The following is a 57,671-nucleotide window of genomic DNA, read 5'->3' as shown; positions in this document are numbered from 1 at the left end:
TTACAGTTTCCCAACCGAACTGAATCAGCTTAGATGCGTAACCAGCGTCGATACCTTCTTCAACCATCTTGTCGAAGCAAAGTAGAGAACCAGTCTGCAGCATGCCGCAAAGGATAGTCTGCTCGCCCATCAGGTCGGACTTAACTTCAGCGATGAAAGAGGACATCAGAACGCCCGCTTTGTGACCGCCGGTACCAACAGCGTATGCCTTAGCCAGAGCCAGACCTTCGCCTTTAGGATCGTTGTCTTCGTGAACAGCGATCAGGGTAGGAACACCAAAACCACGAACGTATTCGTTACGAACTTCTGAACCTGGGCACTTAGGTGCAACCATGATTACAGTCAGATCTTCACGGATCTTCATGCCTTCTTCAACGATGTTGAAACCGTGAGAGTAAGACAGGCAAGCGCCTTCTTTCATCAGCGGCATAACAGCGTTAACAACAGGTGTGTGCTGCTTATCAGGTGTCAGGTTCAGTACTACGTCAGCAGTAGGGATCAGCTCTTCATAAGTACCAACAACGAAACCGTTCTCAGTAGCGCTCTTCCAGGACTGGCGCTTCTCTTCAATGGCAGCAGCACGCAGTGTGTAAGAAACATCACAACCGCTGTCACGCAGGTTCATACCTTGTGCCAGCCCCTGTGCGCCACAACCGATAACAACGATTTTCTTGCCTTTCAGCGCTTCTACGCCGTCTGGAAACTCAGAAATATCCATGAAGCGGCACTTAGCCAGTTGTTCCAGTTGCTCACGCAGTGGCAGCGTATTGAAGTAGTTATTAGACATATCTGATAGTTCCGTTTAATTAAGTCATCACCTAGCTGGGACGACTGAAAAATTCTTTTATTACCTTGTAGATGTTGTGCATTCTACAGGGCTCAAACTCAGGCAGGCGCATATTATACAGGTAGTTATACGCAGAGTTATACCGATAACTAAATATGCAGCTGCCAAAATAATAAGCGTACTCTAACGAAAAACCTGTCTTGCGTATATTGATATATTTACATGATAGTGTTGCAGAAAATGAAATGTAGTTTTTGTATTATCCTCACATCGCTTTTATATAACCTGTGTCAGTGAAAATTGCCGTATTCAGGCAATCTTGCTGCGCTCTCTGTAATCCACTATTCATTTATCAGGCTATCATCGTTATCCTTAACACCCTTTAGCTAAGTACTGCTTATCAGGTACTAATAGCCAGGCATGTATTAGCAGGTATGTATTAGCTGATCTGCATTAGCAGGTATGTATTAGCTGATCTGCATTAGTAAGCACTCAGGCTAAAATTTAAAACCCCAAGCCCATTGCAACAGAGGTAAGAGATGACGGCACAGATTCTGGATGGTAAAGCGCTGGCGAAGCAGCGTGAACAGATGTTAAAGCAGCGTGTTGATCTGTTAGAGCAGAAACCTGTGTTGGCGACTATTCTGGTGGGCGATGATCCTTCATCAGCGACTTATGTACAGATGAAGATCAATGCCTGCGGACGGGTAGGGATGGGATCACGCAGTGTTGAATTACCTTCTACGACGACGACCGAACAATTGCTGGCAACGATTGATGAGTTGAATAATGACTCACAGGTGTGCGGCATTCTACTGCAACATCCGGTACCGCCGCAGATCGATGAGCGGGCTTGTTTTGATGCGATCGATATTACAAAAGATGTCGATGGTGTTACCACACAGGGGTTCGGCCGAATGGCGATGGGTGAGCAGGCGTTTGGTTCTGCTACACCAGCAGGCATTATGACACTGCTAAAGCATTACGATATTCAACTGTCAGGTAAACATGCAGTGGTTGTAGGTCGCAGCCCTATATTGGGTAAGCCGATGGCTGCCATGTTACTTAATGCAAATTGTACTGTGACAATTTGTCATTCACGCACAGAAGATCTGGCCGATCAGATTGGCCGTGCTGACATTGTCGTGGGTGCGGTAGGTAAGCCCGAACTGATTCGGGCCGATTGGATCAAAGATGGCGCAGTCGTCGTTGATGCCGGTTACCATCAGGGTGGCCTGGGCGATATTGAAAAAGATGGCTTGGAAAACCGTGTTGCCGCGGTGACACCTGTGCCGGGTGGTGTGGGTCCTATGACCATTAATGCGTTGATCAGCCAGACGTTAGAATCCGCAGAGCTGCTCGCATAGCGAATTGCTTCGCTATGCCCGAATAGCGGGGATCTGACTGCCCCTTTGGCCAGAAAAACAAGCAACTCTTCTTTAGGTATTACTCAGCTTCGCTGATATCGTCTTTCGGGCCGTCCCACGGTGCCGTAGCTGACTTCGGCGTTTAACTCATTCTGGCTGACCATGAATTCAAGATAACGGCGGGCTGTTGTGCGGCTGGCCCCTATGATTTCACCGGCTTCCTCAGCATTCAGGCTTTGGCTCTGTTTATTGAAGACCTTGCGGATTTTCTCGAGGGTCAGGCCATCAATCCCTTTGGGCAGGCGAGCCTGAGATGCTGATGTCTCGGGTGATTCCTGAGTATTTGTAGTGCGGGGCAATACATCATCCACATCACTTTGCGCCAGGGATTGCAGTGCTTCGAACTTGATCAGGTGTTGTTGATAGTTGGCCAGAGTTTCCTGTAAACGTTCAAACACTAGCGGCTTGAGGATGTAGTCAAAGACTCCGCCATGCAGGGCTTCACGCAGGGTTTCCACTTCTGTGGCTGCGGTGATCATGATGACATCAACACTGCTGTTGCCTGCACGAATTTTACGCAGTAGCTCCAGCCCGGTACCGGTAGGGAACATAATATCCAGTAGTATCAGGTTGGGCTGTAAAATCTCGATCAGATCTTCGGCTTCTTCCAGTCCGTGGGCGATACCTACCAGTTCAAAACCTTCAATTCGATCCAGAAAGCGGCGCTGTATTTCAGCGATCTGTGGGTCATCCTCGGCAATTACAACTTTAATCATGCTTTTATAACTCTTTAGTTCTTATTTTTAGGAATATAAACAGTGAAACGGCTGCCGCCAGCAAGGGTGCTTTCAATGCTGATACTGCCATTGAGTTTGTGAAGCAGGCTTTGTACCAGATGCAGGCCATAACCGTGTCCTTCGCTGTTTTTACTGCTGTAGCCTTTTTCGAAAATTTGTAGCTGTTGTTGTTCTGACAGCCCCTCTCCCTGATCCTCTATTTCAAAAATCAGATCGTTGCCCAGGTCAGTCATCGATAGCTGAATTTCACCTTCACTGCCCTGTTGTCGCAGTGTCGCTTCCAGCGCATTATCGATCAGGTTACCCAGGATAGTGACCAGCTGTTCACGGGGCAGGTAATCCGGTAGCTGCTTCATTTCGCTTTCCGGGTCGATAATCAGTTTCAGGCCCAGCTCTCTGGCCCGGTTGTACTTTCCTAAAAGACAGCCTGCCAGAATAGGGTCGGGTACAGCGCGCATTAGCAGATGAATCAGTTCCTGATGGCTGGCAGATTCCTGGCCGATCAGGTTGAGGGCTTCGTCGGTGGCACCTATCTCGATCAGTCCGGCGATAGTATGCAGCTTATTGGAATATTCATGGGACTGGCTGCGCAGGGTATCAGCATATTGCTGGATACGGGTGAGCTTCTGGCTCACCATATCCAGTTCGTCTTTACGACGAAAACTGGAGACTGCACCGGTAATTTTATCGCCTTGTTTGAGTGGCAAACGGTTGGCAATAATGCAAAAGTCACCACGCCATACTTCACGATCATATTGCGGCTCTCCGTTTTGGAGTACCTCCAGCATAGAGCTGTCGGGGAGTACCTCATCGACTTTCCGACCGATCAGGTTACTCTCTTTAGGCAGGCCCAGGGTTTCGATCGCTGTCTGATTAACGGTTGTGATCTCGCTATTGCTATTAATTGCGATAATGCCTTCCCGTACTGACTCAAGCGTAGCGCGTTGTTCATCAAATAACCGGGCGATCTGTTCTGGCTCCAGCCCGAATATCGCTTTCTTAAAGTGGTTGGCAAACCAGACGGCAATAACCGCACTGAGAATAAAGGAGCAAAGAATAACCAGTAGCAGGGTGACTCTGTAACGATTAATGATCTCGCTGACCCGGTCCAGTCCGTAACCGACAGAGACCAGTCCGACAATAGTGCCATCTGACATAACAACCGGGGCTTTGCCCCGCATTGACCAGCCCAGCGAACCTACCGCTTTTGCAATATACCCCTGGCCCTGTATCAGTGCCTGATAGCCGGTATCACCATCATCATCAGCCATTGAGTGGCCTAGTTTCTCAGGTTTAGGGTGGGCCAGCCGGATACCACTTTTATCACCAATGACGACAAAACGGGCGCGGGTCGTAATCGCCAGTGACAAGCTGACCGGCTGTAGGTATTCGATGTCACGCCGCTTAACGGCGTCGACGATCTGCGGCATGGCGGCGATGGTTTTAGCTACATCCAGTGCCCGTTGTCCGATCTGTTCATCCAGGGAACGCTCCAGATAATGCAGGGCGAAAAGACCGATAAAACCGGTTTGCACCAGCGCCATAACTCCCAGGATAAGGATCATCCTGCTTTTCAGCTTTAACCGGCCTGGTTTTATCTGGGGTTGCTTCATATTTTGTTGCTGCTCCAAAATGCTTTTAAACCTACTGTATAGATAGTAAGCAATAGAACCGGATAAGGCCCGTGAACTTTATGAACAAAATGAATTTTATGCTTTAAAAAGCCTTTAATTTCATAAGCTTCATTTAGAAACGTTCAACATCTACCTTGCAGACATCACAAAAATAAAACGAGGCATTACCCGATGTTCTGTAAATCTGTAAATAAAAAATCTTTGATTGCTGCAGCACTGACAACCTGTCTGACTGCGAGTGCATCTTTCCATGTGGCAGCGCTTGAATCGGTTCACTTCCTGATCCCTGGTGGTGCCGGCGGTGGTTGGGATTCTACCGCACGTGGTACCGGCGAGGCGCTGTCCAAGGCGGGTCTGGTTGACAGTATCTCTTATGAAAATATGTCCGGTGGTGGTGGCGGTAAAGCGATCGCTCACCTGATCGAAACCGCCGGACAGAAAACCGACACGCTGATGGTTAACTCCACGCCGATCGTGATCCGTTCTCTGTCTAAAGTCTTCCCACAGTCATTCAGAGACCTGACGCCCGTTGCTGCAACTATTGGTGATTTTGGCGCTTTCGTAGTAAAGAAAGATTCGAAGTACAGCAGCTTTGAACAGGTTGTTGCTGATTACAAAGCTGATCCACGTTCAATCAAGATCGCAGGTGGTTCTGCTCGTGGGAGTATGGATCACTTAGTCGCAGCGATGGCATTTAAAGCCACCGGTGGCGATGCACGTCAGGTGCGTTATGTTGCTTATGATGCTGGCGGTAAAGCGATGGCAGGTTTGCTATCCGGTGAGACTCAGTTGCTCTCAACTGGCTTCAGTGAAGCGTTGGCACTGGCAGAAGCGGGTGAAGTTCGGATTCTGGTGATGACCGGTGATGAGCGTAATGCAGCAGCACCTGATGTGCCTACATTGAAAGAGCTGGGCTACGACGCTACCTTCGTTAACTGGCGTGGTTTCTTTGCCGCTCCGGGTACCTCTGACAGTCAGAAAGCTGAGTTCGTTAAGACTCTGGAAAAGATGTACCAGACTGACGAATGGGAAACAGTACGGGCGCGTAATGGCTGGGTAGAGATCTTCAAGCCGGATGCGCAGTTCATCAGCTTCCTGGAACAGCAAGAGAAAGAGGTCGGTGATTTGATGCGTGAGCTTGGCTTTTTGAAGTAAGTCTCTTTTAAGGACCTAGCTTTCTTTTAACTAGCAAGAGTTCTGCGAGTAGGCCCAAAGCGTTTTCTGTAAGCCAGCACCCGAAAAGGCATGCTGAAGCGTAGAGGGTCTGTTCATAGTTTTTCCTATTCTAAGTTTTATCGCTGCTTTTCTCCGGGGCTGATTATTTAATCACTGTGTCAGGTCTGATGCCTCTGCCTGTATTTGCTGCAGGGCAGGCCCCGGAGATTTTTTATCGTAACGACGGAATATTCCACCGTCCGGGAGCGTCCCATGATTATTACTAAAGACCATATTGGTGGACTGGTGTTTCTGTGCCTGTCGGTTGTTTACGGTTACTACGCGGGTGATATCGCGTTGTTGCCGGGTGACGAGTTTGAACCATTCCATGCGCAGACTCTGCCATATGCGCTGGCGACTCTCGGTGGCATTTTATCTATTGGTCTATTGTTTACCGCTGATAAAGGTGTAGAGCACAAACTCAGCCTTAAGGGGTATGACTTCCCGCTGGTAGCTAAATTATTGTTGTTGGTGGTGCTGTTTGCCCTGGCGCTGGACTGGGTTGGGTTTATGCTGGCGACTGTGTTTTTCCTGATATCAGGATACTGGTTGTTGGGTGAGCGTCGGCCAAAAATGTTGTTGCTTGCCTCAGTACCATTCGCTGCAGGCATCTGGTTTGTCCTGACTCAGTTGCTGGATATCTATCTGGCACCAGGCAAACTGTTAACTCAATTGTTCGGAGGATAAGCAGATGTTAGACGGAATATTTACCGGGCTATCCACTGCGGTGATGCCCTTTAACCTGTTGATGGTGGTGGTCGGTTGTTTCGCCGGTACATTTATTGGTATGTTGCCCGGTTTGGGGCCTATCTCAGCAGTCGCGCTGATGATCCCAATTACCTATGGCCTCGATCCTTCATCAGGGATTATCCTGATGGCTGGTGTCTATTATGGTGCAGTATTTGGAGGCTCCACCTCATCTATCCTGATCAATGCACCAGGCTGTGCCAGCACTGTAGTAACTGCATTTGACGGTTATCCGTTGGCTCAGAAGAACCAGGCGGGTAAGGCGCTGGCACTGGCTGCATATTCATCGTTCACCGGCGGAACGATAGCCGCGATAGCGCTGTTGTTTGCGGCACCGGCACTGGCGACAGTTTCGCTGAGCTTCCAGTCCACCGATTACTTTGCCCTGATGGTCCTTGGCCTGACTGCCGTTGCCGCTTTCTCGGGTAAGGGGCAGGTGATCAAAGCTCTGATGATGACCGTATTCGGTCTGATGATAGCGACTGTCGGCACCGATACCACTTCCGGAGCGACCCGCTTTACCTTTGGCAATATCGACCTGATCGATGGCGTTAGCTTTTTGTTGCTTGCGATGGCTACTTTTGCTCTGACTGAGGTAGTGATGACCGTTCTGAATGGTCAGCACAAAGAGGAAGAAGAACAGGTTGATATGAGCAAGCTCGGCAGCATGAAACTGAGCAAAGAGGAGATTAAGGAAATTGCACCTACGATAGGCCGTTCATCTGTGTTTGGCTTTATTATTGGTGTTCTGCCGGGTGCCGGCGCAACGATCGCATCGTTCCTGGCTTATGGATTAGAGCGAAATATCGCTTCAGCTAAAGAGAAACTCAAGTTTGGTAAGGGTTCCCTGCGCGGTCTTGCAGCGCCTGAATCCGCCAACAATGCAGCGTCTACCGGCTCTTTCGTGCCACTATTAACGTTGGGTATTCCGGGTTCAGGAACCACCGCTATTATGCTGGGTGCTTTGATTGCCTATGGTATTCAGCCGGGTCCGCGTCTGTTCATCGATAACCCGGATGTTTTCTGGTCAGTCATTATCTCCATGTACTTCGGTAATCTGGTGCTGTTGATCCTGAACCTGCCGCTGATCCCATACATTTCGAAGTTGCTGGTTATTCCGCGTCCGATTCTGATTCCGCTGATTCTGTTCTTCTCAATTACCGGGGTTTATCTGGTCAGCTTTAATAGTTTCGATATCCATATGATGGCGATTATTACGGTGATTGCGATATTCCTGAAACTGCTTAGTTTTCCAATGGCGCCGATGCTGCTTGGCTTCATCCTTGGTGGCCTGATGGAAACTAACCTGAGCCGGGCGTTGGTTATTTCTGATGGTAGCTTAGCTTTCCTGTGGGAGCGTCCACTGACGTTGGGCATCGTCCTGACTGCAATTATCGTACTTTGCCTGCCTCCCGTTCTTGAGTACCTGCGTGGCCGTCGGGCTGTCAAAGGCCCGGAAGTTGCTGTAACTGAAGGCGAAGGTTAGCAAAGCTTTATAAGACCGTCGCTTTGCGACTTGCTAGAAAACCCCTTTAACAAATAAAGCCGGCGAAAGCCGGTTTTTTTATGCATGTGAACTTAATGATATTTAAGTCTTTTAAAGACTTTACCCCCCTCCTTTATTTTCAATAACTTCTTACCTATTTAATTGATCGTTAACCTGTTTGTAACAAGAGCACCAATTGTTAATAAAGAGCACCAACGGATATCAGACAAGGTCTGATCCAAAGCCAAAAACATAATAAGTAATCCATATACTAGGTGGAGATTGATAATGAAGAAGGTAGTTTTAGCTACAGCTATTGCTGCGGCGACACTGGCGGGTTCTGTACAGGCAACCACCTCTATGAAAGCAACGGTCTGAAATATGAACTGAAAGGTGATCTGCAGGTTCAGCTGCGTCAGAAGATTGGTGAAGATAAAGATATCGATCTGGAATTTGATGATCAGGAGCTTAAGAATCGCCTGACCTACGATCTGGGTAATAACATGGCGGCATTCGGTCAGCTGGATTACAGCTTCGATAAAAAGGCTAACGATCCTTCGGCTGACGATGGCGGTAAGTTAGAAGAGGCGTACCTGGGACTGCTTTTGACAATATTGATCTGCGGTTTGGTAAGCAGAACTATTCCAGCGATAAGTTCAGTGTTGAGAAAGCCTACGAAACCGTTGTCGAAGATGATGTATTTGATCTGAATGATGATGCCGGTGACGATGTTGTTCGTGTGGATGCTCAGTTCGATAACCTCTTTGTATCAGTCTCTACAGATCTGGAAGCTGAAGGTAGCCCGAGCAGCGGCGGTAATAAGTCGGCTGACCTGTTTGTCTCTACTTCGGTCGGTGATCTGGATCTGATGGCCGCGTATCAGAACTACCAGGCTGCCGGCTCTGATTCTGTTTCGGCATGGGGTGTAGGTGTTGAATATGATGCTGGCTTTGCTACCTTCGGGGCAGACTACGGTTTCATGGATGATACTGCAGAGGTTTATAAGCTGGTGACGGCTTTCCCGATTGCTGAGACGACTAAGGTTGCACTGGGTATTAAGAACCGTGATGAAGAAGCCGGTGATGACGTGACGGGCTGGTACGCTAACGTGACTTACAAGTTCCCTCAGCAGAAAGGCGTCAGCATGTTTGCTGAAATCGGTGATAACGATGCCGATGATACCGATCCGGGCTTCCTGGTCGGGATGCAGATGAAGTTCTGATTTTGAACTGATCTGTAAGGCGCCTGTTACCACCCCCTTCAGGTAACAGGTGCCTTATGCCTCGCTTTACGAGAGTTGCTAGAACGCCGCTACGCGGCTAGTTCCCTTGCTAGATAAAAGCATAAAAACCAAAGCGGACATGGCCGTTATCTATTTTTCAGTGCTCTTTGCTTAATCCCTTAGTACGAATCCTGTTCACGTTGACATTCATCAAATGCCGTAATAAATAGCGAAACAGCCACTTCTTTATTCCTGAGAGATTGCTTCCATAGTTTAGGTAAAAGTCATCTGGTTGAGCATAGACGCCAAAATCATCTGCAATACCCTCACTTTGAATATAGGTATCTTCACCACGCCAATCGATGGCAGGGTTTGAAAGGCACTTGGTAGCTATGCCATAACCCGAGAACTGAGTGTCTTGATCACCAAAACGAGCCTGCACTTTATCTAGGTAAGGACGATCAATAATATATCCTTCGAGATTAATCCATTGATCATTCAAGCTCACCTCGACCCAGCTATGAATAATCCTTTCTGGTGCAATCGCAAACAAATAGTTTGGAATAGCGCCTCGCTGCAAGTTGTTGTAGATAGTAAAACCATGAAATCGAGCAGGGATGCCAACAGCACGTAACAAAGCCATCAACAGCGTTCCTTTGGTATTACATTGCCCGTATCCATCCTTTAGTACCTGGCTGGCTGTGAGGCGGTCGTCCGCATTGTACCCAAACAGAATGTCATCACGTACATAGTGGTATATCTCGCCAATGGCATCATACCTGGATAGCTGCTGCCAGCCTTTCTGTTCAACCAATGCCTGTATATCTGGGTGAGTAAAATCCAGCATAGAGGTCGTTGTTAAAAGGTCTTCACCTGACTGATTCATCGTGCTCTCCTGACAAATTAATATTGCTCCAGCGTAATGCTTTGTTTTGCAGGAAACTTGAATAAACTGGCTAAGCTGGCTTGATCAGATGTTTTGCCTCGCGAATAGACATACCAAAGAGGCTACGAAAAGTGCGGCTTAGGTGGGCGCTGTCGGAAAATCCAGCTAAATGGGCGGCTTCTGTAGCAGGGAGCCCCTTTGTTATGGCGCTAATCGCACAGATCGTACGTCTCCAAAGCAGGTAGGGTCTCCAGGCAATACCCATTTGTTCACGGAATAGATGCAGGAAGCGACTTTCAGATAATGCCAGTTGGCTGGCCACTTCTGAGGCTCGCCAACAGAGGGGTTTCAGGCAGTCTCCCAGTAGACAGCGGTCCAGGTCTGACAGTAATTGTTGAATGCGCTTATCCGTTAAAGATGTCGTTGCATTTGTGTCAGCATATGTCACATCGAGTCCAAGCATTGAAAAAAAGGGGGCTAATAAAGAGGCCGGGTCATCTCCTTGCTTTGGTGCGATCGTGCTCAGACTGCTCGACTCAGAAATAGCTACAGCAGGCCGTTGGGCCAGACGCTCACTAAGCTGTTGTCCCAAATTACTTTGTGGTTCAATTAATAATACCCAGCCTGCTTCCATGCTCAACTGATGCTCAATCTGGGAATTAATAATCAAAGGCCCGACTAACTCTCTTCCTTCAAGCTGACAAAGAGATTTTCCTGCTGGCCAAACTAACTGAATTGCATTGTGTTTATGGTTGGCGGCATCAAGTGATGCGCCATAGATAATTAGAATGCCAGGTTTTAGCCAAACAGTCGGTAACATAAACAATTGCTTCTAAGTGTTAGGAAAAGTGTATGGATTCCTAACTTAGCATAGACATAGCCATACCCAAGAATAACTTCCGTTTTACGCCGAAATAAAGCTTTGCATAATGTACGTTCCTGGCACAATGCGGTCAAAAAGATCTGTAGCCCTGGTTTAGGAGAATAGCCCGTCTTTTTAGGAGTATCTAAACTCACAAATATGAGCTTCGTAAGGTACTATCAGGACAAATAAATTCCCTTCCTTTTAGCAACTATCGGGTTGCACCCTCTGCTTTATAAATCCATTCTTAAGTTTCTATTTGACGGGGAACCTAATGGATCAGCAATGTATAGATGATGCTCTGACAGAGTTGGCTAAGGTTGATACTGATATCGCCAGGGCTTTGCCGCAGGTGGGCTCTCCGGCGCCCAGGCTGCGGCCTTCGGGTTTTGCTGCGTTGTTGGCTATCATTATTGGTCAGCAGGTTTCTACTGAAGCTGCCGCCGCGATCAGGGGCAGGGTAGAAACCCTTTTAGGTGATGTTTCTGCTAACCAGCTATTATTCACTGAAGATCAGGCGCTTCGCGATGCCGGACTTTCCTGGCGAAAGGTTGAGTACGCTAATGGTCTGGCAGAAGCGATCAATAACGGCACTTTGGATCTGGCTGTTCTGCCGGACATGAATGATGATGAAGCGATTAGCGCTATCTCATCATTGCGTGGCTTTGGTCGTTGGAGCGCTGAGATCTATCTGATGTTTTCGTTGCGGCGGCAGGATATTTTCCCCGCCGATGATCTGGCATTGCTGGTGGCATTGGGCCGCCTGAAACGCTTAGAAGAAAAGCCAACACCTAAGCAAGCGCGACAGATGATAGAGCACTGGGCTCCGTATCGTAGTGCCGGTTCGCTGTTTCTCTGGCATTACTACCGGGGAGCACCCGCCTGATTTTTATACCATTCCCGCTTTTGAATGAAGCTGTGTTTTAAAGCAGATGTTTTAATCCCCAGTTTGAGTAATTGCTTAAAGCCTTTTTGTAGCACGTTATCCATACTAAAGTTGGCAGTTTTGTACGCCTGATCAGGCGCCACTGCAGCTGATCCGTTTCAGGAAGAAGTACTCGGATCGTTAAACAGAAAAGGATTCCGTCATGCAATTTCTCCGCGATCAGAAAATCAGTACCAAAATTATTGGCAGTACAGTGCTGTTACTCTGCCTTGCACTGTCGACCATTGGCTATGGTCTGATCAAAATTAATAATGTGGGTAAACAGCTTCAGGGTATTGCCCATGAAGATATGCCGTTAATCGCGTTGACGACAGAGATGACCATCAATCAGTTAGAGTCTGCGTTGCTGATTAATACAGCCATTAGTGCTTCGGATATTGAACCCCTGTCTGGATCATATGATTACAGCGCCATGCAGCGTGAGTTAGACAAAAAAGATGCGCTGGTCATTAAAGAACTTGAGATGGCTAAAGTCATCCTGATTCAGGCGGTGGAGCACGCACCTTCTGCAGAGTTAAAACAGCTGGAGCAAGAGTTACAAATCAAGCTGGATCAGCTTGCAAGCATGCATAAAGGTTACCAGCAGAGTCGGGATAATTTAATACAGGCTATTGAGGCTAAGCAGGATGGCCTGAGCCAGAAAGTTGCCGCCTTTGAGCAGCAGCAACATAAGATGAATACTGCATCGGAAGCGCTGTTGTTTGATATTGAAAAGCTGACTGAGCATGCTCTGGAGACTGCATATTCTGAAGAACTGGCTGCTTTTAACGGTATGTTGACCAGTGCCGGCTTGTTTCTGGTTGTAGGAATTGCCTTAGGGGTAATGGTCAGTCTGAGTGTGATCCGGCCTATTAAAGCCGCAGTATCAGTAGCGACGCGAATGGGGGATGGTGACTTTAGCAATGATATTCAGATTCATAGTAAGGATGAAACGGGTCAGCTATTGATGGCGCTGTCGCAGACATCTGAACGATTAAAGGAGATGTTAAATGAAGTGATAGGGACATCCGAGCAGGTCCATGATTCGGCTCATCAACTCTTTCAGGTTTCCAGTGACAGCCATAAAGAGCTCACCAACCAGAATAGAAATACCGATCAGGTTGCATCAGCTATTACACAGATGGTTGCCACCCATCAGGAGATGGCCAGCAGTACGGTTAATGCCAGTCATGCGGCGAAACAGGCCAGTGAAGAAGCAGCAAAAGGTGCTCAGGTGGTCGAAGGTAATCAGCAAGCGATGCAGCAGCTGGTGAGCAAAGTGGTTGGCGCATCAGATAAGCTGCATGACTTGCAGAAGGACAGCGACAATATTGGCGGCATCCTTGATGTGATTCGGGATATTGCTGATCAGACTAATTTGTTAGCGCTTAATGCTGCGATTGAAGCGGCTCGGGCAGGTGAGCAGGGGCGGGGCTTTGCGGTCGTAGCAGATGAAGTACGTTCCCTGGCGCAGCGAACCCAAAATTCTATTGAGGAGATTCATCGCCTGATAGAGCGACTACAGAAAGGTACATCGGTAGCGGTGGTAGCAATGGATGAAAGTCGTTCAGCCGTTGAAGCCAATGTGGCACGGGCAGAACAGGTGAGTATTTCTCTACAGAATATCAGCACGGCAATTATTACCATCAATGATATGAATAACCATTTAGCGACGGCCAGTGATCAGCAGCTGAGTGTCGCCGAGGAAGTTAATCAGAATGTTGAAGGGATCAGCTGCTCGGCGGATAAAATTCTCTCCAGTTCAGATCAGAATGCGGTAACCAGTCAACAACTGACTGCGTTGGCCCGCTCTATGAAACAGCAGACCGAACGCTTTAAATTTCAGGCCTAGCAAGTTGCTGGTTGGGTTTGTGGCACTGGAAACAGTCGATCGTAAACCCAGTTAAACAGCAAGGTATAAAGCATGACTGCGGCGATCATAACGACATCCATCAACAATGCCTGCCAGATAGTCAGACCCAACCACCAAATGATGAGTGGCAGGGAGGTGGCAGTAAGTACCAGCTCCAGTCCAGCCGCATGAATGATGCGTCCAACAAGTTTGCGTTGAGTCGGAATCCGTCCCTGTTTTACATCCCAGTGATCAAAACCGTAGTTATATAACAGGTTAATCAGCATCGCTTTCAGGCTCAGAACTATAGCAAGTGCACCCAGTTCGACAACACCGCGATCAAGCATCACGGACATTAATGGCGCCAGGATCATAACCAGAAATACCTCAAACATAACGGTATGGCGAATACGGTCCATTGAACTACGGGTAACGATGGGTTGGGACATGATCTGGCTCCTTTGTTTTCTTAACTGCCTGCTTAATGATTGGTGGAGCCATTCTAGTCTTTTAATAGATAGATAAAAGTTAGATACTATCTGTTTATCAGATAGGTTGGGTGGGGGCGTTTATGCCAACGATTGATCAACTTGAAGCGTTTGTCACTGCAGCCCAAAGCGGTTCTTTCTCAGCTGCCGCACGACGTTTAGGTAAAGCGCAATCGGCAGTCAGTACAGCGGTGAGTAATCTTGAACTGGATAGCTGTGTCGAGCTGTTTGATCGTAGCAGCCGTAATCCGGTCCTGACTCAGGCAGGTGAATCATTGCTTGAATATGCCCAAACGGTATTGCATAGCCAGCATGAGTTCAGAGTGCATGCCAGTGCTCTGAGTGAGAGTGAAGAAACAACGCTCTGTCTGGCTATTGAGCAAAGTATATCCGGGCGGCATATATTCAGTACCCTGCATGAGTTTGAACGAAGCTTTCCCCACGTACAGCTGGAACTTCTTGATCCGGGCGGCAGTGATGTAGCCGAGCTGATACGCAGCAACCGGGCTGATATTGGCATGATGCTAGAGCGGGAACATTATCCTCAGGGGTTTTCTTTCAGGGGGGTGGGGTACTCAGGCGTAATAGCTGTTGCGCGTAATGATCATCCTTTGGTGGGTAAGCAGCCATTAAGCCACGCGCGTCTTAGAGCTCACCGTCAGCTGGTTACCCGCAGTCTGGATCTGGCGGATCGAAGCCATGAGCGGCATATGTTAAGTCCTAAAGTATGGTTATCAGAAAGTCCCTATATCATTCTCGAACTACTTTGCAGCGGCCTGGGCTGGGGTTTTTTGCACCGTGCAGTGGTTCAGGAAAAGCTCGAAAGCGGCGAGCTGGTGGCACTGAAACTGGCCTACCAACAAACCGATAGTCTGCAGGGGGTTGATGTTGTCTGGACTGAGAACCGTCAATTAGGCCCCGCGGGGAGCTGGTTGCTGGAGCAACTGTGTAAACTGACGCTTTAATAGTTATATGCGACTTTGCGAGTTTTTTTTCTTGACAGTAATTAGCCTGAAAGGCACTTTGATTCAAAGCCTTAGTTACTAATAATTCACCATTAATAAATGGATTATGTTTAATGCCTAAAGTAGGTATGCCTGCCATCAGGAAACCCCAACTGATTAACGCGACTATGGAAGCGATTAACTCGGTTGGCCTGCACAAAGCCAGTGTTGCAATGATCAGTAGTTATGCGGGCGTCTCGCCGGCGATTATTAATCATTATTTCGGCGGTAAAAACGGGTTGTTGGAAGCTACAATGCGGTCTGTACTGGCCCAGCTTTCTGAGGCTGTACAAGTGCGTTTGAAGGAGATTGCTCCGGATGACACTGTGGGGCGGATCAGAGCGATTGTTGGGGGTAATTTTGATCCCCAGCAGATGGATAGCAAGGTGGTTAAAACCTGGCTGGCGTTCTGGTCTTTGGCGATGCACGATGAATCCTTATACCGCTTGCAGCGAGTCAATGAGAAACGTCTGCTATCCCATCTTTTGTTAGAGCTAAAACGTGAATTACCAGCAGATCGGGCACTGTTTGTAGCACAAGGCATCGCGGCTCTGATTGATGGTATCTGGCTAAGGGGAGCACTGACGCCGACAGGTATAAACAGCGACCTGGCTCAGGGGCTGATTATGGATTATCTGGAAAAGCAGTTGCCTGAAGAGGTGATTGCCAGATACCAGAATCATCAGTGTTGATTTATAAGAGCCGAAGTCCGAACGCTTAGCTTGACCGAATGGCGCTAACGCGCCGTGTCCGATCACTGCGCTTGTCCGATCGCTGCGAAGCAGCTGTCCGAAAAATCTGAAAGAAAAGAGCGATTTACCACGGTACCTAGGGGGCATAGAAAAAACTTTGGAATGATTTCTTGCGCTCTTCTCTGTGTTCTCTGTGCTCTCTGTGCTCTCTGTGGTTATATTTTCTTTTCCATTTTTTCGGACACGCGGCAAAGCCGCATCGGACCAGTGAAACGATCGGACAAGCGAAGCGTTCGGACGCGGTTAGCCGCATCGGCTCTTAAGCGATGAATCAAAAAAACCGGCCTCCTACAGCCGGTTTTTTTGTGCCGATCAGCTCCGAATCAGAAGGGGGTGAGCGGAACTGATTTCAGGCACTTTTCATCAGAGCTTAGTATTAAACAGATCAGAAGCTACGGCTGACACTGAATACTGCCCGAGCATCGGCGATATCGCCCCAGTCTTCAATGTTGGTATCTGTAACGCTCAGGGCGAGATCAAAGCCTGCAACAGATTTAGCCAGTGATGCACCCCAGTGATTGTATGAGTCATCGCCTGCATCGGGGCCGAAATACATATCTCCGCCATCTTCCAACAGCTTAGTATGGGAGGCTTCCAGGGTCAGGCTAAACTCATTAGGCAGGCTTAAAGTGTGGCTAACGTAGAGAATCAGCGAGCTGCCTACATCACCGAAATAGTTATCTGAATAAAGCAACTTGGCGGTGGTGTTCTCATTAAATGTCAGCGCGCCATAGAGTTCACCGTAATTATATTCGCCATCAGCGTCGTCAGCGCCCGGGTAGGTATAGAATGCGTAACCAACGTCATAGCCGAGACTATCACTGATGCTACCTGCGTAACCGGCGTAGTAGTCTATTTCGATTTCAGCACCTGCATAACTATCTTCATCCAGACCGGATGCCCAGGCACCGGCATAGAAACCGGCATCGTTGTACCAGTCGACGCTACCCTGCAAAGTCGGTTCGCCATCAGTGGAGCTGACACCGTTATACACGTAGTCAGAAACTAAAGTGACGGTTGCAGAAACATCAGCCTGAGCCTGCATAGTGAAGGTTGCCGAAGAGGCCATTACTGCGGTTGATATTATTTTTTTAAGCATGGTCAATCCTTTCATTATTAGGGTTTTTAATCGTTTTCCAACTCAGTGAAATACTGAATTTTGGGCGTAGCAGGGCCGCTGCCTGAGGAATCAGGCAGAGACCAGAAAAGGTTTAGAGGTAGAGCTAGAGCGTCAGATCAGACGGTTTGTGCAACCAGTTGATTGCGCTTCTGGAGAAGCAGTATATAAATTGCGGCGTAGAGACCAATGACGATCAGGCCGATCCAGGCAATATCAAACGGGGTAAACTGGTATGCCAGAATAAGACCGTACATGGCGATGAAATTGCCCAGAATGTATTTACCTTTACCGAATCGCTCAGGGGTAAGGGCCAGGTTTTGGGTGTACAGACGGATTAGGGAGTCCAGTGAGTTGATGACGAATACAATACCAACAAAGACCATCGCCAGTTTCAGATATTCAGTCATCTCAATTGCATTGACATAGTTGTAGTACAGGACTGAGAACCAGATCGCCAGTGGAATTGATGGGATTACCAGCAGAGCGATACACAGCTGCCAGGTTTTAATTCCGCCGACAAAGCGTGCGACGAACTGACCGATCATGATGCTCCAGCTAAACCACCAGAACAGATAGAACTCGTGATAATCAGAGATTGGACGGGTGAACTGATCAAGATTGGTGAAATAACCACCGATACTCGCCATTGTGCCGAGCAGCTCGCTAAACCCTAAGCCATTGGTGCTGAACATCATCAATGCGATCAGGCCAAAGAACAACCAGGTGGAACCTATACTAAGAATCTTTACGTAACTGATATCGGTACTGGAGAGTACTGCCATCAGCACGACGACAGCTACCAGACCGAAGCGCACAGGATCAGAGATGCCATCGACGTAACTTGGCAGGTAGCTCAGGAACAGGAAGCCGGTGAAAGCACAGGTACCAATGATAACAATGTTATTCACCAGCTTGATTACCGGGATCTCAAACAGCTTAACCTTAGGTTCGATAACACAGAAGTAGAAGGTGGTCAGGAAGTAGAAACCCCATACCAGAAAGCCCCAGAAGCCAAATTCTATCGCCAGCGGGTTAGTGAACTGGTACACCTCTTCGGCGGCATAGGTCGGGAACTCTGTCAGTGGGAACATGATTAGCCCGACATCCAGCCCGGAAGTGAATAGAATCGCAATAAAGGCAAACAGTGAGCTTGGCATCGATCCCTTGCAATTGATATTGCCTGCCCGAACTACAATATAGCCCGAGGTCAGCAGTGTCACCAGGATGGCGACGGTAAGTATGGTAGTCATGAACAATGGTTCCTAGTTTTTATTATGTAACTGGCCTGTCTGGCAGACCTGTTTTTTCTTAAAATTATGTTGCATAGAACTTGTTTTACAGAGCTTATTTTTCAGAACTTAGTAGAGACTGCCGGTGGAGTGCGACAGTCTCTTCAATCCATTGTCATTGGTTGCTGTCATCACGCTACGGTAGGTTAACCCTGCCGAGAGTTAAAGCAACTCGCTCCATTCTATCAGTGAACAGTTTTTCTTTCTGTCATAGTGTCTTCTGACATGGCGGGTCTGGCATGTCAGATATAAACCGTCTCAGATCTTTCATACACCGCTGGCGCTAAAGTACTTACCCATCAGGGCACGGAACATTCTTGTCTGATTGAACAATGACGGCCAGGATAGTGCAGGCCCAACCGTCAGATCGTTTAACGCATTGCATCAATCGCGAAGTTAGCCCAATCAGTGGTGTGCATTAGTCCGTCAAATTGATCGGTGACTGATTCAGGACCCCAGGCAATAACCGGAACAGGCGTGTTAGTATGTGTACCGGTAGCCCAGACTGTGTTTTGCTGCTTACCGACGATGCTGGCCAGCAGGCTGTGGCGCACTCCGGCTCCGTAGACAAAGAACTCCTTAAACTCATTTACTTTAGGGAAGGTTTTGGTGCCCAGGTAACCATGACCTTCAACGTAATATTCGTTAGGTTCAGTCTCCAGTACTTTTTCCGCTTCCTTCTCAGTAATAGCAAATTCAGTATGGCTGTTAACAAGTTCAGCTAGTGCTGCCGGTGTTTGTTTATCCGCCGCTAAGCTGTCAAATTTACCGAAGATGTCCTCATAGGAGGCTGTTTGCTGATAGATCTTATCCAGGGTGTCATGCTGACCAAAGTTGTAATTGGGTTTGAATGTCTGGTTCTTGAACACATCACCTGGCAGATCCCTTCCTTCAGGCAGGTTATTGCGTGAATAGCTGAAGCCAAAACCGCCTGTTTCATGGTCAGCGGTGACAATGATCAGGGTGTCATCACGATCTTTTGCCCAATCATGCAGGTACTTTACCACCCGATCCATTTTAAGCATCTCGTGTAGCATGTAACCCGTGTCATTGTCATGGGCGGCCCAGTCGATTAGTCCTGACTCCACCATCAAGAAGAAGCCTTCATCGTTACGCTCTAGCACTGACACAGCCTTTTCTGTCATCTCTTGAAGCGTAGGGCTGGTTCGTTTGGGGTCTTCCATGCTGTGGGATTCTTCAATACCGTTTAAAGCCCTGGAATAGGCGAAAAGACCTAACAGCTTATCGCCGCTGGCAGCCTGCATCTGCTCTTTGGTGAAGGCTAGCTGGTAACCCTGGTTGTTCGCTTCATCCAGCAGATTGCGTTCATCCTTGCGCTTAGATTTGATCCGTACTGCACCTGAGGTCATCTCTTTTAACTGAGCGTGAAGTTCGCCGTCCTTATCGTTGGCACTTTTTGGAATCCAGTGGCGCAGGCCACCGCCAAGTAGTACATCGACCTGATTGTTAAGCATATCCCCAGCGATCTCATTCTCTTTAGAGCGGTGAGTCTGGTGGGCGGCAAAGCCTGCAGGCGTAGCGTGAGTGACACGAGTATCACTGATCAGGCCTGTAGACTTTCCCATTTTTTCTGCCAGTTCGAGCATTGTTTCAGTTGCATTGCCATGCTCGTCTGCGCCGATCATTTCCGAACCAGACATTTTACCGCTGGCAAATTGTGTTGCAGAGGCTGCTGAATCGGTCACCAATACATTAGCTGCATCAGTATAAGCCAGGCCGAGGACACCATCGTTCGCCAGAGACTCCCAGGCACTGATACGACCACTACCTTTGTATGTGCTGTTGGGGGCATGTTTGACATAGGAGTTAAGCAAACCGATCTGCTGTGGTCCCATCCCATCTCCGATAACGACAATTACGTTCTTTATCTCACCGGCATAAGCACAACTAGCTGATAGGTAAGCTGCACCTAAAGAAATTGCCCATTTACTTAAACTCATCGCGTTCTCCATTTTTATTTGTTTTTTAAGAGTGCTAGAAGTGGTGAGGTTATTGAGTGAACCTCACCTGTTACAACTACGACTGTATAGCCGGCGTTAATCGTTAATCATATTGGCTCTAGTATGCTTTCTGTTTCTAAGCTGCACTGGTGGTAAAGTGTTTTCCCAGCAAAGCATGGTAGAAATCTTTGTCGGACAAAATACCTACCAGGCTGTTTTGTTCGTTAAGCAGCACCGGATGACCGGTACGGTAGCGAATCTCAATGGCATGACGCATCGATATATCCGGAGTTGTCATTACCAAAGCGCCTTCAGGCAGGCGGCTGATATCTTCGCCTTCCTGCCACTGGTGTAATGGCAGGGTCTGACCCTGACGGCTGGCCGATACCACCTGGCCTTCCTGATCGGTACTGATACAGGTATTGTCATTACGGTTAAGCACCAACATATCGTCGAGTCGTTCAAGCGTAGCGGCATCGGTCATCAGTGAACGACCGCGTAATACGTTCAAAGGGTTGGTGTGGGCAACGAAATCTTCGACATAGGCGTTACTCGGGTTAAGGACTATGTCCTCGGGTTTGCCGTGCTGAATGATCTGCGCCGACTCCATAATGGCGATATTGGTACCGATCTTAAGGGCTTCATCCAGATCATGGCTGACAAACAGAATGGTCTTATTGAGTCGTTGTTGTAACTCAATCAGTTCATCCTGCAGCTGACTTCGAATGAGCGGATCCAGAGCAGAAAAAGGCTCATCCATGAGCAATATGTCGCTGTCCATAGCAAAGGCTCTGGCTAAGCCAACCCGTTGCTGCATACCGCCGGAAAGTTCGTGAGGGTATTTACCGCTCCATTCCGCCAGTCCAACCATCTCTAACTTTTTCATTGCTTTAGCACGACGTTCCTGCTTACCCATGCCCTGCATTTCGAGGCCAAATGCAACGTTATCCAGAACCGTCAGCCAGGGCATCAGGGCAAAATTCTGAAACACCATCGATATTCTGTTGGTACGCATATGGCGCAGGGTAGCGGCATCACAGTTGGCAATATCGACCATCTGTTCACCGTCTTGTACCAGTAGCTGACCACGACTGGTCTTGTTTAAACCATTTACCGCACGCAGCAGGCTGGATTTACCTGACCCAGATAGTCCCATCAAGACACAGATTTCGCCTTGTTGAACCTCAATGCTGGCATTTTGTACGCCGACGACGTCGCCGGTTGTTTCGATTATTTCCTGACGGGTCTTTCCCTTATCCAGAAGATTCAGGCTCATCATCATCTGATTGCCAAAAATTACGTCCAGATTACGAATACTGATTGCTGACATGATTAACCCTCCTCCTTAGCGCCCGGAGCTTTACAGATACGGTCCAGGATGATCGCGACCAGTACAATAGCCAGACCCGCTTCAAAACCCTGTGAGATATTGACGGTATTAAGTGCCCGGATAACCGGTTTGCCTAAACCATCAGCGCCGACCAGAGCAGCGATAACCACCATTGATAATGAGAGCATGATGCACTGGGTGACACCGGCCATAATGCTAGGCATTGCCGCAGGCAGCTCTACTTTGTAGAGTAATTTAAAGGGAGTAGCGCCAAATGCTTTACCGGCTTCGACCAGGTTTTCAGGTACTCTGCTGATACCCAGATAAGTCAGTCTGATCGGTGCAGCAATTGCAAATATGATGGTCGAGATAAGCCCCGGTACTACGCCCAGGCCAAACAGAACCAGTGTTGGGATCAGATAGACAAAGGTTGGAATTGTCTGCATCAGATCCAGAATAGGTCGCAGGATGGTATACATCCAGGGTCTGTGAGCGGCCATGATCCCGATAGGGATACCCACGGCGACGGACAGCGATGTCGCTGCCAGTACCAATACTAAGGTTTCAATCATCTCCTGCCAGTAACCCAGATTAAGTATCAGTAGCAGCGCAGCGACGACAAATATAACCAGCGGCAGGCTTCGGTGCAGTGCCCAGGCGATTGCTGCTATCAGTGCCATCGGCACAAAAGGTGGGAACCACTGGATTACCTCAACCATCGAGAGGATAAGCCACTCAAGGGAGACTGATATTGCATCGAAGAAATCAGCGGCGTTAAATGTCAGCCAGTCGACGAACGCTTCCATCCAGCTACCCAGGGGGATTTTGTTATCTGTAATCCAGTTCATGTGATTGCCCTTCAGATATGCCTTTCAGGTAGATGGGCCAGCGCAATATCCGCTGGCTGCCAAATACAATTTGCTAGAAATAAACTATTCAGAACGTGGTATCGCTGCTGCTGAACCGTTCAGGTCGGCAGCAGCGAGCCGGGTTCAGATATCCAGGCTTAGATCTTTAGATGATTGCGTACCGCGGACAGAGCATCGCCACCCTCTTTAGTGGTGACACCGCTGAGCCAGGTTTCCAACACCTGAGGGTTAGACTTGAGCCACTTCTGTGCGGCGACCTTAGGCTTATCACCATCATCCAGAATGGACCCCATAACCTGGTTTTCCATCTCCAGACTGAAGGAAAGGTTTTGCAGCAGGCGACCCATATTCGGGCAGTCCTGTGTATAGTTTTGACGGACGTTAGTGTAGACGTTGGCACCGCCATAATTTGGTCCGAAGTAATCATCGCCACCGTCCAGATATTCCATCTCAACATTGGCATTCATCGGATGCGGTGCCCAGCCCAGAAAAACCACCCACTGTTCACGCTTAGCTGAACGGCTAACCTGGGAGATCATGCCTGCTTCGCTGGATTCAACCAGCTTAAAGCCTTTCAGGCCAAAGGCGTCCTGATCGATCATATCCTGAATCAGGCGGTTACCATCGTTACCCGGTTCAATACCGTAAAGGCGACCTTTGAACTTATCTTTATGGGTAGCGATATCGGCAAAGCTTTTGACGCCCGCATCATAGACATATTTAGGTACTGCCAGGGTGTATTTAGCGCCTTCAAGATTTGCTCTGACGGTTTCAACAGTGCCGGCTTCCCGATACTTAGCGATATCGGCTTCCATGGTAGGCATCCAGTTACCCAAGAATACATCGATATCGCCATTGGCCAGTGAAGTGTAGGTAACAGGTACCGACAGCAATTGAGTGGTTGGCTTATAGCCCAGTGCCTGTACTACTTCACTGGTAACCGCGGTAGTTGCGGTAATATCGGTCCAGCCCACATCGGAAAAACGCACAGTGTCACACTGGCCTGCAAAGGCCATCGATGCTGACATACCGATAGCAACGGTAAGCCCGCGCATCAGATTGTGTTTAGGGTTGGCTTTTTTCTGTCGAGTCGTCATGAGTCTTGTACCTTATTTTTATTGTCTGAATGTAGGTTTTTCTCGGTGCTCTTTCTATCCCGCTATTTTTTGTTTCTCCATGATGTCGTTTAAGTTGCGTTTAGGGCTTTTGAGTCGCTGGCGTTGTTGCCACTGCTCGTCGATCCAGACGTCAACACCGGCTGCCGGTAATGACTGTTTGCCCAGAATCATGTCGGCGGCTTTTTCCGCCACCATGATGGTAGGTGCGTTAAGGTTACCGTTCGGAATGGTCGGGAAAATGGATGAGTCGACAACCCGCAAAGCATCGATGCCCCGGACTCTGCACTGGCTGTCGAGCACGGCCATCGGATCGTTATCCGCGCCCATCTTGCAGCTACAGGAAGGATGGTATGCGCTTTCAACGTTGTCGCGCACCCATTGGTCGATATCTTCATCGCTGGTGATGTGCAGTCCCGGCTGTATCTCGTCACCGCGATACTGATCCATCGCCGGTTGATGTAATATTTCTCGACTGAGGCGGATGCAGTCACGCCAGTCCTGTTTGTCTTGCTCAGTACCGATGTAGTTGAACACAATGCCTGGCTTGGCTTTAGGGTCGGCTGATTTGATCCAGATTCGGCCACGGCTTTCTGGTTTGTTAGGGCCAACATGGACCTGGTAGCCATGGCCATCAATCGCTTTACCGCCGTCGTAGCGCATTGCAGCTGGCAGGAAATGGTATTGAAGATTAGGCCATTTCAAGCCTTCGCGAGAACGGATAAAGGCGCAGGATTCAAAGTGATTAGTCGCCCCCAGACCGTCTTTGAATAGCATCCAACGGGTACCGATCAAGCCTTTGCTAATCAGGTCGAGTTTGCCATTCAGGGTAATCTTCTGGTTACAGTGATATTGAAAGTAAACTTCCAGATGATCCTGAAGATTTTCGCCAACGCCAGGCAAATCGTGGAGAACTTCAACACCCGCTTCCTGCAGCACTTTCTTTGGCCCAATCCCTGATAGCTGTAATAGTTGTGGAGAACCAACAGAGCCCGCTGCAAGTATGACCTCGGTGTTGGCGGTGACTGTGACGATCTGGCCGTTTTTCTCATACTCAATGCCTGTTGCACGCTTTCTCGCGGCACCTTCACCACCCATAATCACTTTGCGGGTCAGAACGCCGCTGATCAGGGTCAGGTTGCTGCGCTTCATCGCATCACGAAGATAGGCATTGGAGGTCGATGCCCGGACACCATTTTTAACCGTCATATGCATAGTGCCGAAGCCTTCCTGACGGTAGCCGTTGTAATCTTCGGTGGTCGGGTAGCCGGCATCTGCACCGGCATCTATAAATGCCTGATACAGTGGGTTAAGTTTCATATCGTTGCCGCCGCAGGTGCTTAACGGGCCTTCACTGCCGCGGTATTGATCTGCGCCTTTGTTCCAGGTTTCTGCTTTCTTGAAATAGGGCAGGCACTGTTGATAACCCCAGCCATCGGCACCGTTTTCCTGCCACTCATCGAAATCACAGGCGTGACCCCGGACATAGACCATGCCGTTAATGGAAGAGCCGCCGCCCAGCACTTTGCCACGTGGGCAGTGCATTGAACGGCCATCCAGGTATGGCTCCGGCTCAGAGTGAAACTGCCAGGCGTATTTGGGTGTATTCATCGGATAGGACAGCGCAGTTGGCATCTGGATGAAGATGCTTTTATCGCTGCCGCCGGCCTCGAGAACCAAAACGCTATGTTCGCCACTTTCGGTCAGACGGTTGGCCAGTACGCAGCCTGCGGAACCGGCTCCGACAATGATGTAATCGTAATTTTTATTATTTGTCATACTGTTACGCCCGCTTAAAACAAAATCTTATCCGCCTCCGCTGTAGTTATTGCTGCGGCGACATCTATATTCTTAATACTGTTGTACTTAGTAAGCTCTACTAAAAAGCTCTACTAAAAAGCCCGACCAAAACGCCCTGTTAATAAGGGCATTCGATATCACCCAGCTCGACAAAGACGCTTTTAACCTGGGTGTAATGGTTTAGGGTTTCGATACCATTCTCGCGACCGATACCCGACTGCTTATAGCCACCAACCGGCATTTCAGCAGGTGATGAACCCCAGGTATTTATCCAGCAGATACCCGCCTGCAGACGGGCAATAACCCTGTGTGCCCGGGAGAAGTTAGTTGAGAAGACCCCGGCAGCCAGACCGTATTCAGTATCGTTGGCACGTCGGATCACTTCTTCTTCGTCGCTGAACCGCAGAATCGACATCACCGGACCAAAGATCTCTTCTTTAACGTTGGGCATCTCATCGCTACAGTCAGCAAATACCGTAGGTTTGACGAAGTAGCCGTTTTCCAGCCCGTTTCCGGTGGCACGTTCGCCGCCGCAGATAAGGCGAGCACCGGCTGTTTTTGCCGCTTCGATAAACTCGAGAACCTTTTCCATATGCTGAGATGAGATCAGAGCACCCACCTGGGTATTCAGGTCGGTAGGATCGCCGATAATCATCTGTTCGGTACGCGCAGCTACTTTGCTAATGAATTCGTCATACAGGCTGTCGTGAACAAATACCCGGGTACCGTTGGTGCAGACTTCACCCTGGGTATAGAAGTTGGCCAGAAGCGCACCGGATACGGCGTTTTCCAGATCGGCATCTTCGAATACGATCAGTGGTGATTTACCACCCAGTTCCATCGTGACTTCTTTAAGAGAGCCTGCCGTATCCGCCATTACTTTCTTGCCGGTACCACATTCCCCAGTGAAAGAAACTTTGGCTATTTCCGGATGACGGGAAAGTGCCTGGCCAACCCGGTAGTCACCCTGCACAACATTGAATACACCATCGGGGAGGCCCGCTTCGGTGAATATCTCTGCCAGCTTCAAAACGCTCAGTGGCGTTTCTTCTGAGGGTTTGAAAATCATGCAATTACCCGCCGCCAGAGCCGGCCCGGATTTCCACATAGCGATCTGAATCGGGTAGTTCCAGGCGCCGATACCGGCACAGATACCCAGCGGTTCGCGGCGGCTGTAGAAGAAGTTATTGCCGCCCAGATCCTGTTGCTGGCCATGAATGGTTGCTGCCAGACCCGCGTAATATTCGATAACATCGGCACCGGTCGCTATATCAACGCAGTTAGCTTCCTGTAGTGGCTTGCCGGTATCCAGAACCTCAAGCAGAGCCAACTCGTCATTGCGTTCGCGCAGAATAGCAACGGCACGCATCAGGATCCGGCCGCGTTCAGCACCGGTCATTGCTGACCAGGCTTTAAAACCTTCATGGGCAGAGGCAACGGCCAGATCAACATCCGCCATAGATGCTTGTTGTACTGTTGCCAGTACCTCTCCGGTGGCTGGGTTGTGAGTGATAAAAGTCTCACCGGACGTAGCGTCCATATAGCGACCATTGATGTATAAAGATTGTTGCATCTGTTTTTATCCTGCTTATCTGTAGCTTTGCTAAACCGGTAACGTATTGGTACTACCCTCAGCAAAGCGACGCTGTTCATGTTCTTAAAACGCTCTGATCCAGAATACTTATCAGGCTATTTAACTGCCTTAAAAGAGGTGTTTGTCAGTAGCGTTTATCAGTAAAATGTTTTTATTAATTGATCGTTTAATTAAAAACAACTTTGGCTATTCTGTGATCATAAGTCAAGAATGGGTGAAGGCTGCACTGATAGATGAAACAGAAAGTTATTTCCCTGTTTTTAGTGGAATGGATAGGATAAAAAGTGGCTGTTCAGGGTAAATGTTAGAATTATATGCGGTTAATTGACCCTGTATTAATTGTTTTAGGGGCAAAAATAGCCTGAAAAAATCAATATATGTCGCATCCAGACCCGTTCTGGACGAGGAAGGATAATTCTATCCATTGTTAACGAACGATATCGCAGGGCGATCTTGTTGAAAGACTTTGTCGTACACACCGATTAAAAGTATGTCTGGAATGCTCTTTATTAAAGACTCTTTTTAACAGGCTTTGTTTAAGTTAGGGAACAGAAAACCTAAGCAGGTTTATCGTCTGTTGATTCTATCGCCTGAGGGCTGGTCATGATGTGTCGGTGGCGGGTGTGTTTGATATGAAAAGAGATCGCTGTCAGTAAGGGCTATAGATATCAGCTGGAACGGCCTTAGTTGAGATCTCTGAAATATTGCTTTGGCGGTTTTCCCAGTGTTTTTTTAAACATAGAAACAAAGGCGCTGGGACTGTGGTAACCCAGGTCCAGTGCCACATTTATAACCGATTCTCCTTTGCCTAACCGGTTTATCGCTTCATGCAGTAATAGTTGTTTGCGCCATTGCTGAAATGTCATTCCGGTTTCTTTTATAAACAGTCTGCTCAGGGTGCGCTCGCTAGCGCCAACCAGTTGTGACCAGTAGGACAGGCTGGTTTTGGTTTCAGGTCGCTCAATCATGCCCTGCATAATCCTCAACAGGCGGCGATCGGCTGCACCGGGTAGGTGTAGCAATGAAGGCTTCAGTGCCTGTAACTCATCCAGGATGACGGAACAGATCCGGCTGGCCGGACTATTGTCGGCATAGTCTTCGCCAAAATCAGCAACCTTCAGAATCAACTCCCTTAGTAATGGCGATACCTCAACCACGCTGCACTCGGTAGGGAAGCGATGCAAATAGGCAGGATCGATAAAAAGATGGCGGATCTCCGAACTGATCTCCGGGCTGACAGAATGATAGATACCTGCAGGAATCCATACTGCCTGTGACGGAGGTACAACCCAACTACCGGCATCGGTAAACACCTTGATCACGCCGGATGAAGCATAAGCCAGCTGACCTCTGGGGTGATGATGAAAATCCAGTTCCAGCTCGGATAAAATCAGGTTATGCAGTCCGAGAATTGGCAGTGATGGGTCAATCCTGTAGCCCAGCTTAGAGCGGTAACGTTTGCGAATAGAGACTGGCTTTGTTGTCATGATGTCCGAAATTAAACATTAATTGTCATTTTATCGACTTAAAACATAGTGGGTTTTTGTCAGAATAACCAGCACTAATCCTATCCGGGTGCTCGATATGAAGATTCAGCTTGATCGTTCGCAGTGGCTTGCACTGTTTTTAATTCCTTCGTTATCGGCTTTACTGCTTCTGAGTCCGGCTGTTGCTGTGTTGAGTGAACAGCAACTTTATTCCGGGTTGCTGATTATTGGTGGCATGGTGTTGTTTGCTACCGGTGCTCTGCCTGAGTTTGTGACCGCGCTGGTTGTGCTGGTGCTGGCGATGTTGTTATCCGTAGCCCCAGCCGACGTTGTTTTTTCGGGCCTGACGTCAACGGCCTGCTGGTTGGTTGTTTCCGGACTAGTGATGGGCATTGCGATCAAAGAGACCGGTTTAGCCAAACGTATTGCAGATCGGTTCAGTGGGTTCTTTGATAGCAGTTATACAAAACTTATCAGTGGCATTGTTCTGATGGGTGTCATGTTAGGTTTTGTGATGCCATCTTCGGTAGGGCGGGTAGTGTTGTTTATTCCTATTGCCTTAGCAGTGGCGAAAAGTTGCGGCTTTGAAAAAGGCAGTAATGGCTATATCGGGGTTTTTCTGGCGGCGGCTTTTGGTTGTCACCTGCCTACCTTTGCCATTCTGACCGCAAATATTCCTAATATGATTATGATGGGCACGGCTGAAACTATTCATGGCTGGACGCCCATGTTCGGTGAATACCTGATGTTGCACTTCCCGGTGCTGGGTATTCTAAAGGCGTTATTGTTGATTCTGATTATTCTTAAACTTTACCCGGATACACCTAAGCGCTCGGCGGGGGCTACCAGTAATGGTCGATTGAGTCGGACTGAAATAAGACTGCTGATCATTATGCTGGGCACGCTGGGGTTTTGGGTAACGGATTCTATCCACCATATCTCTTCAGCCTGGATTGGTCTGTCGGCGGCAACCATATTGCTATTACCGGGTATCGGTATGGTTTCACCTAAGAGCTTTAATGAGAATATTAATATTAGTGCGATATTGGTGCTGGCAGGCTTATTAGGCATCGCAAGCCTGATTAACTACAGTGAGCTTAGTCTGTTGGCCGGTGATCAGGTGCTGGGTTGGCTGCCATTGGCTCAGGGCGATGACCTGATTAACTTCTTTGCTCTATCGTTAACCGCGATGATGACCGGTGTCGTGGCAACATTGGCCGGTGTTTCTGCAACCCTGACACCCTTAGCGGGGCAGATTAGTCAGATGACCGGTATGAGTCTGGAAGCGGTGCTGATGACTCAGGTATTTGGCTTTTCCACTGTGGTTTTTACTTATCAGTCAGTACCGCTGATGATGGCGATACCGCTGGCAGGCGTTTCACTTAGTCATGTGGCCCGTTTATGCCTGATTTTAGCGGCTTTGACGGTGCTTATTTTGCTGCCTCTTAATTATCTATGGTGGCAGCTGCTGGGGTGGTTATAGATCTATAGCCGGAATATAACGCCTTCTCTGGCTGGTTTGGTTTTATCTATCTATTAAAGAGCACCTGTAGCGGGTGCTGAATTTATTTCGTAATTTATTTGTACCCTAATCGGATGCACTATCAGGAGAGTAACAATGTCGGGTTTGACGCAAGTATTGGGTATCACCGGACCGGTCTTTATTATTATTCTGATCGGCTTTCTGGCGGTTAAGAACAGCGTTGTCCCTAAAGGTACCCCTCAGGCGTTGAGTGCGTTTGCCGTGAACTTTGCTTTGCCTGCTTTATTGTTCAAAGCGATCAGTGAAAAGCCGGTGGCTGAAGTGTTCAATGGTGCCTATCTGATGGGCTATGCAACAGGTTCGCTGATAGCCTTTATGTTGCTGTTTATCCTGACCCTGAAGCTGCGCGGAAAAAGTATCAGTGAAGGGGCTATTTATGGCATGGGTGGTAGTTTTTCCAATAGTCTGATGATCGGTTTTCCGGTTATTGTGCAACTGTTTGGCAGCGCCGCGATGGTGCCGCTGGCACTGACCCTGATGGTGGAAAATTTTCTGATATTTCCACTCACACTGATTCTGGCCGATGCCGGTGGAAGTAAAGGTGAAAGCCGGATAAAAGTGTTACTACAAAGCTTTCGTCAGGTACTGCGTAACCCTATTATTCTCTCTATTATCATCGGCGTACTGTTTTCTTCACTGGGTGTCACACTGCCCCAGCCGGCGCTGAAAGTGATTGATCTGTTTGCTGCGACTGTGAGTGGTATTGCCCTGTTTGCGATCGGCGGTTTGTTGGTGGGTATCAATGTACGTTCAGTGGTCGCAGATATCGGGATGATTCTGCCGGTTAAACTCTTTATTCATCCATTAATGGTGATGCTGGTATTTAGTTTTATACCGGGTATGGACCCTTTGATGATTGCTGCAGCGATCATTCTGGCCAGCATGCCGATGTTCGGTATCTATCCGATCATCGCATCAAAGTATGGATTGGGACCCACCTGCGCCGCTGTTCTGGTGCCCACCACCGTATTTTCGTTTGTATCACTGAGTCTGGTGATCTGGTTGGTTAACTATTATCTGCCAATCAGTGTCAGTGTTGCGGTTAATTAGAGTCTTAGCGCTATTCAGAGCATAAATTTCCTGCTTTAAGGTTTTCGCCAACAAGCAATCAGAAACGCACCTGTGTCCAGATCAGCAGCTTGCCCTTGTCGTTCAATTGCAGGAGCGAGTTCTGGATCACAGTCTTTAGCAAAGTGTACAGCGGTATAAGCTTTACCTGCTATCGGGGCTAGTTTGAGTAGTTCTTCCGGACTACGGAAAGTCGCATGATTAAAAACAGAGTCTTTGTCCTTCCTGGCAGTATCAGAGCGACGGGTTGCCCAGGGACTGAGGTGGTTCAGGGTGGCGATCACAATAGTGCCGCCCGGTTTTGTTACCCTGAATAGTTCGGCGATCGCTTGTTGGCCATCTTCGATAAACTCCAGAGCGGTAATTGAAATGGTCTTATCGAAGTGATTATCGGCGAAAGGCAGCTTACAGATATCCGCCGCCAGAAATGACTGCCCCTGTATTCTCTGTCTGGCCCGGTTAAGCATGGGCTCTGAAATATCCAAACCTGTCACCCGAGAGCCGGTAGCCGTCAATGACTGGGTAAATATGCCGCTGCCACAGCCTGCATCCAGAATAGTCTCTCCCTGTTGTGGCTGTACCAGTTTCAGCATCAAATCAAGCTCAGTTGCTTTAACTAATGCGCCGATCGGGGTATGAAACCATTGTTCGTATGGATCGGGCCAGCTATCGAATAGTTGTGACATGATTGCTCCAAGGATGGTGATAATCGGAGTGTTACAAAGTTAATGGGTTGAGCCAAGTGCCAGTTGATCGGACTACATAGTAGCAGGACCGGCAATGCGTGAAGGCCTTGCGAGCAGCTTACGTCGCCTGGTTGTGAAAGAATGCGGCGGCTGTTTTTCAGTTTCTTTTAAATATAGGGGATTCAGTATACTGTTTGGCAAAGCTGGTGATTGATTAAGAGGAGCCGGAGTGTCACTTAAAACGCTAAAAACCTTGTGTGCAATTGCGCAGCAGGGCAGTTTTGCCGCAGCCGGTGATAAGCTGGGCCTTACCCAGGCAGCGGTTAGCATTCAGGTTCGGCAATTGGAGGAACAGCTGGGGACAAAACTGTTCGATAGGATAGGACGTAACCAGGTGCTTAATCATGATGGCCGTAAAGTCTTACAACGTGCCGAGCAGATTGTGGCCCTTTATGCTCAGTTGGGGGATGGTCTGGGCGATGCGGGGCAGTTCAGTGGCGAGTTACTGCTAGGCGCGGTGTTTAGTATTCAGACCGGCCCCTTGGGTCCGGTACTGGCCCGGTTGCGCGATCGTTATCCACAATTGAAGATCAAAGTTTTGCGAGGGATGTCTATTGATCTGGCACAGCGCTTGGAAAGCGGTGAACTGGACGCGGTTTTAATTACTGAACCGCAGCAAAGGGTACCACCAGAATATGAGTGGAGCACTCTTGAGAAGGAGCCTTTTTATGTCGTGGCTCATCATGAGATAGCGCCGCAATCTGATGTTGAACTGCTCAGTAGCCAACCCTTTATTCGTCTCGACCCCAGAGCCTGGGCAGGTAGTATGATTGATTCCGAATTAAGGCGTCGTAACATCATTCCGGATGAGGTGATGGAGCTGGATTCACTGCAGGCTGCACTGATGATGGTCGAGCAGAAACTCGGTGTGACGGTAATGGCGTTAGGCAGGGATCAGGCTGAATATCTCCAACAGCGCTTCTGTCTCGTGCCGTTCGGAGAACCGGTGATTCATCGCAATATAGGTCTCTACCAGCGTAGAAACCATAGTCGAAAAAGGCTGGTTGGCGCATTGCTTGATGAGTTTGCAGGTGATAATTCGATTGTTAAAAAATAGTTATGTATTACCTTAATAAATATAATTATTTTTAAAGTAATTGCAGACGTAAGCTAAGCGACAGTTGTCTTTGGAGAAGATTATGCCTGTCGCTATTGAAGCTTTAATTCCGATTACCCTAACCGTTCTGATCGGTTATCTTGCCCGGCACCATTTTGCTGTAGGAGAAGGGGTCTGGAACGGGCTGGAAAAACTGACCTATTATCTATTTGCCCCGGCACTTCTGATCGCCTCGCTCGCCAATAAACCACTGCAGGGATTAGCCTGGGTTGAAGTGTTGTTAACTCTGGTGTCAGTTCTGCTATTGAGTAGTCTGTTGATTATTATCTGGCAATATTTTATTCGTCCAGTTGATATGCCGTCGTTTACCTCAATGTTTCAGGGCGGTGTGCGTTTTAACAGCTTCGTCGTACTAGCTCTGGCATTTAATCTGTTTGGCGATGAAGGGCTGATGGTCGGTGCGCTGGCCACGGTCGTGATCGTTATTTCGGTGAATTTGCTCAGCGTACTTGTTTTCTCTCTGTCAAATAATCAACTCGGGGGCTGGCGAAAGTTGCCCCGCCAGTTGATGACTAATCCATTAATCCTCGGATGTTTAGCCGGGTTAAGCCTCAACCTGAGTGGCATCGGCCTGACCCCAGTACTGGATAACCTGTTACAGATGCTGGGCAAAACCGCATTGCCTATGGCATTGCTCGCTGTTGGTGCAGCACTACAGCTGGGCCGGATTGGCAGTAACCTTGATCTGATCGCTATTACGTCGGTTATCCAGTTTTTCATCAAACCTGTCGCAGCGTTATTGATTGGACAGTGGTTCGGGCTTGAGGGAATGGTTATTGTCATCATAGTGATCGCAATGGCGGTGCCTACAGCACCTTCCGCCTATGTGCTGGCACGTCAGTTGGGAGGTAATTACCAGGCGATGGCATCGATTATTACGGTGCAAGCCCTACTGGCATTTTTTACCTTGCCCCTGACATTGAGCCTCATTCTGCCTGCGGTCGATGCTTGAAGATCGTTGATCTGATCTCAGCGATGATCTAGGACTCTGTATTGTATTTTTGCTTGTTTCAATGAGTCTGCCGGCTAATACAGAGTACCTTTTTGCTTTTGTTTCAATTAAGAAAGCTTTGAACAAGATTGTTTTGAAATGGCTGTTTAGATATCTACTGTCCTCACTGGGGTTAGCGTTGCTGATTTCGGGCCGCCAGCTTAAAGCATTCAGCCACTCTTTGTTGAGTACCTACGGGTAGATCCTCAGTGCAGATCATATTCAGTCGGATCTCATGATGGCCGGATGTTTGGAAGCTTTGAACTGGGCGGGTTCGGTTAGTTTTCAGGAGCGACTCGGGTAACAGAGCGACGGCAAAACCTTGTTCAACAGCGGTGGCTACATTATCAAGAACCGGACTGCTAAACACCGAACGATGCTCGATATCTGCCGTTTTCATATCGGCATGGCATATATCCTTTACAATGCAATCATCTTCGAACATCGCTACCGGTAGAGGGATATGCTGCTCAAGATCTCCGTTCACCGGCGCCGACCAGATTAGCCGTTCACTCCAGAGAAACAGTTCCTGATCAGATTCCTTTTCTTCGGTTACGATAGCAATATCGACACTACCGTTGCGTACCATTTTTCTCAATTTGCGGCTGCGTTTACAGACGATTCGGGCATCCAGATTTGGCAATTCTGCTGCCAGTACCGGCATAAAAAAATTAAGAAAATCCTGAGCATAATCGGTCGGAATACCAAAGCAGAGTTGCCCGATCAGGTCCCGGTTACTCAGCGCAGACAGTGCCGCATGGCTGAGTTTGAGCATCTGATCGCTGTAGCCGAGCAGGGTTTCTCCGGCTTCTGTCAGACGAATTCCCCGGTTGCTACGTTCGAGTAGCTGGTTTCCTGTCAGCTCCTCAAGGCGCTTAATCTGCATACTGACAGCGCCCTGGGAACGAAATACCTGCTCAGCTGCTTTCTTGAGTTCACCTGTCTGAGCAACCATGACGAATGTACGTAACAGTTCAAGATCGAGTATGGGTTTCATTGGGCTGACTCTATGGCATGGATTGCTGGCTGGTGGTTTAGATAATCTAAATTAACTATTCATTAATATTAGTTTGATTGAATTATGCCTCGTCCTTAAGCTGGAAAACAAGTCCGGTACTATTGTTACTGAATATTACCGGTTGGTAGATGGTTTTCAGCTAGCGGCTTATTCGTAAGCTCCCTAACGTTAAAGACAGAGACTGATTATATGAGTTATCAAATACCCGAAAAGATGTCGGCGGTTGTTCTGACCGGCCATGGTGGGCTGGACAAGCTGGAATATAACACTGACCTGCCGGTACCTCGTCCAGGTGCGGGAGAAGTGCTAATCAGGGTAGGTGCAAGTGCCGTCAATAATACTGATATTAATACCCGGATCGGCTGGTACTCAAAAGCCATTACAGAAGATACCAATAGTGGTGCTGCCGATGGCTTTGAATCGGTTAATACTGACGACGCCAGCTGGTCGGGTGTACCGCTGCAATTACCTCGTATTCAGGGAGCGGACTGTTGTGGTGAGGTGGTTGCCGTTGGTGAACAGGTGGATCCCTCAAGAGTCGGTGAACGGGTTTTGATTCGTGCATTGCAGGCGCCTTTTAATGGGGCAAATGCCCATGACTGTATTACCTATGGTTCAGAGTGTGATGGTGGCTTTGCACAGTATGCGGTGGTCCGTGATAGTGAAGCTTACAGGATCGAAAGCTCGTTAAGTGATGCTGAGCTGGCCTCCTTTCCCTGTGCTTATTCCACTGCTGAAAATATGATCGACAGAGTTAATGTAAAAGCGGGGGAGCGGGTTCTGATTACCGGGGCTTCTGGTGGCGTGGGCTCTGCCGCAATTCAGCTGGTTAAGCGTCGTCATGCAGAGGTCATTGCTGTTTGTGGTGCGGATAAAATGCAACAGATTAAAGAGTTGGGTGCTGATCAGGTGATCAGTCGGGGTGAAAATCTATTGCAGGTACTAGGTGCTGATTCGGTCGATGTGGTAATCGATCTGGTGGCCGGTGATCAGTGGTCGCAGTTGCCAGACCTGTTGCAGCGGGGTGGACGATATACTGTTGCCGGTGCAATTGGCGGGCCTATGGTGGATATGGATGTCCGAACCCTCTACCTTAAAGATTTGAGTTTCTTCGGTTGTACCTATCAGCCCCGCCATGTGTTTGAAAACCTTGTTGCCTATATTGAGCGAGATGAACTTAAACCACTGGTGTCGGCACAGTTTGCGCTGAAAGATATTACCCAGGCGCAGGAGGCATTTATGGCGAAGAAATTCATTGGCAAACTGGTGCTGATACCCTGACTGTTGTTGGCTCTCCGGTAAATTCAGAGTGAGCAGATTAGTGCTGTTTTCGGGCCAGCAACACTGAAGCGATGATGACCAGAGCGCCCCCAGCCAGTATCTCAAGGGTAAAGTTCTCGCCTAACAGTGTGACCGCAATCATGACGGCGACGACCGGTTCCAGTGTTGAAAGTGTGGCAGCGTTGGATGCTCCAATTCTGGGCGAACCACTGATAAACAGGGCGACGGGGGCGAGTGTTGCGAAGCAGGCCAGCCCGGCAATAGCGCTCCAGCCCCCCGAGGATTCTGGCAGAGTGACACCATGGAACAGATAGGCACAGAGTGAGATCAGGCTTCCCCCCATAAGAATGACTGAGGCGGCGGCAATAGGATTGTCGGGCTTAGCCTTGTGTGAGCCATAGATAATGGCACTGCCATAGCTGACTGACGCCAGTAATGCCCAGAGAATACTCTGAATATCGCCATAAATATTGGTGCCAGCAGCCATAATAACGCCGCTGATTGCCAGGGTGAGACTGACAATCCTGATCCGGGTAAGGCGCTCTTTAAGGAATAGAATACTGAACAGTGTGACGAAGGCAGGAAAGGAGAACATGACGATGATCGCCATACTGAAAGAGGCGCTGTGACTGGCATTGTAGTAACCCAGCGCGGCAGTGGCATAGCCTGCTCCGATAAGCAGGTTTTGACGGACCTGCTTTCTATCAGGCAAGCTGATGTTGCGAAACTTAATCCAGCCGAACATTATCAGAGCGGCTAAACAGAAGCGTGCCAACAGGACACCGATCGGACTGGCACCATCGTTATAAGCATAAAATGCAAACAGAGGCTGCAGGCCATAACAGACCGCAGAAAGTAGTACCAGCAGGCAGCCCTTCAGATAATCCTGATGATGTAGCGTCGTTGCAACAGACATGATGGCTCCGCAAAGCTGTTCAAAAAACGAACGCTATCAGGCCTGGTTTGTGCCGGGCAAGGGTTCATCCGGCAGATGTCGTGTTTAGTATCCCCAGGAGTCTCAGACAGGATACGAGCCTTATATAATCGTAAATGCTTTGTCAGATAATATCCCTCTGACGCTACTTGCAGGATAAATTGTTCTGCAAGTGGAGTTTAGCCCCTCTGTTTGAGAGCTGAAACTTCTCTTTATGATGGAAATTGAGGTCTGAGGTCATCAATAGCCTCACTTTACCGACTAAAATCCTTTATCATATGCGACCGTTAAATTTGGCACGGCACAGCAGACAGAGGATAAACCATGAAATTTTCAGCACTCGACCTGGCACCTGAGATTCAACAGGCTCTGGATGCTTGTGGCTATAGCCAGATGACACCGGTTCAGGAACAGGCGATTGTTCCTGCCCGTCGTGGTAAAGACCTGTTAGCCAACGCGCAAACCGGTACCGGTAAAACTGCTGCCTTCAGTTTGCCGATTCTGCAGCAGATGACCGATAGTCCAAAACCAACGGAATCCGGTTATCCCCGTACGCTTATTCTGACACCGACCCGCGAGCTGGCTGAACAGTTGGCAGAAACTATTAAGCGTTATGCGCAGTTTTTGCCGCTGACCGTGACCGCGTTTTATGGCGGCGTAAACATGGAAGGGCAGGCGAAAAAGCTCAGAGCCGGTGTTGATATTCTGATCTCTACTCCGGGCCGTCTGTTAGAACATGTCGTACAGTGTAATGTCAGCCTTAAAAAGGTTGAGTTCGTAGTACTGGACGAAGCAGACCGGATGCTGGATATGGGCTTTGTTGCCGATGTGAATACCTTGCTGCAGCAGACTTCAACCAAGCGTCAGACGCTGATGTTCTCCGCTACAGTGACGCCAACGGTAAATGAATTTGCTAAGCAGCTGATGACTAAGCATCAGGTTATTCGGGTGGCTAAGGTAAACGCTACAGCAGATACCGTTGATCATGTGGTTTACCCGGTAGAAGAGAAGCGCAAAGCAGACCTGTTTTCCGAGCTGATTAATAAACATCAGTGGTTTCAGGTGCTGGTATTTACCAGTACCAAGGCCCAGGCTGATGAGTTAATGACCGACCTTAAGATCGATGGGATTCCTGCTGTTGTTTGTCACGGTGATAAAACCCAGGGGTCGCGCAGGCGTGCGATTGCTGATTTTAAAGAAGGCAAAGTACAGGTGTTGGTAGCGACCGAAGTCGCTGCCCGCGGTCTGGATATTCAGGGCCTTGAGTTGGTAGTGAACTACAACCTGCCTTATCTGGCAGAAGACTATGTTCACCGTATTGGCCGCACCGGCCGTGCGGGAGCAAAAGGCAAGGCGATCTCATTTGTTAGTCGGGCAGAAGAACAGGCGTTAGAGAGTATCGAGCATTTGATCGGCGCGCGTATCAAGCGTATCAATCAGCCAGGTTACGAAGTAGGTAGCCGTGATAATCTGCGTAAACAGATCAATAAAAAGGTTCGCAAGTTTAAGACTAAGTCTAATAAGGCGACTAAGACTAAAATCCTGCGCAGTAAAAGCGGTACTTCTAAGCCTTCTGATCGGAAAAAAAAGAAGTAACGCTTCGTTTTACTCTGTTTAATTACTGCTGTTGTTGATATCCATGGCAATCGCTTCTGCGATTTTAATACCATCTATAGCCGCTGACATAATGCCGCCAGCGTATCCGGCACCTTCACCTGCCGGATATAAACCGCGGGTGTTGATACTCTGCATATCCTGACCCCGTTTGATAGAAACCGGTGAGGAGGTACGGGTTTCAACACCGGTCAACAGTGCATCATCCTTGGCAAAGCCTTTGATCTGTTTATTAAACGCAGGAATGGCTTCACGAATTGCTTCTACACAGAAATCTGGCAGCGCTTTCGACAGGTCGGTTAACTTAATGCCCGGCTTGAAAGATGGCTTAACGCTACCCAACTCGTCAGAGTTTCCACCTTTAAGAAAGTCTCCAACTTTCTGTGCCGGTGCATCGTAGTTTTCTCCGCCTAAGAGATAAGCGTTGCTTTCCAGTTGGCGCTGCAGATCGACCCCGGCTAATGGGTTACCCGGGTAATCGGATGGATCAATACCCACCACAATCGCGCTGTTAGCATTACGTTCCTGACGGGAATACTGGCTCATGCCGTTGGTGACGACATGACCCTCTTCAGATGATGCAGCAACCACAGTGCCACCAGGACACATGCAGAAACTGTAGACCGAACGGCCGCTCTTACAGTGGTGTACCAGCTTATAATCGGCAGCGCCGAGAATAGGGTGGCCGGCATTTTTGCCAAACCGGGCTTTATCAATCAGAGATTGCTCGTGTTCGATACGAAAGCCGACGGAGAAGGGTTTTGCTTCCATATAGACATTCTTATCGAATAGCATCTGGAAAGTGTCGCGAGCGCTGTGGCCTATTGCCAGAGCAACATGTTTTGACTTGATAGTTTCGCCATCGGCCAGCGTAACACCGGTAACCTGACCCTCTTCAATATGCAGATCATCAACCCGGGCACTAAAACGTATCTCGCCACCCATTTCGATGATTTTGGCGCGCATTTTCTCAACCATCGATACCAGTCGGAAAGTACCGATATGAGGTTTACTTACGTACATGATCTCTTCCGGAGCACCGGCTTCGACAAACTCGGTCAGTACCTTACGGCCATATTGTTTCGGGTCTTTGATCTGGGTTGATAGTTTGCCGTCAGAGAAAGTACCTGCACCGCCTTCACCAAACTGTACATTGGATTCGGTATTGAGCTTTTTTTGGCGCCAGAAACCAAAGGTGTCTTTAGTCCGTTCGCGTACGGCTTTGCCCCGTTCTATGATCAAAGGCTTGTAACCCATCTGTGCCAATACCAAACCTGCTAGCAAACCACAGGGACCAAAGCCGATGACCAGTGGTCGCTCTTGCAGGTCAGTTGGCGCCTGAGCGACAAACTTATACTCCATATCCGGTGTGAGACGAATCGATGAGTTATCGGCAAATTTTTCCAACAACGGCTCGTTAATGCTGGTTTCGATATCCAGGGTGTAGATCAGAAAAATAGTGTTTTTCTTACGGGCATCATAGCCGCGACGGCGTATTTCAAAATGGGTTAGTTGTTCTGCTGTGATATCGAGAGTCGATAAAATAGCATCGGTCAGCGCCTGCTCGTCATGATCAAGCGGCAATTTGATATTTGAAACACGTATCATTTGTAAAAGCCCGGATAACAGAGTGGAGGTAAACCTACTCTGAGTTACTTAGGGAACCTGTGAACAAGTCCTAAACGCCTCAGGCTTCCAGAGCGATTTGAATTCGAGGCAACGGTTACAGACATGCTGGTTGCCTGTCGAAAACCGTTAACAAGGAAATCGGATCGCTCTGAAAGCCCCGAAGGGTGGGTATTAAATCGACTTCCTGCTTTGTCAGTCTGCTTGGAAAGGACTCGCCATTCCGCTTCGCAGCCTTTCGCGCATTAAGTCGATTTATTACCCACTGAGAAAGCTTGAGACTTATTCACAGGTTCCTAATTATAGTAAAGGCGGCATTTTACTGTATTTCTATTACTAATACTGCTGCTTGGTGTTCAGTGAGACGTTTAGCCAGGCGCCCAGCCGTTTATTCAGATAGTTGATGTTGTATAGGTAAAAACTCTGCATAGATTAAAATTATTAAATTTTGATTTTGGTAATGAATTTCCTATATAGTTTTAGATAACAGCGGTTCGAACTGGTCCGGAGCGGTTGGCTACTTATCAGCTATACAGGCGGGCTTTCGATAGTGATTAGGAAGAGAGATATGAATTTTACATTGAAACAGCTGCGTTACTTTACCACTGCTGGAGAGTTTGGCAGTGTGACAAAAGCCGCAGAAACCTTACATGTTTCTCAACCATCAATCTCTTCAGCGGTACTTCATCTGGAAGAAGTTACCGGATTACAGCTGTTTGTCAGGCACCATGCACAGGGGCTGTCACTAACACCTGCAGGAAGGCAGTTTATTCTCAAGGCTAAGCAGCTACTTTCTGATGCAGAAGGGTTGGGGCATTACGCCAATACTCTGGGTGAAGATATTGCCGGTACGCTGCGTATTATAGGTTTTCCTACCTTTACACCGATGATGTTGCCCTCATTGATGAGGAAATTCACTGAGACCTATCCCGATGCCAGTATTCAGTGTGACGAGGGGCATCAGAAAGAGATTATTCAACAGCTGGCTGATGGTCGTTATGAGCTGGCGTTGACCTATGATCTGCAAATTCCTGCGGATATTGAGTTTGAACCGATCGTTGAGTTTCCACCTTATGCTGTTCTGGCTGCCGACCATCCGCTGGCGGATAAAGAGGAGCTTAGTCTGGAGGAACTGGCTGAGTACCCGATGATTCTGCTTGACTGGCCGATGACCCGGGATTACTTTTTCTCATTGTTTTTGAGTCAGGATCTGGAACCAGATTTTGCTTACCGTGCCCAATCTTTAGGGATGGTCAGGGGGCTTGTGAGTAACGGCTTTGGCTATACGTTATTCAATACTCCGCTGGTAAATAAGATGGCACTGGATGGCACTGAATTGAAAGCGATTCCCCTGAGGGGTAATTTACGGCCGTTACGACTGGGGGTAGCGAAAATATCGCAGTTCCGCCTGACACCGGTTGCGGAAGCCTTTATTAAGATGCTGAAAGAGCGCTCTGTTGAACTGACCGAATCGGTATTTACGGATAAGCGTTTTTACAGAAACCTGAGTTAATCGTTTTTAGCTTACTTACTTATCAATTGATTAGTCATATAGCCATTCTGGCTTGCCTGGCAGTTAAGCCTATTCCTTTCTTATAAATCCATTACCCGGTAAGCAGGGTGATGGATCACAGCAATCCGTCAGATGCTTTCTTCTATCTTCCATTTTCTACCTAGATTTATTTGTATTCAAAAAACTGATCCAGACCAGAGGTTTATAATATTTTACAAATATAGCGGTAGTTTTTAGTCTTGTTATGTGAATCTTCCGAACATCTTATTCGAAGAGTTCGAAACAAACCTGACTAAAGATGTTTTAGCTGCATCTGGGTAGAAAATGAATACAAATAATAAAAAACTCGTTAAAACAGTTCTACAGTGTGATGCGTTGGAAGCCCCTGAATTCAACACACTGGTTAAGATAAGTACAGTTATTGAAGCTAGGAAGGGTGAGTCAGTTGCGTTGCCGAAGCAGGGCGAACGGCTGGTAATTTTGCTATCGGGTGTACTTCAGCAGACCGGCGCTGGCTATCAGATTCAGTTAGCGGGTCCGGTGCTTTGTAACTCCCTGACGATTGCGCAAATCTGCACCGATCATTTTCAGGCGGTAACCGATATTAGTTTGCTGGAAGTTGATCGTGCTGCGTTACAGCGCTGGCTGGCGGGTTCAGTACGAACCGCCGCACTAGCGGCGGTATTGATGCAGTTAGAAGCGCTGCGTCAGAAAGTCTCCGTGCAGGCAAAACAGCATGAAACAGTGCGTCGGGAAAAGGATTTGTTAGGAGTGCGGGAAGTACCTCAATCGGCACTGTTCGGTGTACAGACGCTGCGAGCACAAGAAAACTTCGCTATTACCGGCATCAAGCTGAAACATTTTCCACAGCTGGTTAATGCGCTGGCGATGGTGAAAAAGGCGGCCGCTAAAGCCAACAATAAGTTGGGACAGTTGGACAATGTTCGCACCGCTGCGATCTGTCAGGCCTGCGATGAGATTGTTGAGGGGCAGTGGCATGAACACTTTGTTGTCGATGTGATTCAGGGTGGTGCCGGTACTTCTACCAATATGAACGCCAACGAAGTTATCGCAAATCGGGGGCTTGAGATTCTGGGGCATGCCCGGGGCGACTATCAGCATCTGCATCCTAATAATCACGTCAATCTGTCCCAGTCGACTAATGATGCTTACCCTACCGCCATTCGCCTGAGTATTCTGCTTAGCCATCAGGAATATGTGTCTGCACTGTCGGGGCTCTGTTACCAGCTTAAGCAGAAAGCGGTGGAGTTCTCCGATGTTATAAAGATGGGCCGTACCCAGCTGCAGGATGCGGTGCCTATTACCTTAGGCCAGGAGTTTGATGCCTGGTATTCCACCATCAAAGAAGATATTGAAGAAGCCAAAAGCGTGGTTGAGTTCTTCCGTGAGATCAACATGGGGGCAACTGCTATAGGCACTGGTATCAATACCGATCCTGAGTACTCCAGTCTGGTGATCGAAGAGCTGTGCCATATCTCTGAGAAGGAGATGATCCGGGCAGGTAACCTGATCGAAGCGACCTCTGATATGGGCGCTTTTGTTACTTTTTCTAGCGTTTTGAAACGTAATGCGGTCAAACTATCTAAGATGTGTAATGACCTGCGTCTGCTTTCCAGTGGTCCCCGGGCCGGCTTGCAGGAGATCAATCTTCCGCCAATGCAACCAGGCAGCTCGATAATGCCGGGCAAGGTTAATCCGGTGATTCCAGAGATGGTTAACCAGGTCGCTTTTCAGGTGATAGGTAATGATATAGCGGTCACTATGGCGGCTGAAGCCGGTCAGCTACAGTTAAATGTGATGGAGCCAGTTATTGCTTTTAATGTGCTTCAGTCACTGCGCTTACAGGTTCGGGCAGTTAACACCCTGGCTGATAAGTGTATCAAAGGGATATCGGCGAACCGGGATCACTGTCTGGATGTAGTGAATAACAGTATCGGTATTATTACCGCACTGAACCCTTATATCGGCTATGAAAATGCCACCCGAATCGCCCAACTGGCGATTGAGAACAACAACAGCGTACGTGAGTTGGTATTAAAAGAGGGGCTGTTAACCGGTGATGAACTGGATGACATTCTCAGCGTTGAAAATATGACTGCACCGCGCCGAATGCGTAAGAGCGCAGTGAACAGTAATGCTGTCTGAGCAGGAGTAAAACAGATGACTACACAGAACAAAGAGTACTGGCTGACCAAACAGCAGAATATGAATTTGATTTCACAGGCTTTTATCGATGGTGAGTTTACCGATGCCAGCGATGGTGCGCGCTACGATACTATCAATCCGGCTACTGGCGAGTTGCTAGTAGCGACAGCCGCTTGTACTGAGCAGGATGTCGACCGGGCTGTTGCTGCAGCACGGCGCTCATTTGATTCGGGTATCTGGGCAGATAAAGCCCCTGCAGAGCGTAAAGCGGTGATGAAAAAGCTGGCTGCTCTGATTATGGAAAACCATGAAGAGCTGGCGTTAATGGAAAGCCTGAACGTTGGTAAGCCGGTACAGGATGCCATGAATATCGACATACCGGGCTCGGCGGGCTGCTTCGAGTGGTATGCGGAAGCGATCGATAAACTCTATGGCGAAGTCGCGCCCACCGATGGCAATAATATCGCCACAATTACCCGCGAGCCTATTGGCGTTGTTGCAGCGGTTGTACCCTGGAACTTTCCCCTGGATATTGCTGCCTGGAAGCTAGCACCAGCATTGATCAGCGGTAACTCGGTGGTATTAAAGCCTGCGGAACAGTCGCCACTGACAGCGCTAAAACTGGCGGAACTGGCAAAACAGGCGGGCTTCCCGGATGGTGTGTTAAACGTCGTGACCGGTCATGGTCATATTGTGGGTAAAGCGCTGGGTTTACATAATGATGTGGATTGTCTGGCATTTACCGGCTCGACCCAGGTTGGCAAGCTGTTTATGGGTTACTCGGCTGAGTCTAATATGAAGCCGGTATGGCCCGAAACAGGCGGTAAGAGTCCTAACCTGATTTTTGCCGACTGCGATCTTGACGCGGCCGTTGAACATGCAGCGATGGGAATCTTCTTTAACCAGGGTGAAGTCTGTTCGGCAAACTCCCGGATCCTGATTGAGAGCAGTATTAAAGAGCAGTTTGTTGAGAAGTTTTTGGCGAAAGCGCAATCGATGAAAGTCGGTGATCCGCTGGATTCAGATACTCAGGTCGGCGCGCTGATCGATATAAATCACGCGGGCAATGTGCGTAGTTGTATCAACCAGGCCAATGCTGAGGGAGCAAAAATGCTGACCGGAGGCACCGGTGATGAGTCAAGCGCCGTGGTTGCTCCTACCATTTTTGATCAGGTTACCCCTGACATGAGTATTGCCCGGGATGAAGTGTTCGGCCCGGTTGCGGCACTGATCAGTTTTGATTCTGAAGCAGAAGCGATCGCTATTGCTAATGACTCTATTTATGGTCTGGCGGCATCGCTGTGGACCACCAACCTGAACCGGGCTCATCGTGTTAGTAAGAAGCTTAAGGCTGGCACCGTATCAGTTAATACCATGGATGCGCTGGATTTCAGTACCCCCTTCGGTGGCTTTAAACAATCTGGTTTCGGGCGCGACCTGTCACTGCATGCAATCGATAAATTCACTCAGCTGAAAACCACCTGGATCAAGCTGGGTTAATGTCTGAGCCATAGCGCCATCAGCATTAGCGGGTGGCGTTTTTTTATGGATCTTTTTTCACCGAAAACTGTTTAACGATAAGTAGCGGAGATTTGTCGGTCGGCACGTTGGATACGTGGCAGCACATTGTTGGCAACTAAGGCGACAATCACCAGAGTCATGCCATAGATCTCCATCAGATGAATTGCCTTGCCTTGTACCGCCGCGATGATAAAGGCCGAGACCGGGATCATATTCATAAACAGTAAGGAGTTAAGCGCCCCCATTTTGGCGACACCACTCGACCAGCAGGACACGGCGAGTACACCGGCAGCCAGAATCAGGTAGCTGATTTCGAACAGCACCGGAGTGACTTTTTCCGGGGTCGGCAGACTGGATACGCCAACAACAGTAGCAACCGTATTCGCCAGCAGAATAGTGATCAGACCGGCGCAACAGGACAGCGCGGTATAGCGGCTGGAACTCCAGCCCTGCATCTGGCCCAGACCCATAGAAAAGATAACCCAGCAGGTGACGCCGATAATGATCATCAGATCACCTTTAACCGACTCTAACTGTAGCAGGTTGGAAATGTCACCCCGGGATATCACTAGCACAACGCCAAAGATGGCCAGCAATGTACAGAGTATGGTCGTTTTATTGGGCCGCTTGCCCTGCGTCAGCCAGCTGATCAGTGCGCTGATCAGCGGCATCAGGGAGGCGATTACCGCTCCGTGCTCTGCCGGGGCATGTTTCAGGCCGTGGAACAGCAGAATACTAAAGCCGCAAAAGCCGCAGGAACCATAGAGCCACAGACGCACAAACTGGCCATCGAAGCGGAACGATTTCGGGCCTTCTTTAAGCAGCAGCAGGAGGCAAAAAATCAGAGCGCCGCTGCCATAGCGAATAGTCGTCATGGAGTAGGGATCAAGATACTGAAGTGCCGTTTTAGATACGCCATACATGCCGCCCCAGGCGACCGCAGCGATTAGTAGATGACTGCTGCCAATCAGAGAGTTTTGAGAGCTTGCGGGGCTATTCATGATGGTTACTCAACGGTCTGATAAATGTTCATAAGTTGCATAAATTTTAAGCATTAAGGCCAGCTCAGATAACCCGATGAGTTGATACAACATATACAGGTTTTTAAAACATGTCTTTGAAAGCTGAATATCTAAAAGCACTGATTGCCACAGAGCATAAAGGAAGCCTTTCTGCTGCTGCGGCTGAGTTGGGTATTACGGTTTCCAGTGTTAGCTATGCTATTCGCCAGTTAGAAGATGAGCTGGGTGAATCGTTACTCAACCGGGATAACTATCGGGTCAGCCTCACTGAAGCTGGGCAGGCGGCGGCTAAATATGGCACCGAAATTCTCCGTTTGCACAGCAGTCTTATTGCCGAGGTGAACCATATTGCCCATGGCTGGGAACAGGAATTGCGGATTGTATTTACCAATATGCTGCGCAGTGAAGTGTTGTTTAACTGGATCGGTGAGTTCTATCGGCTTAACACGGGCACGCGCATAAGAGTCATTCGTGAGGTCTATAGCGGTACCTGGGATGCGCTATATGATCAGCGGGCCGATCTGGTTATCGGCGCAATAGGGCGTCCTCCCCATGAAGTAGATACACACTCGGTACCTATAGGGCGCCGCGACCTGAGTCTGGCGATGGCGGTGGATCATCCGCTGGCCGATCTGCCAGAACCACTGACGATGGAGCAACTAAATCAATATCGCCAAATAGATGCCGGCGATAGTAGTCGTCTGATCGATAGCGGATTAAACAGTCATCGCTTTTCAGCCAGTGAAAACCGTCAGGAACAGTTAATTGTGCCGGACCTGTTTGCTCAGAAGGAAGCGATCCTGAGTGGTATCGGAGTAGGTTTTTTACCGCTGCACATGATCGAGAACGATATCGTCAGTGGACAAATTAAAGTACGTGAAGTTTTAAATCGGGATAGCAGTTTAGAGCTGTTTACCTGTTGGCGTCAGTCCAGCCGGGGGAAAGCGCTGGAGTGGTTTACTCAGCGACTTTTACAGCAGGACTACCGTCAGGAGTTTCTCTGAATTAACCAATAATGGTCATATAAATGAATAAAAAAATAAGTTTCTGGCAGCTGGATAAGCTTTCTTCTGACCAACAGGAACAACTGTTGCAGCGTACCGAGTCTGATCTGAGTAACTATATGACACAGGTTCAACCGATTATTGAACAGGTGCGCCAGCAGGGTGACGTTGCGCTAGTTGAGTTTGCGCGGCGTTTTGATGATGCCCATATTACCGCTGATCAGCTGCGGGTTGATGCATCAGAGTTTGACGCCGCCAGCGCGCAGGTCGATGAGCAAACCCTGACCGCGATCCGTTTTGCTGCAGACAATATCCGCCGTTATCACGAAGCTCAAAAGCCTGGTGAAATGACTATGCAGGAAGTGCGTAGCGGTAGCTTTGTCGGTGAACGGTTTTTACCTATTCCTTCGGTGGCTTGCTACGTACCCCGGGGTAAGGGCTCGTTTCCCTCGGTACTGTTGATGAACGCGATTCCGGCACTGGTTGCGGGGGTGAAGCGAACGATTGTGGTGACGCCTCCGGGGGCCGACGGTAGTGTCGATGCCGCAACGCTGGTGGCCTGTCGCGAAATAGGTATCACTGAAGTCTATAAGTGCGGTGGTGCACAGGCCGTCGCTGCAGTGGCTTATGGTACTGAAACCCTGCCTCGTTGTAGTAAAATTGTCGGTCCGGGGAGTCCCTGGATGGTGGCTGCTAAACAGCTGTTGTCGAGCCGGATCGATCCGGGTATTCCAGCCGGTCCCTCTGAATCGATAGTGTTTGCCGATGACAGTGTTGATGGTGCCCTGGCCGCGCTGGATCTGTTGATTGAAGCGGAACACGGGCCGGATTCTTCCGCCTACCTGGTGACCACATCAGCCGAAGTTGCGGAAGCTGCTATCGCTGCGTTTCCAGAGCACTGGAGCAATATGAGTGCGCAACGGGTCGAATATTCATCAACGGTACTTTCGGGACTAATGGGGGGAGTCGTACTGGCTGGCAGTACTGAACAGGCATTTACGTTTATTAATGCCTATGGCCCAGAACATCTGCAGATACTCAGTACCGATCCCTGGCAGTATCTGGGCCGCATTGAAAATGCCGGTGAGGTGTTATTAGGTCAGCATTCACCCAGTACCTTAGGTAATTATGTACTGGGCTGTAATGCGGTACTACCTACATCCGGCGCAGCTGCCACGGTATCTCCGTTGGGAGTGATGGATTTTATGAAATTTATGTCGGTGGCCTATGTGACAGAAACCGGTTACCCCGAGATGGCTGAACAAGCCCGGGTGTTGGCGACCTATGAAGGTTTTGATGGCCATGCCAATGCGGTGTCTGAATTGCGCAAGAAGTACTTAAGGTAAGTACCTCAGGTAGCTAAAGCTCTGTCATAGAATACTCTTGTCTAAGCGGCACTTTTATAGAAGGTGTCGCTTCAGCATCTACTTCATGTTTGAAATGCGCTGAAGGCGATATTTATATTCGAATTATTAGGTCACTTCTGCATCCATCAATATACCGAAAGCGGACATGCTTTGTATTGTTGTAAACGTCTGCAAGCGCCACACTGCGGACTTTTTTCCTAACTGTGATAATTATAATATTGCTACCAAATCGAATATTCGGTTCAGCTGAGGGGACCTACACATTATTTGAAGTATATTTCCCGCACAGACTTTTCTACGTTTTTTCTAAGCATGGCTACAAACAACTTCTCAACCTCTGTCAGAGGAATGTTTTCTGGAGTCACCAGATACACGTCATTTACCGGTAAATCATCATAGGGGGGTAATTGATATAGTATTCCCATTTCTACGAATGGTCTGGCACCCTCAACCGTGAGCGCACCGAATCCCACGCCGGCAAGGATTAAACGACGTACTTCTTCCTCATTGGAAGAAACCGCTACCAGCTTTCCCCAACACTGTTGTTCGGCACGAAGCTTGGCAACCTCGTTTAGCCCTTCACCTGGCTGATCACTCTCGAATGAAACATAAGATAACCCACTCAGGTCATCCAGTTTCAGATTCTGTTTACCAAATAACGAATGACCGCGGCTACAATAGAACGCCATCTGTTCATATCCAAGCAGATCAAAACGAAGTCCTGTTTGAGCTGTTTTTTTGTTACTTAATCCAATATGTAACTTACCTTTAGCTACCGCGCTAACAATATCAGCACTTGGTTGCGTGTTAATAGTTATCAGAACTTTGGGATAAAGAGCATGGTATTGGGCCAGCGTTTGATCAAAGGAAGGACTGTAGATATGGCTGGCGATCTGTATGCTTATCTCGCCTTGAACTGAGCCTTCATCCTCTGCGAATTGTTCTGCCATATGGGAAATAATATTGCCGGCCGACGTGGCATATTCGTACACACGCAGGCCTTGATACGTTAGTGAAAACATCCCTTTTTTCCTCAGGATAAGGCGCATCCCAAGATGATCCTCCAACCTTTTCAGAGCATTGCTGACGCTCGGTTGGCTGAGCGAAAGTTTACGCGCTGCCCCAGTGATACTGCTTTCATCAACGATGGTGAGAAAGGTGTACAGCAGGTTCCAATCCAGATTGCGTAACAAACGTTCACGTGGCGATAACATTTCTACTTTCCTATCCAAAGAACTCTAATTGATACATAGCTCCAGCCTATGGATAGCATAATAATAATGCATTTGCCAAATGTAATTGTATTTTAGACACTGTCCCTGTTGTTCCTGTACTGCCTGCAACTCAAGCGCGAGGCGGTCAGGATTGCCATTTATGAGCGGAGTTATACTCCAAGGGAAAATAAAATGAATAAGAACCTATGTTCGTTGGCACTATCCGTATTCCTCGCTGCAGTTCCTCTAACCCAAACGGTTGCGGCAGAGACGACCAACCTGCGTATCGGAACTGAAGGCGCCTATCCTCCATTTAACTATTTCACGGCTGATGGAAAGTTAGCTGGTTTTGATATTGAGGTTGGTCGGGCTCTCTGTGAAAAGATTGAGGCTAAATGCACTTTCGTGGCGCAGGATTGGGATGGAATTATTCCTGGATTACTGGCAGGCAAGTACGATGTCATTATTGCCTCCATGTTCATTACAGAGAAGCGTAAAGAAAAAGTCGACTTTACCAACCCATACCAAAAATCTGCAATGACCTTTGTGGTCCCAAAAGATTCTGCACTGACTGAGTTTTCACCAAAAGCATTGGCCGGAAAGACCATTGGTGCACAGGGATCGACCACACAGGGAGAATACCTTTCTGCTTTATACCCTGATTCAGATGTTCGTTTATATCCAACCCAGGATGCCGTCAATCTTGATTTGGTTTCCGGTCGTCTGGATGCGCAAGTTGGCGATATGATTCCGATGCTTGATTGGACTAAAAAATCTGATGACGGTAGTTGCTGTAAGCTCGCTGGAACACCCATTACAGAGCCCAAGTATGTCGGCGATGGTGTTGGCATGGCCCTGCGACAGGAGGATGACAAACTGCGTCAGAAGTTAAATACGGCACTGGCTGAAATCGTAGCCGATGGCACCTATAAGGCCATCAACGATAAATTTTTCTCGGTCAATATACTCACCTTGAAATAACGCATCCGTATACGGTTGTACAAGATTATTGTGCTTTAGTTCGGAGGATGCAGTATGGAGTGGTTCGAATATCTGAGTTTCGGTGATAGCGGCTGGGGAGATGAGCTGGCTAGCGGCTTGGGCATAACCCTGTCATTGGCCCTGGTTTCGTTGCCCATTGGGTTAGCTCTGGGCTTTGCAGTCGCTGCTGCATCCGTATCCGAAAGGCCTGTTCCCCGTATCATCGCGTTCTTTTTTACGACGACGATTCGTGGGCTGCCTGAGCTACTGACGCTGTTTATTATTTATCACGGCGTCGGGCTGCTAATTAGTAAAACGCTGAAGTGGTTCAATCCTGAGGCCGGTTTTTTTGAGCTGAGTCCTTTTGTTGCGGGTGCTGTGGCGCTGGGGCTTGTATTCGGCGGCTATTCAGGTGAAGTGCTGCGCGGTGCGTGGCAAGCGCTGGATAAGGGACAGCAAGAAGCGGCTCAGGCTATTGGCATGAATCGCTTACAAATCTTTCGCCTTATTGAGTTTCCACAAATGCTTCGCCTGGCTTTACCGGGGTTGGGCAACCTGTGGATTAATCTGCTTAAAGACACTGCACTGGTTTCGGTAATTGCATTGAGTGACTTGATGCGAATCGCAAGCGTAGCCGTTGGTGCAACCAAAAAACCGTTCCTGTTCTTCCTTACTGTTTGTCTTATCTACTGGGTGATCTGCATTTTCTTCGAGTGGTGTATCGCAAAAATGGAAAAACGAGCCAACCGCGGAATTCGGGCGTCATAGCTGTCGAGGGTAAGATTTAATGTTTGAACTACTTATTAACTACGGACCAAAGTTACTGGATGGTGCAGTCATGACCCTGCAGCTGACGTTTATTTCGGTTTCTATCGCGGGGCTGCTGTCGTTGCCACTGGCGATTTTACGCCGAAGCAAAAATATTCTGTGGCAATGGCCTATACGACTGTATGTCTCCTTTTTTCGCGGCACGCCGTTGTTGGCGCAGCTCTTTCTGGTCTATTACGGCTCAGGCCAGTTTCGCCCGGAACTGACTGAGCTAGGGCTCTGGTGGTTCTTTCGGGATCCGTATTACTGTGCGCTGCTCACCTTCGCATTGAATTCAACGGCCTACCAGCTCGAAATTCTTCGCGGTGGTTTGCAAGCTGTGCCTTATGGAGAGGTTGAAGCAGGGGTTGCGCTTGGTATGCCACGTCGATTGCTATATCAGAAAATTATTCTGCCACATACTTATCGAATTGCATTCCCGGCGCTGGGCAATGAAATCATCCTGATGCTGAAGGGCGGGGCAATTGCCAGTGTTATCACCCTGTTGGATGTGATGGGACATACCCGCCGGGTGTTTTCTCAGACCTTTGATATATCAGTGTATTTATGGGCGGCACTTATTTATTTGGTGATCACCACTGTTTTCGTCCTGGTGTGGCGATTACTCGAGAGACGTCTGACCCGCCATATGTTCTATCAGAGAGATATCAAACGTATAACGCCAGTTGAAGCAACGAGCACCAAGATGGAGGCATCTAATGTCAACTAAAAGTATTTCCGAAGCAGCACTGTACGCAGAAGACCTGCATAAATCTTTTGGTGGAATAGAGGTTCTGAAAGGAGTTTCACTGACGGCCCAGAAGCACGATGTCATTAGTATTATTGGTTCCAGTGGTTCTGGAAAAAGTACCTTTTTACGCTGCATGAACCTGCTTGAATTTCCTGATGCAGGAAAAATCCGGGTACATGGAGAGAAGCTTGATCTCTCCCAGAATTCTCGGGGAGGACGTTCAAAACACGTCCAACAGCAGATTGAACGCATTCGCTCATGTTTAGGGATGGTGTTTCAGTCATTTAATCTGTGGTCTCACATGAGTGTTCTTGAAAACGTCATGCTAGGCCCTTGCAGTGTACTCAAACGTAATAGGGATGAAGTTGAAGTTCAGGCCAGGGCATTGCTCGATCGTGTAGGGATGTTGGAAAAGTGTCATATGTATCCTGATAACCTTTCCGGTGGCCAGAAACAACGTGTCGCTATTGCCCGGGCGTTAGCTATGGATCCGGATGTCATGCTGTTTGATGAGCCTACTTCGGCACTGGACCCTGAACTGGTCAATGAAGTGTTGCTGGTAATTCGTGAACTCGCTGAAGAAGGGCGGACCATGATAATGGTGACTCATGAAATGCGCTTTGCCCGCGATGTGTCTTCCCAGGTGGTCTACCTGCACCAGGGCCGAATCGAAGAACAGGGCTCCCCCGAGCAACTGTTTAACAATCCTCGATCTGAGCATCTGCAGCGATTCTTGTCATCGCAATATTGATTTATACAGCTATTTTCATCACCACGAAAACGAGAAATAAATTATGAACCAAGCCGTTGCTTTACACCCCTGGAATAGACCGAATCATTTAAGCAGTGAGGAAAATCAATTAACAATTGATGGAGTTAAAGCCATTGATTTAATTGAGCAGTATGGCTCTCCCTTATATGTCTATTCAGAAAATAAACTACGACAAAATGCACATGATATTCTCAGTAATTTTCGTCGAGTTCATGAAAAAACCCGAGTTTGTTTTGCCAGTAAAGCTTGTGCCAATATTGCCGTTTTGAAGGTGTTCAAAGATGCAGGTTTGTCTATTGAAGTGAATTCAGGTGGTGAGTTTTTCAAAGCCTGTACCGCAGGCTATCGGCCAGAGGATATGGTTTTTAATGGTGTAGCCAAACAGTACGGCGAGCTGCATGAAGTTATAGAAGCAGGAATTAGAGCAATTAATGTTGATTCTCTTTCAGAGCTTCAGCGTATTCTGAAGGTGGCGTTATCATTAAATAAGAGAGCCAATGTTACTTTGCGCATTATTCCGGAAATCAAAGGTGGGGCTTCCGCTGGGTGGGAAACTGGGACGTCTGAATCAAAATTTGGTATGACTCGTGAAGAGCAGGTGTTTGCCATTGAGCTGATTAATAGTCATCCCGATTATTTAAAGATGACCGGTATACATGCCCACATAGGAACCCAGGTCAATGATATCAGTGCATATCAGGCTGAAGCCAACTTTTTAATTGATTACGCTAAAGAGGTCCGTGAATTATTACCTTATCGGTTGGAGCATATTAATTTGGGGGGCGGCTACCCTAAAAATTATACAAGTCATCAGGAAAACCTGGATACGGTAGCGGAGCATTACAAACAGAATTACCGTACTTGTATTGATTTCAATGTTCTATCTGAAATTTTAATTAAACCTATTACGAATGCATTAGGTTGCGATATTGAAATTATTGTTGAGCCGGGGCGAAGTATGGTCAGTGATGTTGCGGTAATGCTGACACGCATTGAAGCGGAAAAAAGCCGGAATCAGAATCCTGTGTATTATTTAGATGCGGGCTACAGTGTGCTGTTTGATATTTACAACGGCTGGTATTTTCACATGGTGAATGCATCCCGTTCCGATGACACCGATACCAAATTGTGTCGCATGGTGGGGCCGCTATGTGATAGCAGCGACACCTATTACGACATTGAAGGAGAAGGCCGGGTAAAATCCCTTCTTAAAACTGAATCAGCATTTGAGGCTCACCAAGAAGTATTGGAACAGGTGTTGGTACATCAACCTAATATGCGCGAATTACCCGTTAATACTCAAGTAGGGGATGTAATTGCATTGTTGGATACTGGTGCTTACGCATTAGAGATGATGAATGAATACTGTGGTCGACAAGCTTCTGCTGCTGTATTGGTGGATTTAAACCAAGATAGTCGTTTGATTCGTCGTAGGGCAAAGTACGAAGACTTATTAACATACGATGTAGTTTGTAATAGTGAAGGAAATAGCTGTTGAAAGCTAAGCGATATTTCTCATTAAATACCTGTATCGATTGATGCAGGTATTTTTTCAAAACACTGGTCGATTTACTCCGTTTATATCTCCTCATTTATCCTTAGATGACCGAAGCTTTGAGTTATCAGGGTGTCGCCACATCATCAAAAAAGCCAAAAATATTACAGGGTAATCCAGGTCCTGAGTTCGCCGATTCTCGTTACATAGCAGGTATTTCGGCTTCTATATGTGAGAGCTGTAGAGATCTGAGCAGCAGGATTGGGTCAGCAAAACAGCACCTAATGCGATTTATAATAAGAATCTAATTGCAAATCATTATCATTACAAATAAGCTTCGCCACTATCTTTTATCAATCTTATTGGAGAGCGCAGTGAGCAGAAGAAGCCCGAGAAACTGGAAGCGATTTAACCGAAAAATTCACTATTGGGGTGCGGTGATCATTGCGATACCTGTTTTGATTGTATTGATCAGTGGCCTACTGCTGCAGGTAAAAAAACAGGTGACCTGGGTTCAGCCTGCTTCGGAGCGTGGGGTTGGTAAGGTACCGGAACTGACCTTTGAACAGATCCTCACTATTGCCAGCGAAGTGCCTGAAGCGGAGATCAAGGGCTGGAAGAATGTTGATCGCCTGGATGTAAGGCCTAAGAAAGGCATAGTGAAAGTGCGGGCGAAAAATCGCTGGGAAATTCAGATCGATAATAAGACCGGAGATATTCTTGCGGTTAATTACCGTCGTTCTGATCTGATTGAGGAATTTCATGATGGTTCCTGGTTCCATGAGCACGCAAAACTGTGGCTATTCCTGCCGGCATCACTGATTTTATTGGTGTTGTGGGGAACCGGAATTTACATGGCTCTACTGCCTTATCTCAGCCGACGTAAGAAAAGAAATGAGTCGATTACCAGACTTGATGGAGACGCTGTTCTGGCTAAATAGACCCTAATTGATTCTAGGGCTAGCAGTGGGGCGAATCTAGAAGCTGCTCGCCCTGCTGTTTATGAGTGGATGGGAAAAGTACGGTAAAAAATATTAGATATGTTTTTCCTGCAGGTACCACAGAAAATATTTATTTGAGTTCGTTTTGGGGTTAGAAAATGGTCGCTTTAATTTATGGATCTACCACGGGCAATACTTTAGATATCGCCGTCAAAGTGGCCCAGATGCTGGGTGAAGAGAACACAGAACTGTTTGATGTTAAAGACGTAGGGCTGGATATTATTAACGCTTTTGACCAGTTGGTGTTTGCCATTCCTACCTGGGATTACGGCGAGGTTCAAGAGGACTGGGATGAGGTTTGGCACGAAGTCGATGACATCGATTTTACCGGCAAAGTTGTCGCCTTTATCGGTCTGGGTGACCAGCTGGGATATTCTGAGTGGTTTGTCGATGCTATGGGCATGTTACACGACAAAATAGTTAATCGCGGGGCGCAGGTTATCGGGCACTGGTCAATTGATGGCTATGATTTTGAAGATTCGAAAGCGCTGACTGAAGATGGTAAGGCATTCATCGGGTTGGCACTGGATGAAGATACTCAACGAGATTTGACGGACAGTAGGCTGGTAGAGTGGTGCAATCAGATCAAACCATCAATAGGCTTGTTGGCCTGATAAGCTAGCTATAAGAGCTGGGGATATCATACTTTTTGCATGATTCTATCTGTAGCCACCCAGGTAAAACTGAGTGGCTTATCTTCTACCTTCAGATGCGTCAGCATTTCAGTTTTATCACTGAGTCTATTCGACGTTAAAAAATTAGCACTTAAATTAGCACTTAAATTAGCGGCGCTGTGAGCGTTTTAAGGTTTCAGGCACCAGAGTGCAAACAACGGTGTGTTGAGAGATTTCATCGCGTGAATAATGTCGGGTGGGTTATAGACATAGCCGCCGGGCCCTGGAGATGTCCAGGCAAGATCCTTTTGTCGCCACAGCCCTTCACTTAGCACAATATAAATTTCAGCTGGTGGGTGGTGGTGATCCGGGTAAGTGATGCCGGGTCGCATCAGGGTGATACCTACAATAATGTCTTCGCGAACTTCTAGCCCCTTTGGGCCAATAATCTCTGCATTAACATGACCCTTCATGAATGCGGGAGAATCCGGTGCTGACCTTTTGTACCATGGCAGAACATCGCAAATCGCTTCGATAGAATGGATCAGCCCGTGAAGTTCGTCAGGCAGATCATCAATAGATTTATATACCCGAGTAAGCTCCTCTACTAAAGGGTTTGGCTGATCTGATGGGCGGAAATGGCCAGGCTTTGATTCGAGTCGTTGGCATAGTGTATCTGCAACGATCGCTGCCTCTGCATTCCTGCATTGAGATGAGAGCCATGATGGAGACTTTAGTAATTGACTAAGTTGTATGCGTAATTCATGAATCTTGTTATCCATTAAACAACCTTACTAAATTTTTATGAATTAGCTTGTCTGAATTATACTTGCCTGCATTAGCTTCTCGGGATTAATATTTAAGAATCAACTTTTCATGACTCGCTTTTTGGAATCAATACTTTTATATAAAACAG

General features: G+C 48.1%; 50 protein-coding genes (1 of these 50 cut by a window edge). 28 read left to right on the top strand and 22 right to left on the bottom strand.

The features are described from left to right. Positions 1 to 787: the 5' portion of a ketol-acid reductoisomerase gene (gene ilvC, locus EHS89_RS03355; RefSeq protein WP_124924679.1), read on the bottom strand. It extends 689 nt beyond the left edge of the window; 787 of the gene's 1,476 nt are visible here — the first part of the coding sequence; the start codon lies at positions 785 to 787; the stop codon falls past the left edge of the window. 539 nt (positions 788 to 1,326) lie between these two features. Here ilvC and EHS89_RS03350 point away from each other — a divergent pair. Beyond that, complete coding sequence (locus EHS89_RS03350; protein WP_124924678.1) at positions 1,327 to 2,154, top strand: tetrahydrofolate dehydrogenase/cyclohydrolase catalytic domain-containing protein; 828 nt, start codon at positions 1,327 to 1,329, stop codon at positions 2,152 to 2,154. A gap of 83 nt (positions 2,155 to 2,237) precedes the next feature. On the opposite strand, the gene EHS89_RS03345 is transcribed toward EHS89_RS03350, so the two are convergent. Beyond that, positions 2,238 to 2,930 (bottom strand): response regulator, encoded by a 693-nt coding sequence (locus EHS89_RS03345; RefSeq protein ID WP_124924677.1) that lies wholly within the window; start codon positions 2,928 to 2,930, stop codon positions 2,238 to 2,240. 14 nt (positions 2,931 to 2,944) lie between these two features. Then, positions 2,945 to 4,564 carry an ATP-binding protein gene (locus EHS89_RS03340; protein ID WP_124924676.1) on the bottom strand — a complete coding sequence of 540 codons (1,620 nt, stop codon included), beginning with the start codon at positions 4,562 to 4,564 and terminating at the stop codon, positions 2,945 to 2,947. A 192-nt stretch (positions 4,565 to 4,756) separates the two neighbouring features. Here EHS89_RS03340 and EHS89_RS03335 point away from each other — a divergent pair, with 192 nt between their 5' ends. From EHS89_RS03335 to EHS89_RS21310, 5 genes are all read left to right on the top strand, one after another. After that, entirely contained in the window at positions 4,757 to 5,740 is a 984-nt protein-coding gene (locus EHS89_RS03335) for a tripartite tricarboxylate transporter substrate binding protein (protein ID WP_124924675.1), read from the top strand. A 273-nt stretch (positions 5,741 to 6,013) separates the two neighbouring features. Continuing rightward, on the top strand, positions 6,014 to 6,487 hold the full coding sequence (locus EHS89_RS03330; protein ID WP_124924674.1) for a tripartite tricarboxylate transporter TctB family protein: 474 nt from the start codon (positions 6,014 to 6,016) through the stop codon (positions 6,485 to 6,487). 4 nt (positions 6,488 to 6,491) lie between these two features. Next, positions 6,492 to 8,033 (top strand): tripartite tricarboxylate transporter permease, encoded by a 1,542-nt coding sequence (locus tag EHS89_RS03325; protein ID WP_124924673.1) that lies wholly within the window; start codon positions 6,492 to 6,494, stop codon positions 8,031 to 8,033. 275 nt (positions 8,034 to 8,308) lie between these two features. Then, positions 8,309 to 8,743 carry a hypothetical protein gene (locus EHS89_RS21315; RefSeq protein ID WP_229753483.1) on the top strand — a complete coding sequence of 145 codons (435 nt, stop codon included), beginning with the start codon at positions 8,309 to 8,311 and terminating at the stop codon, positions 8,741 to 8,743. After that, positions 8,647 to 9,255 (top strand): porin, encoded by a 609-nt coding sequence (locus EHS89_RS21310; protein WP_338080718.1) that lies wholly within the window; start codon positions 8,647 to 8,649, stop codon positions 9,253 to 9,255. Before EHS89_RS21315 ends, EHS89_RS21310 begins: the two co-directional genes overlap by 97 nt. A gap of 157 nt (positions 9,256 to 9,412) precedes the next feature. Here the strand turns inward: EHS89_RS21310 and EHS89_RS03315 are convergent, their stop codons facing one another. Both EHS89_RS03315 and EHS89_RS03310 read right to left on the bottom strand, forming a co-directional pair. Then, the gene (locus EHS89_RS03315) at positions 9,413 to 10,141 is read right to left on the bottom strand and encodes a transglutaminase-like domain-containing protein (RefSeq protein ID WP_124924672.1); all 729 of its coding nucleotides are present in this window, start codon (positions 10,139 to 10,141) and stop codon (positions 9,413 to 9,415) included. Positions 10,142 to 10,211: 70 nt separating this feature from the next. After that, complete coding sequence (locus EHS89_RS03310) at positions 10,212 to 10,961, bottom strand: helix-turn-helix transcriptional regulator (protein ID WP_124924671.1); 750 nt, start codon at positions 10,959 to 10,961, stop codon at positions 10,212 to 10,214. A gap of 316 nt (positions 10,962 to 11,277) precedes the next feature. Between EHS89_RS03310 and EHS89_RS03305 the strand changes: the two genes are divergently transcribed. Continuing rightward, on the top strand, positions 11,278 to 11,889 hold the full coding sequence (locus EHS89_RS03305) for a DNA-3-methyladenine glycosylase family protein (RefSeq protein ID WP_124924670.1): 612 nt from the start codon (positions 11,278 to 11,280) through the stop codon (positions 11,887 to 11,889). A gap of 202 nt (positions 11,890 to 12,091) precedes the next feature. Then, the gene (locus EHS89_RS03300) at positions 12,092 to 13,780 is read left to right on the top strand and encodes a methyl-accepting chemotaxis protein (protein ID WP_124924669.1); all 1,689 of its coding nucleotides are present in this window, start codon (positions 12,092 to 12,094) and stop codon (positions 13,778 to 13,780) included. On the opposite strand, the gene EHS89_RS03295 is transcribed toward EHS89_RS03300, so the two are convergent. Continuing rightward, positions 13,777 to 14,229 (bottom strand): PACE efflux transporter, encoded by a 453-nt coding sequence (locus EHS89_RS03295; protein WP_124924668.1) that lies wholly within the window; start codon positions 14,227 to 14,229, stop codon positions 13,777 to 13,779. The two genes, EHS89_RS03300 and EHS89_RS03295, sit on opposite strands and share 4 nt — an antisense overlap. Before the next feature lie 122 nt (positions 14,230 to 14,351). Between EHS89_RS03295 and EHS89_RS03290 the strand changes: the two genes are divergently transcribed. Next, positions 14,352 to 15,233 carry a LysR family transcriptional regulator gene (locus tag EHS89_RS03290; protein ID WP_124924667.1) on the top strand — a complete coding sequence of 294 codons (882 nt, stop codon included), beginning with the start codon at positions 14,352 to 14,354 and terminating at the stop codon, positions 15,231 to 15,233. A gap of 113 nt (positions 15,234 to 15,346) precedes the next feature. After that, complete coding sequence (gene betI, locus EHS89_RS03285; RefSeq protein WP_124924666.1) at positions 15,347 to 15,964, top strand: transcriptional regulator BetI; 618 nt, start codon at positions 15,347 to 15,349, stop codon at positions 15,962 to 15,964. Between the two features lie 445 nt (positions 15,965 to 16,409). On the opposite strand, the gene EHS89_RS03280 is transcribed toward betI, so the two are convergent. The 9 genes from EHS89_RS03280 to EHS89_RS03240 all read right to left on the bottom strand — a co-directional run bounded on the left by EHS89_RS03280 (position 16,410) and on the right by EHS89_RS03240 (position 28,589). Then, positions 16,410 to 17,123, bottom strand: a complete 714-nt coding sequence (locus EHS89_RS03280; RefSeq protein ID WP_170167395.1) for a TorF family putative porin — start codon at positions 17,121 to 17,123, stop codon at positions 16,410 to 16,412. 137 nt (positions 17,124 to 17,260) lie between these two features. Next, positions 17,261 to 18,394: a BCCT family transporter gene (locus EHS89_RS03275; protein ID WP_124924664.1), complete on the bottom strand. Its 1,134-nt coding sequence runs from the start codon at positions 18,392 to 18,394 to the stop codon at positions 17,261 to 17,263. A gap of 410 nt (positions 18,395 to 18,804) precedes the next feature. Continuing rightward, the gene (locus tag EHS89_RS03270; protein ID WP_124924663.1) at positions 18,805 to 20,394 is read right to left on the bottom strand and encodes an alkaline phosphatase; all 1,590 of its coding nucleotides are present in this window, start codon (positions 20,392 to 20,394) and stop codon (positions 18,805 to 18,807) included. Between the two features lie 136 nt (positions 20,395 to 20,530). Then, positions 20,531 to 21,724, bottom strand: coding sequence for a choline ABC transporter ATP-binding protein (gene choV, locus EHS89_RS03265; RefSeq protein ID WP_124924662.1), 1,194 nt, complete (start codon positions 21,722 to 21,724; stop codon positions 20,531 to 20,533). A 2-nt stretch (positions 21,725 to 21,726) separates the two neighbouring features. After that, complete coding sequence (choW, locus tag EHS89_RS03260) at positions 21,727 to 22,572, bottom strand: choline ABC transporter permease subunit (RefSeq protein WP_124924661.1); 846 nt, start codon at positions 22,570 to 22,572, stop codon at positions 21,727 to 21,729. 158 nt (positions 22,573 to 22,730) lie between these two features. Further along, positions 22,731 to 23,648 (bottom strand): choline ABC transporter substrate-binding protein, encoded by a 918-nt coding sequence (locus tag EHS89_RS03255; RefSeq protein ID WP_373290040.1) that lies wholly within the window; start codon positions 23,646 to 23,648, stop codon positions 22,731 to 22,733. A 96-nt stretch (positions 23,649 to 23,744) separates the two neighbouring features. After that, positions 23,745 to 25,487 (bottom strand): choline dehydrogenase, encoded by a 1,743-nt coding sequence (gene betA, locus EHS89_RS03250; protein WP_124924659.1) that lies wholly within the window; start codon positions 25,485 to 25,487, stop codon positions 23,745 to 23,747. Positions 25,488 to 25,626: 139 nt separating this feature from the next. Next, positions 25,627 to 27,081 carry a betaine-aldehyde dehydrogenase gene (betB, locus tag EHS89_RS03245; protein WP_124924658.1) on the bottom strand — a complete coding sequence of 485 codons (1,455 nt, stop codon included), beginning with the start codon at positions 27,079 to 27,081 and terminating at the stop codon, positions 25,627 to 25,629. Between the two features lie 704 nt (positions 27,082 to 27,785). Beyond that, positions 27,786 to 28,589, bottom strand: a complete 804-nt coding sequence (locus EHS89_RS03240) for an AraC family transcriptional regulator (protein ID WP_124924657.1) — start codon at positions 28,587 to 28,589, stop codon at positions 27,786 to 27,788. A gap of 97 nt (positions 28,590 to 28,686) precedes the next feature. Between EHS89_RS03240 and EHS89_RS03235 the strand changes: the two genes are divergently transcribed. Beyond that, positions 28,687 to 30,072, top strand: a complete 1,386-nt coding sequence (locus EHS89_RS03235) for an SLC13 family permease (RefSeq protein WP_124924656.1) — start codon at positions 28,687 to 28,689, stop codon at positions 30,070 to 30,072. Positions 30,073 to 30,207: 135 nt separating this feature from the next. Then, a complete protein-coding gene (locus tag EHS89_RS03230; RefSeq protein ID WP_124924655.1) occupies positions 30,208 to 31,182 on the top strand; it encodes an AEC family transporter in 975 nt (324 codons plus the stop codon). A 35-nt stretch (positions 31,183 to 31,217) separates the two neighbouring features. Here EHS89_RS03230 and EHS89_RS03225 read toward each other — a convergent pair whose 3' ends face one another. Then, entirely contained in the window at positions 31,218 to 31,886 is a 669-nt protein-coding gene (locus EHS89_RS03225; RefSeq protein ID WP_124924654.1) for a class I SAM-dependent methyltransferase, read from the bottom strand. Positions 31,887 to 32,115: 229 nt separating this feature from the next. On the opposite strand from EHS89_RS03225, the gene EHS89_RS03220 reads away from it, so the two are divergent. Both EHS89_RS03220 and EHS89_RS03215 read left to right on the top strand, forming a co-directional pair. Next, a complete protein-coding gene (locus EHS89_RS03220) occupies positions 32,116 to 33,003 on the top strand; it encodes a LysR family transcriptional regulator (protein WP_124924653.1) in 888 nt (295 codons plus the stop codon). 82 nt (positions 33,004 to 33,085) lie between these two features. Continuing rightward, the gene (locus tag EHS89_RS03215; RefSeq protein ID WP_124924652.1) at positions 33,086 to 34,015 is read left to right on the top strand and encodes an AEC family transporter; all 930 of its coding nucleotides are present in this window, start codon (positions 33,086 to 33,088) and stop codon (positions 34,013 to 34,015) included. A 172-nt stretch (positions 34,016 to 34,187) separates the two neighbouring features. On the opposite strand, the gene EHS89_RS03210 is transcribed toward EHS89_RS03215, so the two are convergent. Then, positions 34,188 to 35,051 (bottom strand): LysR family transcriptional regulator, encoded by an 864-nt coding sequence (locus EHS89_RS03210; RefSeq protein WP_124924651.1) that lies wholly within the window; start codon positions 35,049 to 35,051, stop codon positions 34,188 to 34,190. Positions 35,052 to 35,261: 210 nt separating this feature from the next. On the opposite strand from EHS89_RS03210, the gene EHS89_RS03205 reads away from it, so the two are divergent. Continuing rightward, positions 35,262 to 36,353 carry an alcohol dehydrogenase family protein gene (locus EHS89_RS03205; protein WP_170167394.1) on the top strand — a complete coding sequence of 364 codons (1,092 nt, stop codon included), beginning with the start codon at positions 35,262 to 35,264 and terminating at the stop codon, positions 36,351 to 36,353. Positions 36,354 to 36,390: 37 nt separating this feature from the next. On the opposite strand, the gene EHS89_RS03200 is transcribed toward EHS89_RS03205, so the two are convergent. Beyond that, the gene (locus EHS89_RS03200) at positions 36,391 to 37,269 is read right to left on the bottom strand and encodes a DMT family transporter (protein ID WP_124924650.1); all 879 of its coding nucleotides are present in this window, start codon (positions 37,267 to 37,269) and stop codon (positions 36,391 to 36,393) included. A 342-nt stretch (positions 37,270 to 37,611) separates the two neighbouring features. Here EHS89_RS03200 and EHS89_RS03195 point away from each other — a divergent pair, with 342 nt between their 5' ends. Beyond that, positions 37,612 to 38,883, top strand: a complete 1,272-nt coding sequence (locus EHS89_RS03195; protein WP_124924649.1) for a DEAD/DEAH box helicase — start codon at positions 37,612 to 37,614, stop codon at positions 38,881 to 38,883. 18 nt (positions 38,884 to 38,901) lie between these two features. On the opposite strand, the gene EHS89_RS03190 is transcribed toward EHS89_RS03195, so the two are convergent. Continuing rightward, complete coding sequence (locus EHS89_RS03190) at positions 38,902 to 40,509, bottom strand: NAD(P)/FAD-dependent oxidoreductase (protein ID WP_124924648.1); 1,608 nt, start codon at positions 40,507 to 40,509, stop codon at positions 38,902 to 38,904. A gap of 586 nt (positions 40,510 to 41,095) precedes the next feature. On the opposite strand from EHS89_RS03190, the gene EHS89_RS03185 reads away from it, so the two are divergent. From EHS89_RS03185 to EHS89_RS03175, 3 genes are all read left to right on the top strand, one after another. Further along, on the top strand, positions 41,096 to 42,040 hold the full coding sequence (locus tag EHS89_RS03185; protein WP_124924647.1) for a LysR substrate-binding domain-containing protein: 945 nt from the start codon (positions 41,096 to 41,098) through the stop codon (positions 42,038 to 42,040). A 324-nt stretch (positions 42,041 to 42,364) separates the two neighbouring features. Next, a complete protein-coding gene (gene aspA / locus EHS89_RS03180) occupies positions 42,365 to 44,206 on the top strand; it encodes an aspartate ammonia-lyase (RefSeq protein ID WP_124924646.1) in 1,842 nt (613 codons plus the stop codon). Between the two features lie 15 nt (positions 44,207 to 44,221). After that, the gene (locus EHS89_RS03175; protein ID WP_124924645.1) at positions 44,222 to 45,706 is read left to right on the top strand and encodes an aldehyde dehydrogenase; all 1,485 of its coding nucleotides are present in this window, start codon (positions 44,222 to 44,224) and stop codon (positions 45,704 to 45,706) included. A 71-nt stretch (positions 45,707 to 45,777) separates the two neighbouring features. On the opposite strand, the gene EHS89_RS03170 is transcribed toward EHS89_RS03175, so the two are convergent. Beyond that, positions 45,778 to 46,728, bottom strand: coding sequence for a DMT family transporter (locus EHS89_RS03170; protein ID WP_124924644.1), 951 nt, complete (start codon positions 46,726 to 46,728; stop codon positions 45,778 to 45,780). A 110-nt stretch (positions 46,729 to 46,838) separates the two neighbouring features. Between EHS89_RS03170 and EHS89_RS03165 the strand changes: the two genes are divergently transcribed. Further along, entirely contained in the window at positions 46,839 to 47,753 is a 915-nt protein-coding gene (locus tag EHS89_RS03165) for a LysR family transcriptional regulator (RefSeq protein WP_124924643.1), read from the top strand. 23 nt (positions 47,754 to 47,776) lie between these two features. Beyond that, a complete protein-coding gene (gene hisD / locus EHS89_RS03160) occupies positions 47,777 to 49,099 on the top strand; it encodes a histidinol dehydrogenase (protein ID WP_124924642.1) in 1,323 nt (440 codons plus the stop codon). A gap of 284 nt (positions 49,100 to 49,383) precedes the next feature. On the opposite strand, the gene EHS89_RS03155 is transcribed toward hisD, so the two are convergent. Next, on the bottom strand, positions 49,384 to 50,334 hold the full coding sequence (locus EHS89_RS03155) for a LysR family transcriptional regulator (RefSeq protein WP_124924641.1): 951 nt from the start codon (positions 50,332 to 50,334) through the stop codon (positions 49,384 to 49,386). 192 nt (positions 50,335 to 50,526) lie between these two features. On the opposite strand from EHS89_RS03155, the gene EHS89_RS03150 reads away from it, so the two are divergent. The 7 genes from EHS89_RS03150 (at position 50,527) to EHS89_RS03120 (ending at position 56,755) form a co-directional block, all read left to right on the top strand. Further along, positions 50,527 to 51,315, top strand: coding sequence for an ABC transporter substrate-binding protein (locus EHS89_RS03150; RefSeq protein WP_124924640.1), 789 nt, complete (start codon positions 50,527 to 50,529; stop codon positions 51,313 to 51,315). A gap of 54 nt (positions 51,316 to 51,369) precedes the next feature. Next, a complete protein-coding gene (locus EHS89_RS03145) occupies positions 51,370 to 52,083 on the top strand; it encodes an ABC transporter permease (protein WP_124924639.1) in 714 nt (237 codons plus the stop codon). 19 nt (positions 52,084 to 52,102) lie between these two features. Then, positions 52,103 to 52,852 (top strand): ABC transporter permease, encoded by a 750-nt coding sequence (locus tag EHS89_RS03140; RefSeq protein WP_124924638.1) that lies wholly within the window; start codon positions 52,103 to 52,105, stop codon positions 52,850 to 52,852. Beyond that, the gene (locus tag EHS89_RS03135) at positions 52,842 to 53,624 is read left to right on the top strand and encodes an ABC transporter ATP-binding protein (RefSeq protein ID WP_124924637.1); all 783 of its coding nucleotides are present in this window, start codon (positions 52,842 to 52,844) and stop codon (positions 53,622 to 53,624) included. Before EHS89_RS03140 ends, EHS89_RS03135 begins: the two co-directional genes overlap by 11 nt. A 43-nt stretch (positions 53,625 to 53,667) precedes the next feature. Then, the gene (lysA, locus tag EHS89_RS03130) at positions 53,668 to 55,143 is read left to right on the top strand and encodes a diaminopimelate decarboxylase (RefSeq protein WP_124924636.1); all 1,476 of its coding nucleotides are present in this window, start codon (positions 53,668 to 53,670) and stop codon (positions 55,141 to 55,143) included. A gap of 371 nt (positions 55,144 to 55,514) precedes the next feature. Then, on the top strand, positions 55,515 to 56,081 hold the full coding sequence (locus EHS89_RS03125) for a PepSY domain-containing protein (protein ID WP_124924635.1): 567 nt from the start codon (positions 55,515 to 55,517) through the stop codon (positions 56,079 to 56,081). Positions 56,082 to 56,239: 158 nt separating this feature from the next. Further along, positions 56,240 to 56,755 (top strand): flavodoxin, encoded by a 516-nt coding sequence (locus EHS89_RS03120; protein WP_124924634.1) that lies wholly within the window; start codon positions 56,240 to 56,242, stop codon positions 56,753 to 56,755. A gap of 188 nt (positions 56,756 to 56,943) precedes the next feature. On the opposite strand, the gene EHS89_RS03115 is transcribed toward EHS89_RS03120, so the two are convergent. After that, a complete protein-coding gene (locus EHS89_RS03115; RefSeq protein WP_124924633.1) occupies positions 56,944 to 57,537 on the bottom strand; it encodes a dimethylsulfonioproprionate lyase family protein in 594 nt (197 codons plus the stop codon). Positions 57,538 to 57,671 lie beyond the last annotated feature (134 nt).

The organism is Amphritea balenae (assembly GCF_003858655.1).
Classification (GTDB): Bacteria; Pseudomonadota; Gammaproteobacteria; order Pseudomonadales; family Balneatricaceae; genus Amphritea; species Amphritea balenae.
This window is presented reverse-complemented; position numbering and strand designations above follow the sequence as displayed.

What these genes read in the sequence shown, in the direction of transcription:
- EHS89_RS03235 (WP_124924656.1), top strand. Translation starts at nt 28,687, where the DNA reads ATGAAGATTCAGCTTGATCGTTCGCAGTGGCTTGCACTGTTTTTAATT.
- EHS89_RS03240 (WP_124924657.1), bottom strand. Translation starts at nt 28,589, where the DNA reads ATGACAACAAAGCCAGTCTCTATTCGCAAACGTTACCGCTCTAAGCTG.
- betA (WP_124924659.1), bottom strand. Translation starts at nt 25,487, where the DNA reads ATGACAAATAATAAAAATTACGATTACATCATTGTCGGAGCCGGTTCC.
- EHS89_RS03255 (WP_373290040.1), bottom strand. Translation starts at nt 23,648, where the DNA reads ATGCGCGGGCTTACCGTTGCTATCGGTATGTCAGCATCGATGGCCTTT.
- choV (WP_124924662.1), bottom strand. Translation starts at nt 21,724, where the DNA reads ATGTCAGCAATCAGTATTCGTAATCTGGACGTAATTTTTGGCAATCAG.
- EHS89_RS03140 (WP_124924638.1), top strand. Translation starts at nt 52,103, where the DNA reads ATGTTTGAACTACTTATTAACTACGGACCAAAGTTACTGGATGGTGCA.
- EHS89_RS03210 (WP_124924651.1), bottom strand. Translation starts at nt 35,051, where the DNA reads ATGAAACCCATACTCGATCTTGAACTGTTACGTACATTCGTCATGGTT.
- EHS89_RS03175 (WP_124924645.1), top strand. Translation starts at nt 44,222, where the DNA reads ATGACTACACAGAACAAAGAGTACTGGCTGACCAAACAGCAGAATATG.
- EHS89_RS03270 (WP_124924663.1), bottom strand. Translation starts at nt 20,394, where the DNA reads ATGAGTTTAAGTAAATGGGCAATTTCTTTAGGTGCAGCTTACCTATCA.
- EHS89_RS03350 (WP_124924678.1), top strand. Translation starts at nt 1,327, where the DNA reads ATGACGGCACAGATTCTGGATGGTAAAGCGCTGGCGAAGCAGCGTGAA.
- betB (WP_124924658.1), bottom strand. Translation starts at nt 27,081, where the DNA reads ATGCAACAATCTTTATACATCAATGGTCGCTATATGGACGCTACGTCC.
- EHS89_RS03305 (WP_124924670.1), top strand. Translation starts at nt 11,278, where the DNA reads ATGGATCAGCAATGTATAGATGATGCTCTGACAGAGTTGGCTAAGGTT.
- lysA (WP_124924636.1), top strand. Translation starts at nt 53,668, where the DNA reads ATGAACCAAGCCGTTGCTTTACACCCCTGGAATAGACCGAATCATTTA.
- EHS89_RS03155 (WP_124924641.1), bottom strand. Translation starts at nt 50,334, where the DNA reads ATGTTATCGCCACGTGAACGTTTGTTACGCAATCTGGATTGGAACCTG.
- EHS89_RS03115 (WP_124924633.1), bottom strand. Translation starts at nt 57,537, where the DNA reads ATGGATAACAAGATTCATGAATTACGCATACAACTTAGTCAATTACTA.
- EHS89_RS03165 (WP_124924643.1), top strand. Translation starts at nt 46,839, where the DNA reads ATGTCTTTGAAAGCTGAATATCTAAAAGCACTGATTGCCACAGAGCAT.
- EHS89_RS03275 (WP_124924664.1), bottom strand. Translation starts at nt 18,394, where the DNA reads ATGACTACCATACTTACCGTCGCCATCCTGGTGACACTGCTGACCTCG.
- EHS89_RS03330 (WP_124924674.1), top strand. Translation starts at nt 6,014, where the DNA reads ATGATTATTACTAAAGACCATATTGGTGGACTGGTGTTTCTGTGCCTG.
- EHS89_RS03170 (WP_124924644.1), bottom strand. Translation starts at nt 46,728, where the DNA reads ATGAATAGCCCCGCAAGCTCTCAAAACTCTCTGATTGGCAGCAGTCAT.
- EHS89_RS03120 (WP_124924634.1), top strand. Translation starts at nt 56,240, where the DNA reads ATGGTCGCTTTAATTTATGGATCTACCACGGGCAATACTTTAGATATC.
- EHS89_RS03315 (WP_124924672.1), bottom strand. Translation starts at nt 10,141, where the DNA reads ATGAATCAGTCAGGTGAAGACCTTTTAACAACGACCTCTATGCTGGAT.
- EHS89_RS03230 (WP_124924655.1), top strand. Translation starts at nt 30,208, where the DNA reads ATGTCGGGTTTGACGCAAGTATTGGGTATCACCGGACCGGTCTTTATT.
- EHS89_RS03325 (WP_124924673.1), top strand. Translation starts at nt 6,492, where the DNA reads ATGTTAGACGGAATATTTACCGGGCTATCCACTGCGGTGATGCCCTTT.
- EHS89_RS03215 (WP_124924652.1), top strand. Translation starts at nt 33,086, where the DNA reads ATGCCTGTCGCTATTGAAGCTTTAATTCCGATTACCCTAACCGTTCTG.
- hisD (WP_124924642.1), top strand. Translation starts at nt 47,777, where the DNA reads ATGAATAAAAAAATAAGTTTCTGGCAGCTGGATAAGCTTTCTTCTGAC.
- choW (WP_124924661.1), bottom strand. Translation starts at nt 22,572, where the DNA reads ATGAACTGGATTACAGATAACAAAATCCCCCTGGGTAGCTGGATGGAA.
- EHS89_RS03345 (WP_124924677.1), bottom strand. Translation starts at nt 2,930, where the DNA reads ATGATTAAAGTTGTAATTGCCGAGGATGACCCACAGATCGCTGAAATA.
- EHS89_RS03295 (WP_124924668.1), bottom strand. Translation starts at nt 14,229, where the DNA reads ATGTCCCAACCCATCGTTACCCGTAGTTCAATGGACCGTATTCGCCAT.
- EHS89_RS03225 (WP_124924654.1), bottom strand. Translation starts at nt 31,886, where the DNA reads ATGTCACAACTATTCGATAGCTGGCCCGATCCATACGAACAATGGTTT.
- EHS89_RS03185 (WP_124924647.1), top strand. Translation starts at nt 41,096, where the DNA reads ATGAATTTTACATTGAAACAGCTGCGTTACTTTACCACTGCTGGAGAG.
- EHS89_RS03135 (WP_124924637.1), top strand. Translation starts at nt 52,842, where the DNA reads ATGTCAACTAAAAGTATTTCCGAAGCAGCACTGTACGCAGAAGACCTG.
- EHS89_RS03145 (WP_124924639.1), top strand. Translation starts at nt 51,370, where the DNA reads ATGGAGTGGTTCGAATATCTGAGTTTCGGTGATAGCGGCTGGGGAGAT.
- betI (WP_124924666.1), top strand. Translation starts at nt 15,347, where the DNA reads ATGCCTAAAGTAGGTATGCCTGCCATCAGGAAACCCCAACTGATTAAC.
- aspA (WP_124924646.1), top strand. Translation starts at nt 42,365, where the DNA reads ATGAATACAAATAATAAAAAACTCGTTAAAACAGTTCTACAGTGTGAT.
- EHS89_RS03195 (WP_124924649.1), top strand. Translation starts at nt 37,612, where the DNA reads ATGAAATTTTCAGCACTCGACCTGGCACCTGAGATTCAACAGGCTCTG.
- EHS89_RS03300 (WP_124924669.1), top strand. Translation starts at nt 12,092, where the DNA reads ATGCAATTTCTCCGCGATCAGAAAATCAGTACCAAAATTATTGGCAGT.
- EHS89_RS03280 (WP_170167395.1), bottom strand. Translation starts at nt 17,123, where the DNA reads ATGCTTAAAAAAATAATATCAACCGCAGTAATGGCCTCTTCGGCAACC.
- EHS89_RS03335 (WP_124924675.1), top strand. Translation starts at nt 4,757, where the DNA reads ATGTTCTGTAAATCTGTAAATAAAAAATCTTTGATTGCTGCAGCACTG.
- EHS89_RS03310 (WP_124924671.1), bottom strand. Translation starts at nt 10,961, where the DNA reads ATGTTACCGACTGTTTGGCTAAAACCTGGCATTCTAATTATCTATGGC.
- EHS89_RS03200 (WP_124924650.1), bottom strand. Translation starts at nt 37,269, where the DNA reads ATGTCTGTTGCAACGACGCTACATCATCAGGATTATCTGAAGGGCTGC.
- EHS89_RS03150 (WP_124924640.1), top strand. Translation starts at nt 50,527, where the DNA reads ATGAATAAGAACCTATGTTCGTTGGCACTATCCGTATTCCTCGCTGCA.
- EHS89_RS03190 (WP_124924648.1), bottom strand. Translation starts at nt 40,509, where the DNA reads ATGATACGTGTTTCAAATATCAAATTGCCGCTTGATCATGACGAGCAG.
- EHS89_RS03290 (WP_124924667.1), top strand. Translation starts at nt 14,352, where the DNA reads ATGCCAACGATTGATCAACTTGAAGCGTTTGTCACTGCAGCCCAAAGC.
- EHS89_RS03205 (WP_170167394.1), top strand. Translation starts at nt 35,262, where the DNA reads ATGAGTTATCAAATACCCGAAAAGATGTCGGCGGTTGTTCTGACCGGC.
- EHS89_RS03340 (WP_124924676.1), bottom strand. Translation starts at nt 4,564, where the DNA reads ATGAAGCAACCCCAGATAAAACCAGGCCGGTTAAAGCTGAAAAGCAGG.